Here is a 57,671-nt window from a genome sequence, read left to right on the forward strand (position 1 = left end):
TCTTCCCATGATCAACGTGACCAATCGTACCAATATTAACATGCGGTTTTGTTCGTTCAAACTTGCTCTTCGCCATTGCTATTAATCTCTTGTTTTATTCCCTATTTTTATTAGCACCTAGGGACAATTCTGCAAAACTTAAGTCTGACCAGACTGTAAACAGCCCAATCACCACAACTCTTAGACGGAAAACCCCACCAAATCTATAAATGGAATATCCTCCATCATACCTATTTGCCCAATCACCAACAACCACTTGGAGCGGGTAGCGGGAATCGAACCCGCATATTCAGCTTGGAAGGCTGCTGCTCTACCATTGAGCTATACCCGCATGACCCACGTACTAACTCTCCTTCGATGAATGGTGGAGGGGGTTGGATTCGAACCAACGTAGCATACGCAACGGATTTACAGTCCGCCCCCTTTAACCACTCGGGCACCCCTCCATTACACCGATAAAGTCGCGCAATGAGACATCACGACAACCATCTTGAATACCCATTCAATTCAATCTGATTGCGAAGTGGTTATGACGATTACTATTGTATCTGTCAACAGAATAAATACAATTCTGTACAAATTTCCTGCTCATAATTTTAAATCATAGATTTTTTCTCTCTATTTTTCTTATTAACACGTTATAAAGAAGCTATGAAAGAAAAAACATCACAAAATTCTCATTATGCTCGTTTGCGTCGCCGATATCGCGATACAAAAGGCTCTCCTTCTCGATCTTTTACACACCCAAAGAAGAAAGCTGCTTCTTTACAGCAAGAGATCATCCATCTTTATGGCATTCATTCTGTTCAGGCTGCTTTAGAAAACCCAAAAAGAATTTTAAAATGTCTTTACGTTACACAAAATGCCTTAAAACGATTAAATATATCCGAATCAGATTATCCTTGCTCTGTTATATTATGCACCCCCAAATATCTTGATTCGCTCGTTGGAAGTGAGGCTGTTCATCAAGGTATTGTTTTGGAAACTCTCCCCCTCAAACCATGCAAACTGTCGGAACTAACCAATACTGATCTGGTCATTGTCATGGATCAAATTACCGATCCACATAATGTTGGCGCTATTATGCGCTCTGCAGTTGCATTGAAAGCTAAAGCACTTATTACAACTTGCCGTCACTCTCCCCACGAAAGCGGTGTTCTTGCGAAAGCGGCATCTGGAGCTCTGGAGATGATTCATTATATTACCGTACGAAACCTTGCTGAAGCTCTTCAAGAACTTCATCAAACAGGTTTTACAAGCTTTGGTCTCGATTCAGAAGGTGACCAACCTCTAGAAACAGCATTAACAGGGAATAAAATTGCTCTTGTTTTAGGAGCAGAAGGTAAAGGTTTACGTAAAAAAACACGCGAAACCGTTTGCGCTTTAACACGCCTTGACATGCCTGGAAATATTAAATCATTAAATGTTTCAAATGCAGCAACAATAGCTCTTTATGTGGCACATCAATATCTTAGATTCTAGTTTTTAATTTTTTGTGAAACATCAAAAAAACCAACCAACAAAAAACCCGCAAAAAACCCGCCAATATGAGCTTCCCATGCTATTGAGATGCCATTTTCTTCAAACAAAATAGAAGAAATACCTATGATCAAATCAGTCGTCAGCCATACACTCATATAAACAAGAACCCCCTTAGAACACAGAGCTTTTTTGACAGATAATAAAGGTCCTAAAAGTTTTTCGTTCTGCGCATTGACAGCTAGATTACCACTAGGAAAACCGTAACGTGCAATAGCACCCATCATTCCAGATACGGCACCTGACGCCCCAATAAGTGATATGGTACTTTCTTGATGAAATGTAAAATAAGTCAAAACAGAAATAACTGCCGTTAACACCCAAAAAATTAAAAAACGTAAAACACCAAAATGCCTTGCTAAAGGAGAGCCGAAAACCAAAAGCCAAACCATATTAAGAGCAACATGTTTAAAACTACTATGCATAAATGAATAACTCACCATGGTATAACAAAATGCTACAGGATCCCTCTTAAACAATGCTGGTATAAATGAAAAAAGCTCAAGACTTTCAACATAAACATGATGAGAAAAAAAATACTGAGAAATGCAATAAAGACAAAAACAAAATGCTATCAAAACAACTATAATAAATGGAACATTCAATAAGGGTTCTTTAGGTTGTTTTGGCAATCGGGAAACATCATTATGTTGGTGACTAGAAACTTTCATTGTATAAAATCTCGTATTTTTTAGAAAATGGGTTATTCTTTTATACAAAATAAATATACCATTCCCAGTGATGCAGAATCTTTTCAACGCCTCTTCGAAGCCCCTTTTTAAATTTTCAATAGCTCTATATGAAAACACGTGTATTTTATACAAAAGATTTTAAAAAGCATGGATATCAAGAATATGATTTACAAACTTAGTGGTATCCTACTTACTTAAATGTGAAGTTACCATGCAATATACAAGAACTTACGAATAGACAAACTCACTTATGAGGTGGTGTATAATAAAAATATATAAACATTATTTTCTTACTAGAAATATATTGATTATTGCATTTTTTAACCAAGCTATACTTCGATTGATAAACTTTAAAGAATCTTAAATCTCAATTTTTCCATTAATATGGCCTGCATTGCTTCTATGCTTTGAACGAAAAACGACATCTCTATGAGAAAAATACCAATACAGTGTTCTCTAGATATAATAATTAGTGTTTCATGATGAATTACTTACTTGATAATCTGTTTCCCTCATACATGCAAAAGCGTCAGTTCATCTCTTTAACAAATATAAACAAGCCTTTCATTTCAACCTTTAACAGATATAATTCAAGAACTGTCTCTTATGAAACACTGAAAAAATATGTTGATTCTAATAATGCATCTTTGAATTTAAACAGTTCATGACGGAATTTTTTATTCCTTTTTTAGACAGTCTTATTGACACATCCGACACTTGTAACGCGCAAGAGAATAATTTGGATTATTCAATATAAAAAAAATTAAATGAGGTAATCATAGGAATTTGCTATTAAGTTGTAAAATGATAAAGGACCATTATAAATCAATGTATTATAAATAGATAACACACTAATTATTGAAGAGAACGATCTTGAGAATTCTGCTTGCAATCCTTTAACCACACATCATAAATAGGATGCTCAACAGCGTTCAAACCAGGACTATCTGCAAACATCCATCCTGTAAAAATACGCCGTATTTTTTTATCTAATGTTACTTCATTGACTTCAACAAAACCAGTTGTACGCGTGGGTTCATCTTTAGAGCTCGTATAACACGCACGTGGTGTTACCTGTAATGCGCCGTACTGATAAATTTTACCAAGAGTAACTTCAAAACGTGTGGTCCGTCCCGTGATTTTGTCAAGACCTGCAAAAACAGCAATTCCATTGCTAATACGCTCAGCCCGCACCCCATTATTTAAGGATAAAAACACTAAAATTTCCATAAAAAAAATATAAAAAAAATGCCTCGCCCCTAACAATAAAAAAAATCTCATCATATCAAAATCAATCGCACCTTAAAAAATAATTCTTTTCATAACATAGAGTCAAATAAGACAAAAATACACACGCACATTAAAACATGTTATTTTTTAGGTGACCACGCATCATAATCTTCATGCACACAAGAACGCTCTCCATTGGAGGTTATAGCTCCCTTTGGTCGATAGCCCTCACTTGTTCCTGTCATATTTGCAACATGAGGCTTTTCCCATTCATAAGGATGATAATCCTCTTGTGTTGGTGGACACTCACAGCGATGATGAATCCAGCCATGCCAACCTGGTGGAATAGTAGAGGCCTCAGAATAGTCTTTATAGATAACCCAACGGTGCGGATAACCATCCTTATGAAGTCCTCCTTCATAATATATATTTCCAAATTGATCTTCCCCTATCCGCTTACCTTTGCGCCATGTGAAAAAACGCGTACCAATGGTATTGCCATTCCACCATGTGAAGATTTGCTTAAAAAAACGAACCATCTGCTATTCCATTCATTTAGTGCGCTCATGAAATTAATCGTTGGAATAAAATTATTAACGATTGAAATTATCGAAAAAGTTACTAGTAAATTCAACTACAATTCCAATTGATAGGTTAACGTGCTATCCTTTAATTTCAAGAAGATATCATATGTATGGCTTCTTCTCCACCCCATAAAATTTAATCTATGCCAAGTTTCATCTTAACCAATTCATTAACAGCTTGGGGATTTGCCTTACCACCTGTTACTTTCATTACCTGTCCAACAAACCAACCAGCTAAAGCAGGTTTGTGCTTTGCTTGCGCAACTTTATCAGAATTATTGGCAACGATCTCATCAACAGCTCTTTCAATAGCCTTTGTATCCGTTACCTGCTTCATATTTCGTTCTTCTACAATTTGGCGTGCATCTCCCCCCTCATTCCAAATAATCTCAAAAAGATCTTTGGCAATTTTTCCAGAAATAACTCCTTCTTTTATAAGATCAATAATGCTTCCCAATTGATTTGGCGATACTGGTGACTCTTCAATCTCACGATTATCTTTATTTAAAGCCCCTAAAAGGTCGTTAATCACCCAATTGGCAACTATTTTTCCATCACGCCCACGTGCTACTTCTTCAAAATAATCAGCAATAGCCTTTTCTGTCACAAGAATGGAAGCATCATACACTGTCAATCCCATTTCCTTAACAAAACGTGCTTTTATAGCGTCAGGCAATTCTGGTAAGTCCGCTGCCAAAGCATCCACAAATGCTTGATCAAATTCTAATGGTAAAAGATCAGGATCAGGAAAATAACGATAGTCATGCGCTTCTTCCTTTGAGCGCATAGAGCGCGTTTCACCTTTAGCGGCATCAAAAAGCCGAGTCTCTTGATCTATGACGCCTCCATCTTCTAAAATTGCGATCTGACGACGCGCTTCATATTCAATTGCTTGACCAATAAAGCGAATAGAATTAACGTTTTTAATTTCACAGCGCGTTCCAAAACCTTCACCAGGACGACGAACAGATACATTGACATCTGCACGCATAGAACCTTCATCCATATTGCCATCGCAAGTGCCCAAATAACGAACAATCGTACGCAATTTTGTCATATAGGCTTTAGCTTCATCTGATGAGCGCATATCAGGCTTGGAAACAATTTCCATAAGAGCAACACCAGAACGATTAAGATCTACAAAAGACATCGTTGGATGTTGATCGTGCATCGATTTTCCAGCATCCTGTTCAAGGTGCAACCTCTCAATTCCCACTTCAATATCCTCAAATTGGCCATTTGAATCTGGACCAACAGATATAATAATCTTTCCCTCTCCTACAATGGGATAGCGAAATTGAGAAATCTGATACCCCTGCGGTAAATCTGGATAAAAATAGTTTTTGCGATCAAAAACAGATTTTAAATTAATATGCGCCTTTAATCCTAACCCCGTTCGAACCGCTTGACGAACACATTCTTGATTAAGAACAGGCAACATACCTGGCATGGCTGCATCAATAAGTGATACATGATTGTTCGGCTCTGCACCAAATTTGGTTGATGCTCCTGAAAAAAGTTTCGAATTTGATATGATTTGCGCATGAACTTCCATGCCAATGATGACTTCCCAATCACCTGTAACTCCAGAAATAAAACGCTTAGAATCAGGAGTACGCGTATCAATGATGCTCATTGCCAATCCACTACCAATATTTTAAAATTCACTCATGGCTTATCTAAAACCATTCTCTCAGTGCAATCCTAGGATATAAATCTTACAACACAAGCCCGATTTTATCGGGCTTGTGTTGTTTGCATAAATATTAAGCTTTTTTAGGAGCCTTTTTCTTAGCTGGTTTTTTCTCTGTAGACGTTTCTTTCACTGCAGACTTTTTCTTTGCCGGCTTTTCTTCAGGGACATCTAATTCGTCATATTCTTTCATCAACTCTTCAACCGTCACTTCTTTATCTGTGACTTTTATCTGTGCTAATAAATGATCAATGACCTTTTCTTCAAAAATCGGAGCACGTAGATTTTCAACAGCTTCCGGAGTCTTACGGAAAAAATCCATAATCTCTTTCTCTTGTCCTGGATATTGGCGAACCTGATCAAAAACTGCTGCTTTTAGCTCATCCTCACTAACTTTAACACCAACCTTCATTCCAATTTCAGAAAGCACCAAACCAAGACGAACACGACGCTGCGCAAGGACACGATATTCCTCACGTGCCTTTTCTTCTGTAATACCTTCATCTTCAAAACTGCGCCCAGCCTTTTTCAAATCATCATTAACCTGAGCCCATATATTGTTAAACTCAACCTCTAAAAGTTCTTCAGGAATCTCAAAATTATAATCAGCATCTAAAGCATCAAGAATTTGACGCTTAACTTTTTGACGTGTCACTGAACCATATTGGCTTTCAATCTGCCCACGAACGACCTCACGTAAGCGATCTAGAGACTCTAAACCAACTTTTTGCGCTGCTTCATCATCAATTTTTAATTCATCTGGTTTAAAGACAGCTTTGACAGTAATGTCAAACTCTGCTTCCCGTCCCGCCAAATGTGCCGCACTGTAATTATCAGGAAATTTAACAAAAATCGTTTTTACATCCCCAGCTTTCACACCAACCAATTGCTCTTCAAAACCAGGAATAAATTGTTTTGACCCAAGAATCAGTTGTGCATCACTATCTGCCCCACCTTCAAATGGAACGCCTTCAAGCTTACCTTGATAATCTATGGTAATGCGATCACCTTCTTCAGAATTCCCCTCTTTTAGAGAATAATTACGCGTAGAAGAAAGGACGCGATTGACTTGATCATCAATATCCTGTTCAGGAATAATTGCAATTTCACGGATAACCGTAATATGTTCAAAATCTTTAATGTCAATTTTTGGTAAAACTTCATACTTTAAACTAAAAGTAAAATCAGCTTTGCCATCTAGAATTTTTTCATCTTCATCTATATCAATTTTTGGCTGCATCGCTGCACGTTCATTGCGGTCCGCTAAAATAGAACGGGGTGCATCACTGAGTATCTCATTGAGAATCTCCGCCATAAAGGATTTACCATACATTTTTCGCAAATGCCCACTAGGCACTTTACCGGGACGAAAACCATTAAGCTTGATTTTTCCCTTGGTATCATCCAATCGTTCATTCAACTTTTCTTCTAAATCTTTCGCTGGAACCACGATCTTAATTTCGCGCTTCAGTCCTTCATTAAGCGTCTCGGTAACCTGCATTAAACACCTTCATTTTTCTAAGGAGAGGGATCAACCCACTCTAATAATCATTACATTCTAACACTTCGAGTGTTACATTTACCATGAAGCGGAATTTCAGACACGTAGAAATCCGTAGCACTTAAGGGATTGCTTTGGTGCGGATGGAGGGACTCGAACCCCCACGGTCTCCCGCCAGAACCTAAATCTGGTGCGTCTACCAATTTCGCCACATCCGCTCAAACTTACAAGCTAATAACCTTATACAAGCGGCGTTTCTATACCATTAATTACAGAAAAAAAGCAAACAAATATATTAAAAAAAACAAAATCTATGCTTTTCATACATAACTGCTTACGCTAAAAGTCAATTATGTTAAAGACATTTGATATCCCAATTCATATCATCGGTGGCGGTCTTGCGGGGTGTGAAGCAAGCTGGCAAATCGCTCAGTCAGGAATTTCTGTTGTTTTGCATGAAATGCGACCCGAAAAAAAATCAGATGCCCATAAAACCGATAAATTGGCAGAACTGGTTTGTTCAAATTCGTTTCGTTGCGATGATTCATTAACAAATGCCGTAGGGCTTTTACATGCTGAAATGCGATTAGCAAAATCGTTAATTATGAAAGCTGCTGATACCAACAAAGTTCCCGCAGGTAGTGCTCTTGCTGTTGACCGTGATGGATTTTCAAAAACCGTTACGACAGCACTTGAAAACCACCCTCTTATAACAATCAAACGTGAAGAAGTTCAAGAAATTCCTAAAGCTTGGAAACATGTTGTCATTGCAACAGGCCCCCTTACATCGCCTGCACTTGCTCAAAAATTACAAGCAATAACCGGTATAAAAGCTCTTTCTTTTTTTGATGCAATTGCACCTATTATCCATACCGACAGTATTGATATCAACATTTGTTGGTATCAGTCTCGCTATGATAAAATTGGTCCTGAGGGAACAGGAAAAGACTATCTTAATTGTCCCCTCAACAAAGAACAATATGAAACATTCGTTGAAGCGTTAAAAAATGCTGAAAAAACAGAGTTTCGTGACTTTGAAAAAACGCCCTATTTTGATGGATGCCTCCCCATTGAAATTATGGCTGAGCGCGGACTTGAAACGTTAAGACATGGTCCTATGAAACCTATGGGCTTAACTAATGCCCATAACCCTACAGTTAAACCCTATGCTGTCGTTCAATTACGCCAAGATAATAAACTTGGAACGCTTTATAATATGGTCGGCTTTCAGACAAAATTGAAATATGGTGAACAAATTCGCATTTTTAGAATGATTCCCGGTCTTGAAAAAGCAGAGTTTGCGCGTCTTGGTGGTCTTCACCGCAATACCTACCTCAACTCGCCAATTATTCTTGATCAAACCCTTCGTTTAAAACAAAAAAAACAACTACGCTTTGCAGGGCAAATTACCGGATGTGAAGGTTATGTAGAATCAGCGGCAATAGGGCTTCTTGCTGGACGTTTTGCTGCTGCCGAATATCATCATATTTCCCCTTGCCTACCCCCACAAACTACAGCATTCGGAGCCCTTTTGAATCATATTACGGGGGGACACATCATAGATGAAAAAGCAGAAACACAATCTTTTCAGCCAATGAATATCAATTTCGGACTCTTTCCGCCTATTGCTTCTATTAAACATTCAGGAAAACGCTTACCAAGTAAAGAAAAAAAATTAGTAAAAAAACAAGCCATAACAGCGAGAGCTCTCAATGATTGTACTCAGTGGTTAGCAAATAAAGAATCAAAGAGCTCCTGTTTATAAAAAACACACGATTCGCCTCTCTCCTACTGAATAGATCTTTATAACTCTCGTGAAAAAATCATTCTAAAGCCTTTTAAAGACTGTCTCCCCCAATCAATAAATACTACCCTACGTTTCATCATTTATTCAATTATGTAGATGCTGTAAAATAACTTTTGGCTATAAAAAAACTTTACCACTATCAATAATTTAATATGATTTAATGACTAAAAACAAAATAATTATATAAATATATTATGAATAATCAAAATAAATAAATGGAAATAAACAAGTAATACTATACTATCTTTATTAATAGTTTTTATATTACGTAATGTATATTATTTTATAAGAGTAATTTTTCTGTTTTTTAACTTCCTCCCTCAAAATTTGTGATGTTCTCTCATTTTAACGCTTGTATGATGAAGGAAAAATACTCGCTTGCATATCACAAGTGAAATAAAGATATGGAAAAAATATTTGTAGGATAGAGCTGGAGCTATCTCTCCCCTCTCAAATGCCAAGAAAAATCCCAATATTAAAAACCAAATCTGAATATCAAAAGATTTTTTTATTTCAGGATCTTATAATAAATCAATAAAATTATCCTCTTGGTGCGTCACAAGAAAGGTTGGCGTATAAGAGTAAAAGAATAAAACTATCCCTTATGCACTCGTCTCAGATATCTGGGGCTAGTCGCAACATTATAGGAACTGAGAAAATAGATAGCAAGGCGGCACCAACATGCACTTTTATTAAGCGTAAATGGTGATATATAATAACTTTTATGGACTTTACAGAGTTTTCCGCCTCATGTTATTTACGGATCTTGTTTTGAAATAAATACCGTAACACTTCAGCGTAATAAAAGTTAATAATTACATTTTATAAGCCATACCCGCGCTCAATTAATACAGTGCAATATTTCATTGAAAATGACTAAAAACAATATATTTCCAGCAATACATGAAAATAAAAAATATCGCAAGGATCTCAAAGTTTTATGTGAAAAACAAGCATAACACATGTGTTAAAAAAACCCGCTTATAAATAAATCGGGTTTTTTTAATGTAGCTTAAATTATTTTTTATTAACTGCTTCTTTAAGGCTTTTTCCTGCAGAAAATTTGGGTACAGAACGTGCTGGAATATCGATTTCAGCACCAGTTGAAGGATTACGCCCCTTTGTTGCAGCACGATGAGAAACTTCAAAAGTGCCAAAACCTGGAAGACGAACATCCCCCCCTGAAGCCAAAGCTTCTGTTACAGAAGCCATAAAAGCATCAACAACAGCACCAGCTTGCGCTTTCGAAACACCTGCCTTTTCAGCAACGGAGCTAACGAATTCACTTTTATTCATAAAATATTTCCTTTCCCTATATTACCTGAACATGACTTAATCATGTTATTGGTCAGTTTATTGAAAAGTACAGCAAACAGAAGTCTTATTTTTATCCAAAACATTGTTTTTTTAGCAATAATCACAGTTATTCACGGAATTTTTCACTTTTTCCAACAAAAAACAGAATAATAACCTCAACAACACCTTCTACCACCTAAAAAATGCCGTTATAAATGAGATAAGTGAATCAGTGCGCAATCTGTATTCCTTCACTATCACTGCTCTCTGACCGGATTGGCACAGCACCTGTAGAGGGTTCTTTCCATTCAATAGTGTCTGGAAAACGAACCAAAGCGTGTTTCAAAACTTCACTCACATGATTTACCGGAATAATTTCCATATTATTTTTGACATCATCAGGAATATCAACCAAATCTTTTGCATTTTCTTCAGGAATAAGTACTTTTTTTATCCCTCCTCGAAGAGCTGCTAAGAGTTTTTCTTTTAATCCACCAATGGGTAAAACGCGTCCACGTAAAGTAATTTCACCAGTCATTGCAATATCTTTATGCACAGCTACTCCTGTAAGGACCGAAACAATTGCTGTCACCATTGCAATCCCAGCCGATGGGCCATCTTTTGGTGTCGCACCCTCTGGAACATGAACATGGATATCGCGTTTTTCAAAAAGTGGAGGTTCAATACCAAAATCAACAGCACGAGAACGTACATAAGATGCTGCCGCTGAAATGGACTCTTTCATAATATCACGTAAATTTCCAGTTACAGTCATCTTCCCTTTGCCGGGCATCATAACTCCTTCAATGGTCAATAACTCTCCACCGACTTCTGTCCACGCAAGACCTGTTACAACACCAACTTGATTTTCTCCTTCAATCTGATTGTAATGATAACGTTTAACACCCAAGAAATCATGAATATTACTTTCTGTAACTTTTACAGATTTTTGATGTGTTTTGAGAATTTTTGTAACGGATTTGCGGGAAATTTTCATGAGTTCACGTTCAAGGTTACGAACGCCTGCCTCACGTGTATAAAACTGAATAATTGACCTTAGTGCTCCATCAGAAATACTGAGTTCTTTTTTAGACAAACAGTGATCTTTTAGTGCCTTTGGTAAAAGATGCTGTTTAACAATTTCCATTTTCTCACATTCAGTATAACCAGCGATACGAATAATTTCCATACGATCCATTAACGGACCTGGAATATTAAGCGTATTGGCAGTTGTGATAAACATGACATCAGAAAGATCATATTCAACTTCCAAATAGTGATCAATGAATGTACCATTTTGTTCAGGATCAAGAACTTCTAATAAAGCGGATGAAGGATCGCCACGAAAATCTTGGCCCATTTTATCAATTTCATCAAGCAAGAAAAGCGGATTAGATTTTTTTGCTTTTTTCATAGACTGGATAATTTTTCCAGGCATCGAGCCAATATATGTTCGGCGATGTCCACGAATTTCTGCTTCATCTCGGACACCTCCCAATGAGATACGAACATACTCACGTCCCGTTGCCTTTGCAATAGAGCGCGCTAATGATGTTTTCCCTACACCTGGAGGACCTAACAAACAAATAATGGGACCTTTTATCTTTGACGCGCGACTTTGTACGGCCAAATATTCAATAATTCGCTCCTTAACTTTTTCAAGACCAAAATGTTCATTATTCATGACCTTTTCAGCAAAATCTAAATTGTTTTTAATCTTAGATTTTTTACCCCAAGGCATTGCTAATAACCAATCAAGATAGTTACGTACAACTGTCGCTTCTGCAGACATCGGAGACATATTCCGTAATTTCCTCAATTCTGCTCCAGCTTTTTCCTGCGCTTCCTTGGATAGTTTTGTATTCTTGATACGCTCTTCTAATTCAGAGAGTTCATCTCGGCTATCATCACCTGCTCCTAACTCTTTTTGGATAGCCTTCATCTGCTCATTGAGATAATATTCTCGTTGGTTTTTTTCCATTTGCCTTTTAACATGCGAACGAATACGTTTTTCAACCTGCAAAACAGAAATTTCTCCTTCCATGAAGGACAAAACACGTTCAAGACGGGCCCGCACAGGTAAGAGCTCTAATATTTCCTGTTTTTCTGCAAGTTTAATCATCAAATGAGAAGCAATCGTATCGGCAAGCTTAGAAGGATTATCAAGCTGGCCAATCGCATTCACAACTTCAGGAGAGATTTTTTTATTAAGCTTTACATAGTTTTCAAAATAAGTAATCACTGACCTTGAAAGAGCTTCAATCTCAACATCACTCTCTCTAGGTTCTTCTGTAACAGTTGCAAAAGCCTGATGATAACCTTCACTTAAAGCAAATTGACTAATTTTTGCACGTGCAGTTCCTTCAACCAAAACCTTTACAGTACCATCAGGAAGCTTTAAAAGTTGAAGAATATTAGCAAATGTACCAATATGATAAATATCCTCTGATTTTGGATCGTCATCAGAAGCATTTTTTTGTGTCACCAATAGTATTTGCTTATCAACCGCCATCGTTTCTTCAAGAGCACGAATTGATTTTTCGCGGCCCACAAAAAGTGGAACAATCATATGGGGGAAGACAACAATATCACGAAGAGGTAAAACAGCATAAACCCCATCTCTTACTTCATCTATCTTTTCATCAATATATTGCATAACTCTCCTTTCTGGAGCCTATGAGCTATCTACAACAATCAGCCCACCTTTAGAAAACCTCAGCTCTTCACTGTACATGAAGTGGTAATTACTCATAGATAAATCAAGCATTATAATGATATTATTAGAAACACCCATCAAATACCATTCATTACCACCTTTTATATTGTGCATAGCACAATGTCATGCTGATACATTTTCTTTATCTTCTGCACGTTCTGAGTAAATATAAAGAGGACGCGCTTTCCCATCAACGACATCACTCGAAATAACCACTTTTTGAACGCCTTCAAGAGCCGGTAGCTCAAACATCGTCTCAAGAAGGATCTTCTCCATAATTGAACGTAAACCACGAGCACCAGTTTTACGTTCAATTGCTTTCTTTGCAATAACACGTAAAGCATCTTCATGAAATGCTAACTCGACATTCTCCATTTCAAAAAGACGCTGATATTGCTTTACTAACGCATTTTTAGGTTGTGATAAAATTTGCATGAGGGCGTTAACATCTAAATCCTCTAAGGTAGCGACTATAGGAAGCCGCCCAATAAATTCTGGTATTAAACCAAATTTAATAAGATCTTCAGGCTCTAAATCACGAAAAATTTCACCGACACAACGCTCATCCGGAGCCTTAACAGTCGCAGAAAAACCAATAGAAGTTTTTTCACCACGCCCTGAAATGATCCGTTCTAAACCTGCAAAAGCTCCCCCACAAATGAATAAGATGTTTGTGGTGTCAACCTGAAGAAACTCTTGTTGCGGATGCTTACGTCCACCTTGAGGAGGAACAGAAGCAATCGTTCCTTCCATAATTTTTAATAATGCTTGCTGAACTCCTTCCCCCGAAACATCTCTTGTAATAGAAGGATTGTCTGCTTTACGAGAAATCTTATCAACCTCATCGATATAAACAATACCACGCTGTGCACGTTCAACATTATAATCTGCTGCTTGAAGGAGCTTAAGAATAATATTTTCAACATCTTCCCCCACATAACCTGCTTCAGTCAAAGTGGTCGCATCCGCCATCGTAAAAGGCACATCAATAATACGTGCTAATGTTTGTGCAAGATAAGTTTTACCACAACCCGTTGGACCAACAAGAAGAATATTTGATTTAGCCAACTCAATATCATTGCTTTTAGACTGATGCGCCAACCGTTTATAATGATTATGAACAGCAACAGAAAGAACACGCTTTGCATGCTGCTGACCAATAACATAGTCATCAAGAACTGTTATAATTTCCTGTGGCGTAGGAACACCATCACGCACCTTAACCCCAGAAGACTTATTTTCTTCCCGAATAATATCCATGCAAAGCTCTACACATTCATCACAGATAAATACAGTAGGCCCCGCAATGAGCTTACGCACCTCATGCTGACTCTTGCCGCAGAACGAGCAATAGAGAGTATTTTTTGATTCGTTCCCGCTATTGCTAATTTTGCTCATTTTTCTTTCCTTTCACCACGATATATGAATACTTCGCCTTTTCAAGGAAGCTTTTCATCATGAAAACTAAAAGACATATAGAAAACCATGCATGTCTCAATACTTTTAGGTGTTTCTCTTATTTTGCGATATTTTTTATAAAACTCTTTGATTTAAAGTAGCTGTTTTTTCTATAAAAACTCTTAATCTTTTTCTTCTTTTTCAGTTTCTGCACGGTATTGTATAACATCATCAACTAAGCCAAACGCTTTGGCTTCTTCTGCTGTCATAAAATGATCGCGATCGAGAGTTCTCTCTATAACCTCATAATCTTGACTCGTATGTTGAACATAAATTTCATTTAAACGCCGTTTCATCTTTATAATATCTTGCGCATGTCGCTCAATATCTGAAGCTTGACCTTGAAAACCACCAGATGGTTGATGCACCATAATACGTGCGTTTGGCAATGTAAAACGATGACCTTTTGCTCCAGCCGTTAATAATAAAGACCCCATAGATGCCGCTTGCCCCATGCAAAGCGTAGAAACAGGAGGGCGAATAAACTGCATAGTATCATAAATAGCCATACCAGATGTCACAACACCGCCTGGAGAATTAATATAAAGACTAATTTCTTTTTTAGGATTTTCCGCTTCCAAGAAAAGCAATTGTGCACAAACAAGCATTGCCATACCATCTTCAACAGGACCATTAATAAAAATAATCCGCTCCTTTAAAAGACGGGAAAAAATATCATAGGCCCGTTCACCACGATTAGTTTGTTCAATAACCATAGGAACAAGACTTAATGCTGTTTTCATTGGATCACTCATATTTTTTACTTTCCGTTCATATAACAACCGCTCTTTACACATTCAATGTTTTTATCCATAGGCTAACATTACTCTCTTGTGCAAGCTACAATCAAGAGCTGTTTAAGATAGATTAAAATCCTAATCATTAAAATAGCAATAATAACTCTACCTAAACAAATGATGAACATCCGGAATGCGAGATACCGCCCAATGGTAAAAACTTCCTTCCTGAGGTCTTTTCGTAGTCTTTGTCTTTCTGTGAATATGAAAACCTATCAAGCGTGAATCTGTAAGCGGCTTTACGCCAAAAGCTGGTTCAAAAATACGTTCAGTTTTTCGCCCAGTCCAATAATAAAAAGTTTCCTTTTCCTTTGCTTCATGAAAAAAACCATATCGTTTTGCTAATCGTGAAATACCATCATTGCCAAATATTGTAACGCCAAGATTTCCCGGTAAAATCGGCATGTTTTTCCTCTTTAACCAGAACGGTCTCCAAACACGACGCTTAAACCCAAGCCAATGAGGAATAATTTCTGCACCTGCCCAATAATCCTCAAATATTTTTATAATAGGGTTATTGGGCGGAAAATAAAGTGCAGAAACGCCTACTCTTGTATTATTTTCTCTTGCCAACCAAACCTTATCCGCATCTGGATGAAATTGTTTAACAAGGTAAACATCTGTATCTAACCAAACACCTTGTTGATATTTCATCAGCATAACACGAAAAAAATCCGAGAACTGAACAATTGTACACCCTAGTTTATCATCAGAAAAATCGGGATCAAGGCGATAAATTGCTGAGCGTGGTAAAATTGATTCGGCTTCATACAGCTCAACACCAGCAGGGAGATTATCTATTTTTTTATCATAACTAAAAAGCTTAACGCGCTGTCCAGTTTTAACCATTGAAGACAAACAAAGCCTATCTACCAATCTTAATTGTCCACTATACCAAAAAGTACAAATATCCATAGATAATACATCAAAAATATTCTAAACTTACGCGAAAGAGTTGTTCAACATCACGAACCCTATCAGCAAGAGCAAAAATCACTATTCTATCACCAGACAAAATACGCGTATCTGCCGAAAGCTGTATTATTGTCTTATTGCGATAAATTGCACCAATTCTCAAACCATCTGATAAATTGAGCTCTGATAATGACTTACCAACCAATGAAGATGTTTGCATCACTTCAGCTTCAATAATTTCTGCTCGGCCATTAAAAACTGAATGAACAGAACGAATACGCCCACGGCGCATTTGTTGCAAAATTCTCGATATTGTAACACTATGGGGATTAAGATATGCATCCACACCAACAGCACGACTAAATTCTTGATAGGCAACATTATTAATCAATACCATATTGGCTTTGCAGCCCAATCTTTTAGCAATAATAGCGCTTAAGAGATTAACCTGATCTTGATTGGTCAATGTAATCATTAAATCGGACTGATCAATTCCCGCATCTTGAAGAATCACTGGATCTAACACGTTACCGTATAAAACTGTTGTTTTTTCAAGCTGATCAGCAATTGTGAGGGCTCTTTCTCTATGCGCTTCTATAATCTTCAATTTTAATTTATGAAAACGCTTTTCAATAGCCTGTGCAACATAAAGGCCAATGTGACCACCCCCTGCAATAATCATGCGGTGGGCATCTTGTTCTTTATGACCAAAAAGCCCAACAGCACGACGCATCTGTTCACGAGAAACAACAAGATAGGTTATATCACCAACGCGTAGTTGCGTTTCTGAATGTGCAACCAATAATTCCGCGCCACGTTTAATAGCAGTAACCGTCGTATGAAGATCTGGAAAAAGCTCTGTTAATTGACGCAAAGGTGTATTAATAACGGGACAATCTTCCATGCATTCCAAAGCTAGTGCCACAATATCATCATTACAAAAATAAAGAACATCTATTGCACCAGGTAAAGCAATACGGCGCAAAACCATTTCCCCAACTTCAACTTCTGGCGAAATAACCACATCAATGGGAATATTCTCTCTGGAAAAAAGCGTCTTATAACGTGGTTCTAAATAAGATTGTGAGCGAATACGAGCAATTTTTGTGGGCACATTAAATAATGAATGTGCTACTTGGCAAGCTACCATATTAACTTCATCAAACAAAGTGACAGCAATCAACATATCAGCTTTGTCTGCATCTGCAGCCAAAAGAACTTCAGGCCGTGAACCGTGACCAACAAAACCTCTCACATCCAATGTATCGCGAATCTTTTCAATTAATCTCGTTTCAATATCAATAACAGTAACATCGTGATTTTCAGCAGCAAGACGCTCTGCTATCCCATAACCAACCTGTCCTGCTCCACAAATAATAATACGCATCGCTTTAAGAAACTCCAAGCGCTTTAAGTTTACGGTGCAAAGCTGAACGCTCCATGCCTATAAATTCAGCAGTACGTGATATATTTCCACCCAAACGCCCAATCTGCGCCACTAAATATCTCTTTTCAAATAATTCTCGAGCTTCACGTAACGGCAAATCCATTATACTTTCATCTGAATCCATTTGAAGACGTGGCAAAGAATCACTTACTTCACTGGGAAGAAAGTCCGCTGTTATAGGACCATCACCATCCCGCACAAGAATAAGAAGACGCTCAATATTATTACGTAATTGCCGCACATTACCCGGCCAAGCGTGCGTTTGCAAAATAGCAATCACATCATCACTGATTGCACGCGGTTTAATCCCAACCTGCTGTGATATTGTTTTTACAAAATGATGTACAAGTTCTGGAATATCTTCACGACGCGCTGAAAGGGGCGGAACAACAATAGGAACAACGGAAAGACGGTGAAAAAGATCCTCCCTAAAGCGCCCATCAGAAATGAGGTTTTCAAGATTTTGCGCTGTCGAAGAAATGATACGGACATCCACCTTAACACGTTTTGTGCCGCCAATTCTCTCAAATGTTTGCCCCGTTAAAACCCGAAGAATCTTCCCTTGAGTCTCACGCGGCATGTCAGCAATTTCATCAAGATATAAGATACCGCCATGAGCTTCCTCTAAGGCACCAATTTTACGCTCTCTTCCCTCCATTTCGCTGCCAAACAGCTCTATTTCCATTCTTTCCGGAGTAATCGTTGCAGCATTTATTGTAACAAATGGCCCATTCGAACGCGTTGAGAGCGCATGAATAGCTCGTGCAACAGTCTCTTTTCCTGCCCCTGAAGGACCTGTTATCATGATGCGACTATTGGTTGGTGCTACTTTTTCTATGATTTGACGCAAATTTTTTATAACTGTCGATTTTCCGAGCAACTCTAATGTCTCGTTCGAACGCTTTCGCAATTCTAAAAGCTCACGTTTTAAATTTGAATTTTCAAGTGTTCTCTCTGCAACCAATACAAGTCTATCAGCTTTAAAAGGTTTTTCAATGAAATCATATGCCCCTCGCTTTATAGCGGAAACAGCCGTCTCAATATTACCATGACCAGAGATCATAACAACCGGAAGAGCCGGATATTGTGTTTTAATTTCATCAAGCAGTGCTAAACCATCGAGACGACTACCCTGTAGCCAAATATCCAAAAAAATGAGCTTTGGAATACGCTCACTAATTTGAGCCAATGCTTCATCAGAGTTACAAGCAACACGCGTTTCATAACCTTCATCATCTAAAATACCAGCAACAAGCTCACGAATATCTGCTTCATCATCAACAATCAAGATATCTGATACCATACTATTCCCCTATCTTATGATTTATGGCTTGTATAATATTACCCTGCTTACCCCCATCCGCTGGAAATATCAAACGGATCATCGCACCACGACCTTCATAAAAACTCTCCGGTGCATCATGAAGCTCCATGAAACCACCGTGATCTTCAATAACTTTGCGCACAATAGCTAACCCCAGCCCTGTTCCTTTTTCCCGCGTTGTTATATAGGGTTCTAATAACTTTTGTCTTTGCTCTTTAGGAAGTCCTTTCCCGTTATCAACAACATCCACAACCACCCATTCTCCCTGACGATAAGAACGGATAAGAATATGACCGTGAATATTTTCCTCTCGCATAACTGAATCTATGGATTCGCTCGCGTTTTTGATAACATTGCAAAAAGCCTGTACAATGAGACGGTTATCAAATGCACCCATAAGTGGTAGAGTTCCTAAATCTTGCTCAAAATGAATATCATGTCGCGTCACCTCTATCAAGAAACATGCTTCGCGCAACAATTCTCGTATATCTAAAATATGCATTTTGGGTTTGGGCATACGTGCAAAAGAGGAAAACTCATCAACCATACGCCCAATATCTCCAACCTGCCGAATAATTGTGTCAATACACCGCTCAAAGACCTCTCTATCTTGTGTAATAGCTTTGTTATAACGTTTACGAATGCGTTCAGCGGATAACTGAATAGGTGTAAGAGGATTTTTAATTTCGTGTGCAATACGCCGCGCAATATCCGCCCACGCCGCTGTACGTTGCGCTGCAACAAGATCTGTAATATCATCAATTGTTAGAACCCAAGATTGCCCTTGTCCATCATCCTCCTCCATCGTAACTTGGACATTACAGACACGCTCTTTTCCTGCAACGTTTAAAGTGACCTGCTCACGATGGTTTTTACGATCCAATGAACGCACAAACTGAAAAACCTGCCAAATTTCAGCGCTTAAAGATAAAAGACTTTTTCCAACAACGCGCTCTGAGCGAATATCAAACATCGCTTCAATAGACCGATTGATAATGGTGATATCACCATTATCATCTATACCTGCTACTCCCGCTGTTACACCCGATAACACAGCTTCAGAAAAACGCCGTCTTTCATCAATTTGATCACGCACTGCAATCAATTCATTACGCCGACTTTTCAATTCACTGACCATGTAATTAAAAGTTTTGGATAATTGCCCAATATCTCCATCTTTTGCTCGTACTGGCACGAAAATTTCCATATTTCCAGAAGCAACATCATCGGCAGCACTAATGAGAAGACGAATAGGACGTACTAAGCGATCAGCAACAGCAATAGCAGCCCAAATGGCTGATAAGAATAAACTAAAAAAAAGACACAAATAAAGCATACCAAATGCAATCTGTGTCAGCAGGCGATTCTCATTTAAATCACGATAACGATCTGTATTAACTTCCGTCAAACGCAAAGCAGATAAAACACCTTTATCAACGTCACGCACCAAATATAAAAATGTGTTTGGAATATTGGTAAATTTTAAAATAATACCAAAATAATCATGGACGCCTGGTTGAAAAGAAAAAGGTCTCGCACTGGTTGCACGTTCAATAAGATGAGAAGGAGGAATTGGCAGTTTATCTTCATCACCAAGAGCACTCGATACAAAAATAGCTCCACTAGAACTTAACAAAAATGCACCACGCAAATTGCGTCCTAGAGCATGACGCGTCAATTGCATCCTATATTCAGCTGGATTACGTTCTAAGAGTTTTTTGTTATCAAGTGCAAATGCCATCGCGTAGGATAAATTTTTTAAATTTTGGAGCATTTCATCTGCATAAGCATTTGCTAAATCAATAGAAGAGCCCACAATTTGCCGCGTTGTTGTATCAAACCATCGATCAAGTCCCAAATTTAGTGCTGGACCCGATACAAGAGCTACAGCAACAGCTGGCATTGTCGCAACAAGTGCAAACAATGAAATAAGGCGCACATGAAGACGCGATCCTGCACGCCTTGAACGCCAAGCACGAATGATCGGTATCATCTCATAAAAAACGATGACAATAAGCCCTAAAACCCAAAAACTATTAATTCCTATAAGAATAAGGGTTACTGTTCTACTGGGAACAACAGGAGTTAATCCAATAAGAATAATAAATGAAACAGAGGCCGTAAGTAAAGCCAATACAATAATTGTAATCCCTAAAAAAATATATACCTTACTTAAACGATACAACTCATCGTTATAAGTATTTTTATCTATGTCTTGAAGATTCGTCACAGATGTTATATTCGTCATGAGCTTACATACCCTTATCCCATTATTCTCATATAACCTTTTGTAGCAAAAATTGACAATACTAATACTACATTTAAAATAGGCAAATATAGTCAACGAGAAAAAACTTCTACATTTTGCAAAATATCTTTAAAATAGACTGTGTTCGACGATACTTTACGAAGGAAATGAGATGCGATTAACAAAACAAACAAATTATGCTCTTCGAATGCTCATGTATTGTGCAGATAATCAGGGAACTCTCAGTCGTGTTCCAGAAATTGCTAAAGCATATGCCGTTTCAGAGCTTTTTTTATTTAAAATCCTTCAGCTGCTTGTTCAAGCAGGTTTTATACAAACAGTGCGTGGACGCAATGGTGGAGTTAGATTGGCTAAACCCGCAGCAGAGATTTCAGTCGCTGATGTTGTGAAAGTAACAGAAGACAACTTTTCCCTCGCAGAATGTTTCGATACTGCAGAACCAACTTGCCCCTTGTTTGATTTTTGTGGTTTAAATACCGCACTTCAAAAAGCATTAAATGCTTTTTTTGAGGTGTTATCCGTGATATCCCTTGCTGATCTACAACAACCATCCTTTCAAAATCATTTTAAAATTAATGACAAAAAAGCAAACTAAGATTATAATACAAGGAGATTAAGTATTTCTATTGCAGCAATAATATTAGCCGCTGGACGGGGTGAAAGAGCAGGATCTCCCCATAAAATTCCAAAACAATATCGGCTTCTAGGACAAAAGCCAATTATTTATCATACCGTGCATTGTTTTTTGCAGCATCCAGCTATCACAACAATTATTCTTGTTATTCATCCAGAAGATCGTCAAATCTGTGAACAAGCTATTGACGATTTTAAAGAGCGCCTTATTATCGTTGAAGGAGGCAATACACGTCAAATCTCTACCTTATATGGACTTCAGGCACTCAAAAAATTTGCCCCCCAATATGTGCATATTCATGATGGTGCACGCCCTTTTATCGAAAACAAGCTTCTTAATAACATTCACAACACTATCACGCCTCAAGAAGGTGTTCTTCCTGTTCTGCCCATCTCTGATACCCTTAAACGTATAAATAATCAGCATGTTTTAGAAACAATTCCCCGTACCCATCTTTATAGAGCACAAACTCCACAGTGTTTTCCCTTTGAACATATCTTAGCGGCCCATAAACAAGCAAAACAAGCTTGCAAACAAGAATTCACTGACGATTCTGCAATTGCCGAATGGTTTGGAATTCCTATGCGTACCATTCCTGGGGATCCTAACAACATAAAAATTACATGGCATGAAGATTTTAATACTGCACATTTATATCTCCAAAAGAAAATGCAAATATTTCCTGATATTCGTACCGGCAATGGTTATGATGTTCACTCTTTTGAGGATGGTGATTTTCTTATATTATGTGGTATAAAAATCCCTTTTCATAAAAAATTAAATGGACACTCCGATGCGGATGTTGCTCTTCATGCATTAACAGATGCCCTTCTTGCAACTCAAGGTGCTGGAGATATCGGTACACATTTTCCTCCCTCTGATCCTCAATGGAAAAATGTATCATCAGAAATTTTTCTCCGTCATGCTCTTGATATTATAAAACAAGCAGGTGGTCGTATCGCCAATGTTGATATCACAATTATCGCTGAAAATCCTAAAATTAGTCCATATCGTCATGCCATGACAGAAAATCTTATAACAATACTTGCAATAACACCTGATCGAATCTCTATCAAAGCAACAACAAATGAAAGGCTTGGATTTATTGGTCGTGGTGAGGGAATTGCTGCTCTTGCAACAGTGAGCGTCCTTTATTCAGGAGAAATTCCCCAATGACATATCTTTGTGAAAAACACGCACATGAAGTCCTTAATACCTTTCGCCAAAAAGGTTTGCTGTTAACAACTGTAGAGTCTTGTACAGGGGGACTCATTGCTGCATGCCTCACAAATATAGCAGGATCGTCAGATGTTCTCGATTGTGGATTTGTTGTTTATTCAAATGAATCCAAAACACGCCTTGTTGGCGTTTGTGCTGAACTTATAAGAACCTATGGTGCCGTTTCAAAAGAAGTTGCTCTTGCAATGGCTGAGGGTGGATTAAAACATTCACAAGCTGACATTGCAGTTTCTGTAACAGGAATTGCTGGCCCAGGAGGTGCAAGTCTTGATAAACCTGTAGGACTTGTGCATTGCGCAGTTGCTTACAAAAACCACTCTCCCCTGCACAAAGAAATGCACTTTGCTCATCTTAATCGCAATGCTATCCGCCACGCAACTGTTGAAAATGCTTTTAAAATGATTCTGGAATTGCTTCACTGAATTCCCCATACTAATTTCAAAATTCTTTATTCCCCATCGAGTCTATAATCGTCAACATCTTGAAAAAATTTTATTGTATCACAACTTGAAAATGAAAGATCTGAATAGCGTAAAGTTATCTCACTTCAGTCCTGTGTAGATTGAATTAATCAAATTTATTCACTTGCACGCCACAAGAGAAAAAACTGTATAAATAAAATGATTAAAGAAAGAGACACTTGTACTTCTCTCAAGTGCTAAGAGCTGGCACAACATCTTGAGAGATGGCAAATAAATGATACAGGAGGAATTCTTCATAAGTGTACAGATGTAGATTTTATATACTTTTACGAAAATCTATACTATTTATTATGAGCACTATTATGAAATGGGTATGACGCAAGCAGGTTCTATTTGGGCGTTTTGTTTAACGAGTGTGCATCCATTAAAAAAGAGAGAAACAAAAGCATGAAGCTGTGCATCATCTTCATCATTTAAAATGATATTCCTTCAATATGCTTTTGAAAGCTGAATTAAAAACAAATAGTAAAGATGGAAACCGGTTTTCACCTTCACGCTGTTTAAGCAATAGGTATTGTTAAAAAATAACAGAATAGACTATGTTACCGTAGAGCCATAAATCTGATGCGCACGCTTCTCAAAAGCCTCGGTAAATTTACGAAACGCAATATCAAACATTGAGCCCATGACTAATCCAAGCGTTTTACTTTTAAATTCATAATCAATAAAAAACTCTATATTACATGCATTGGTATTTTCAATATCATGAAAGGCCCAACGATTTTCAAGATATTTGAATGGACCATCAATATATTTAACTTCTATAAGACTTTTTTCCGGCTGAAGAAATACTTGAGTCGTAAAAGTTTCACGAATAATCTTATAGCCAACGGTCATATCCGCAAGAAGCAATATTTTTTTTCCATATTCTTTTCGAGAACGTATTATTAAAGACTCACACATTGGTAAAAATTCAGGATAACGCTCAATATCTGAAACCAGATCAAACATTTCACTGGCACTATGGGTGATCTGCCGATGTATTGTAAAAATCGGCATAATTATCTCTGTAAGGAAAATTTTTCATCACGCGCTTTTTGCAAAATGGCAAAATCATCTCCAGCATGATGAGATGAACGCGTTAGAGGATTGGAGGCCATATGTAAAAATCCTTTTACTTTACCAATCTTGGCAAAAGACTCAAATTCTTCAGGAGGCACAAAACGAACAACTGGATGATGTTTTCGTGTAGGCTGCAAATATTGTCCAATTGTCATAAAGTCAACATCAGCAGCGCGCAAATCATCCATCAATTGCAAAACTTCATTTCGCTCCTCCCCGAGGCCAACCATAATTCCCGATTTTGTAAAAATTGTTGGATCAAGTTCTTTAACACGTTGTAACAAACGAATTGAATGAAAATAACGTGCCCCTGGACGGACCTTCAAATATTTAGAAGGAACTGTTTCTAAGTTATGATTAAAAACATCAGGCTTAGCAGCAACAACAACTTCTAAAGCGCCATCCTTATGACGAAAATCAGGTGTAAGAACTTCAATTGTTGTTTTAGGAGTTTTTTGACGAATCGCATAAATAACTTTTGCAAAATGCTCAGCACCACCATCAGCAAGATCATCACGATCAACAGATGTAATGACAACATGTTTTAATTCCATCCTTGCAACAGCATCAGCGACACGTTCTGGCTCATTATCATCAACGGCAAGTGGAATACCTGTTGCAACGTTACAAAAAGCACAAGCACGCGTACATATTTCACCTAAAATCATAAAGCTAGCATGCCTCTGGCTCCAACATTCGCCAATATTAGGACAACCAGCTTCTTCACATACAGTCACTAGCTTATGCGTACGTACAATACCATGTGTTTCCTTATAAATTGGTGATGTTGGCGCTTTTACACGAATCCAATCTGGCTTTTTTTGAACGCTTGTATCAGGACGATGTGCCTTTTCAGGATGACGCAATCGTCTATTTGCAACTCTATCAACAACCGTAACCATTTAAGCCTTTGCCTTATAAATACGAAGTAACAATCAAAAATATAAAATTTTTCATACAATCCAGTCATCAAGCGTTTAAAACTTGACCATAAGCATCTAATACACTTTCTTTCATCATTTCCGATAAGGTCGGATGTGGAAAGACAGTATGCATTAATTCTTCTTCTGTTGTTTCAAGATTCATAGCAATAACAAAACCCTGTATCAATTCTGTTACCTCAGCCCCTACCATATGGGCCCCGAGAAGCTGTCCTGTTTTTTTATCAAAAATCGTTTTTACTAACCCCTGATCTTCACCCAAAGCAATCGCCTTACCATTCGCAGCAAAAGAATAACGACCAATACGTATATCATAACCTGCTTCTTTTGCTGCCGCTTCTGAAAGCCCTACAGAGGCAACCTGTGGTGTACAATATGTACACCCTGGAATTTTTCTTTTATCAAGTGGATGAGCGCTTTTCAAACCTGCAAGATGCTCAATACATATCACACCTTCTTCTTCTGCTTTATGGGCCAACATAGGAGGGCCTGCTACATCACCAATAGCATAAATACCTCCCACCCCCGTCCAACTCCATTCATCAGTTACAATGCAGCCGCGATCGGTTTTTATTCCCAAAGCTTCTAAACCAAGATTCTCAATATTACCTTGCACCCCAACAGCAGAAATCAACCGGTCAACAGTCATTGACTCTATTTTACCTTGAACATCAATATGTACACTTACAGAATCGGAAGATTTTTCAACCTTTGTTACTTTTGCTTGACGAAGAATACGTAAACCTTTTTTCTCTAACTGTTTACGAGCAAACGTTGAAATTTCAATATCTTCAGCAGGCATGATATGGGGCATCATTTCAACAACAGTTACTGTCGCCCCCATATCATGATAAAAAGAAGCAAATTCAATGCCAATAGCCCCAGACCCTATAACCAAAAGCGATTTTGGCATTGCTGGCGGTATCATAGCTTCAAAATAAGTCCAAATGAGTTTTCCATCTGGCTCAATACCAGGAAGGACACGAGGACGTGCGCCCGTTGCAATAATGATATGCTTTGCTTGATAAGTTCCCTCCCCTAACGTCCCTTTAGGGACTGGATTTTGCGGTTGCATAATCGGTTTGGAGGATGAAGAAACCATAATTTCCGCAGGAAGGCTTCCCTTTGCTTCTTTAGTAAGCTTTGCTTCACCCCAGATAATATCAATTTTGTTTTTTTTCATTAAAAAACCAACACCAGCATTTAAACGTGCTGAAACACCCCGTGAACGTGCCACAACATCTTTGATGTTTGCCTCAATTGAACCATTAATTTTTAATCCATAATTTGTCGCATGTTCAGCAAAATGTTTCATTTCCGCTGAACGTAGAAGGGCCTTTGTTGGAATACATCCCCAATTTAAACAGATCCCTCCCAAATGTTCACGTTCAACAATCGCAGTCTTAAAGCCACATTGTGCTGCACGAATTGCGGTTACATATCCGCCTGGACCTGATCCAATCACAATTACATCATAAAGATTTGCCACAGTAATTCCTCCATGGATATATAAAAAACGGATATGCATTTTTTGAACTTAAGACTGTAAAACAACATGAGAGAATTATCTTATGTCTTTGCTTTAAGCTTCACGTAAATGCTTTACCCAAACCAGAAATAGCAATAACATTGCTCTTTAAACTCTTTAAATTTGTTTCTATTCTCTTAACACGCTTTCTCACAATTTACGTGAAGAACTGTTAAACAGTTCAAACCAACATTGCTAATGGATTTTCAATCATCTTCTTAAAAGTCCGCGCGAGCTCTGCTGCTAAAGCACCATCGACAGCACGATGATCCGCAGAAAGCGTAACTGACATAACTGTCGCAACAACTAATGCACCATTTTTAACAACGGCGCGTTGCTCCCCTGCACCAATCGCAAAAATCGTCGCATGCGGTGGATTAAGAATAGCCGAAAAACTTTTTATACCATACATCCCCATATTTGATACAGCTGTTGTTCCACCCTGATATTCTTCCATTTTTAACTTGCCCTCGCGCGCACGCTTTGCAAAATCCTTCATCTCTTTGGAAATAAGTGATAACGGCTTTTTCTCTGCATGGCGAATAATCGGTGTAATTAATCCATTGGGAATAGAAACAGCAACCCCAACATCACAATGTTTATGATGAAGCATCCCGCCTTCAAGCCAAGAAACATTCGCATCAGGAACCGCTTTCAAAGAAAGTGCGACAGCTTTGATCACCATATCATTAACAGAAAGCTTATAAGTAGGCTGAGTTTCTTCCTGCCCCTTAACCATTGGAGCAGCAGCATTTAGTTGTGTACGCAGTGCTAATAGCGCATCAAGTTCACAATCTACCGTTACATAGAAATGTGGGACTCTCTGTTTTGATTCCACCAAACGTGTCGCGATTGTTTTACGCATATTATTATGGGGAGCGAAGCTATATTCATCCTCTTTGAAGAGTTTCAATATCTGTTTGTCCGAAGCACCTGTAGCTATTAGCTCCCCTATCGATGATGAATAAGACACTTTAGACATATCGCTGCTCACAGCTTTTTCTACATCGCGCTTAATAATACGCCCATGCGGACCACTTCCAGAAATAAGGGATAAATCAAGACCTGCCTGAGATGCTAATCGCCGCGCTAAGGGAGAGGCAAAAAGACGAGCTTCCTTTTTATCTTGCTGTATTAATTGCCCAGTTGATGATTCATGAGACATTTTTATTCCCTTTGAGTCCGTCTGTTTCAGAGAATCTGTCTGTTTGATGCCCTCTGGTTTTTGTCTTGTAGAAGAAGAGATTTCTTCTGCAACTTTTGCAGCTTCAGCTAAATCTTCACCTTCTTCTGCTAAAACAACAATTAAAGCATTTACTTTAACGCCTTGTGTTCCAGCAGGAACAACAATTTTAGCAACCCTACCTTCATCAACGGCTTCGACTTCCATTGTCGCTTTATCCGTCTCAATTTCAGCAATAACATCACCAGAGGAAACCTTATCTCCCTCCTTAATATTCCATTTTGTTAAATTTCCCTCTTCCATCGTAGGGGAAAGCGCTGGCATTGTAATTTTAATGGGCATTATGCTTTCCTCCGTTATGCTCTGTATGTCACAGCCTTAACGGCCTCAATAATTTCAGCAGTATTAGGCAAAGCCAACTTCTCAAGATTAGCGGCATAAGGCATCGGAACATCTTTACCAGAAATCGTAGCAATTGGCGCATCAAGATAGTCAAAAGCCTGCTGCATAACACGCGTTGCTATTTCAGTTCCCACAGATGACTGAGGAAATCCCTCTTCAATTGTTACCAAACGACCTGTTTTTTTAACTGACGAAAGAATTGTTGGAAGATCCATCGGGCGAATGGTTCGTAAATCAATCAATTCAACATCAATACCAAGTTTTTCGATTTCTGGTAACGCTTGAACAGCATAATGCATCCCAATTCCACATGCAACAATCGTCACATCTTGTCCAGACTTATGAATACGTGCCTTACCAATAGGCAAAAGAAAATCATCCAGTTGAGGAACATCAAATTGATGCCCATACAAAATCTCATTTTCAAGGAAAATAACAGGATTATCATCACGAATAGCAGATTTCAGCAAACCTTTTGCATCTGCAGCACTATAAGGCATGACAACTTTCAGACCTGGTACATGACTATACCATGCAGCATAACATTGAGAATGTTGAGCACCAACACGGGCAGCCGCGCCATTGGGACCTCGGAAAACCATAGGAGCGGTCATTTGTCCACCAGACATATAACGTGTTTTGGCTGCTGAGTTAATAATTTGGTCCATCGCCTGCATCGCAAAATTAAAGGTCATAAACTCGACAATAGGACGTAACCCACCAAAAGCAGCCCCGACAGCCAGCCCAGCAAAGCCGTGTTCTGTAATTGGGGTATCAATAACTCGGCGTTCTCCGAATTCTTCCAACAAACCTTGACTAACCTTATAGGCACCTTGATATTGCGCGACTTCTTCCCCCATAAGAAAAACTGTTTCATCACGCCGCATTTCTTCAGCCAAAGCCTGATTAAGCGCTTCACGAACTGTCATTGTAACCATTTGTGTTCCCGCTGGAATATCAAAATTAAGAGATGTATCAAAAGTAGGAGCAGCCTGCGGAACTGACAAAGGCAGAGAAAGAGCAGATTCCTTAGTTTTTTGTGCTGTATCAGTAGGTTGCGAAATATCCTCAGCACGCTCACCTTCTTCTAACAAAATTGCAATAACAGTGTTAACCCTTACGCCTTCTGAACCTTCAGGCACAAAAATTTTACCAAGAGTACCTTCATCAACGGCCTCTACTTCCATTGTAGCCTTATCCGTTTCAATTTCAGCAATAACATCGCCAGAGCTAACCTTATCACCTTCTTTCTTGAGCCATTTAGACAGTTTACCTTCTTCCATAGTTGGTGAAAGCGTCGGCATCAAAATATCAATAGACATACTTGCTTCCCTCGCATCAAACTAAAATATCAGTATAGAGCTCAGAAGCATCTGGCTCTTGATCACTTTGTGCAAAATCTACCGCATCAGCAACAATTGCACGGACCTCTTTCTCAATAGATTTTAAATCGTCTTCGCTCGCCCAATTTTTTTTAAGAATCCGACTTTTTACTTGATCAATCGGATCGTGCTCCTCTTTTATTTTTTGGACTTCTTCCTTTGAACGATATTTTGCTGGATCAGACATGGAATGACCACGATAGCGATAGGTCTGCATATCAAGAATGATCGGTCCTTTACCTGAGCGTGCCCAAGAAATTGCTTTATCAGCAGCTCCTTTTACTGATCGAACATCCATACCGTCAACAACAATACCTGGAATTTCAAAAGAAAGACCACGTCGTGAAAAATCAGTTTCTGCAGATGCACGTGAAACTGACGTTCCCATAGCATACTGATTGTTTTCAATAATATAAACAACGGGAAGCTTCCAAAGTGAAGCCATATTAAAACTCTCGTAAACCTGCCCCTGATTTGCAGCACCATCACCAAAATAAACCAATGTCACATTATCTTTACCAAGGTACTGATTCGAAAATGCCAAACCTGAACCAATGGGAACCTGCGCACCAACAATACCATGTCCCCCATAAAAGTTCTTTTCTTTAGAGAACATATGCATCGAGCCACCTTTCCCTTTGGAAAAGCCACCTTGACGTCCCGTTAATTCTGCCATAACACCACGCGGACTCATCCCAACCGCTAACATATGACCATGATCACGGTAAGACGTAATAACCTGATCACCTTCTTTTGCCGCTTTCAATGTTCCTATAACAACGGCTTCCTGACCAATATAAAGGTGACAAAATCCCCCAATAAGCCCCATACCATAAAGTTGTCCTGCTTTTTCTTCAAAACGGCGAATTAAAAGCATTTCACGATAAGCATCAAGTTCTTCTTCTTTTGTAAAATCTGCTATTGGTGTTTTCTTTGTGGTGCTTGATAATGCAGTGCGCGCCGCCGACGCAGAATTTTTTTTAAGTCGTTCTGCCATATTAAACTCCCTTTTATGATTATTTAGGAATAACCTTTACGAACAAAAGTTACAAGCCTTATCAATCGGCTTAAACAATATCATTGCTGATTGTTGTTTAAATTAAGCGATTTTTCATTTACCTTTGGTATCATTTCAAGGTATTAAGATTGTCAATTCATTTGGCTTAGAAAAGTTCAAATTCTTTCGGACATACTCATCCAACATATCTTTTTCTATATGCCCATTGCGTAAAAGAGAAATACGCTTTTCCATGAATATCCGCTCAGCTTCTATTTCATGAAGCTCCTTTTCTAATTCGCTAATATGCTGATTAACTTCACTGCGTGAATACAATCCATACTCACCATGATAAATGTGATAACTGAAATAGCTTAAGACTCCCACCGTCATAAGAGGTAGTACAAAGCGTACTTTGATTGATCGACGTTTCTGCTTTGTCCACATAAAATAGCACAGTCTTTACAGCACAAATTCCTCAATACTCAGCCCAACTATGCACGATTTTGATTAACACCTCATTACCAAATCTACACCAAAATAATTTATTATTTCAATTTATCCCCCCGCAAGACAATCAAAGTAAGCTGTATGCCCCACTTTTTGTATTACAAATATTGGATATCCACTAATTTGTAGATTTTTTCCCAAAATTTCCTGTTAAAATAAAGATAAAATCAATCAATGCCCAAGGTACAGTTATAAGCCCCCCTAATCCCAGAGACATTATAGTTATAAGAAACATAGCAAGAGCCGTTCCCAGTTTATTTGCCATAAAGCGGTGAATCCCAAAAGCCCCGAAAAAAAAGCTTAAGATTGCCAAAGCCAATCTTGATTGTTCTAATATTTTTCGATGAAAAATAGGGATAACAGACTTAATGCTATCTCCTTCACATACAAAATCAATCGCATCATCTATATTAGGCGCTTTTTTCCCTAACCAATCCTCACGCAAAAATTGGTAACGCTTGCCATCATCTCCCGAAACGAGATAAGCCTCTCGATCACGACCAATAATCTTACCTTTCATCCTTGCCCACCTATAAAGCTGCTCCTTATGTGTTATTCATAAAGAGATTATTTCTAAATTCAATAATATGCGAATTAACCTCACGGTATAAATAAAACGCATAAAAACTATGATGAACGTGTAATTGAAATAAGTTTGAAGCCCCCCAATAATCCAATGTTTCCCGCTGCTATAAGCTGCAACCTAAAGTACGCCGTAATTGATTTGCGCCTTTGTATTACCCGTATAAAATAGCACTGTCCTTTTCAATATTTTTATTCAACTGTGCACAGTTTTTTAATCTCTCCTTAAAAAGGTATAGAGACATAGTTCGGCATTAATCAACTTAATATATTTATAAAAATAAAAAGCGGGCTAAATTACCTTTTTTATTATAAGATTTTCACAAATCTGTAATCTGATTCCCATCTTTATCAGTAAATTTTCCAGCAACAATGAGTATAAAATCAACAATTGCCCAAATACCGGTAATTATCAATCCAAACAATGATAAAGATAAAACGAGCATTAAAGTACCCGTCCGAACTCTCCCAACCATAAAGCGATGAACACCAAAGATACCTGCAACCCAACAAAGCAGTGCGAACATTATCTTTGTGTTATCTGTACCTGATCTCAACAATGGAAAAACAGAACTGACAACACCCCCTTCATAGACAAAATCAACCGCATCACCAATCCTTGGTGGTTTCTTTCCCAACCAATCCCAAGTCGCAAACTGATAACGCTTACCGTCATCACCCGAAACGAGATACATTCCTTGATCTTGAGTAATAATCACACCTCTCATCTTAATCCCTATAAATTTAAATACCTATAAAATTACTATGCATATGCCTTTGATAAGAAATCTCAATTTCATAATCTAAATGATCTTATATTTTCATATTTTTTGCTCACAACTATACACGATATAAATCACCAGCATAATGCGCTTGGGCTCCTAGCATTTCTTCAATACGAATAAGTTGATTGTATTTTGCTAATCTATCCGAACGTGCAAGAGAACCTGTTTTAATTTGTCCACAATTCGTTGCAACAGCAAGATCTGCAATGAAAGAATCCTCTGTCTCGCCTGAACGATGAGATATAATGGCACGATAACCTGCTTTATGTGCTACTTCTACAGCATCGAGTGTTTCACTCAATGTACCAATTTGATTAACTTTTATGAGAATAGAATTGCCTACCCCCATTTTGATACCATCACGCAAACGTGCTGAATTCGTTACAAACAAATCATCGCCAACAAGCTGACATTTTTCTCCAATTGTGTCAGTAAGTAGCTTCCAACCTTCCCAATCATCCTCTGCCATTCCATCTTCAATTGTAATAATAGGATAATTTTTCACAAGATGCGCTAAATAATCTACCTGCTCTTGGATGTCTCGGCATTTCCCCTCACCTTTATAAAAATACGAACCATTTTTATAAAATTCGGTTGAAGCACAGTCTAAACCAATGGCAATTTGTTCACCTGGTTTATAACCACATATCATGATAGATTCCATAATAAAATCAATTGCTTGATCAGCACTTTTAAATTGAGGAGCAAAACCACCTTCATCACCAACATTGGTATTATAACCCGCATCTTTTAAACGCTTTTTCAATGCATGGAAAATCTCAGCGCCATAACGGATAGCTTCTCTTACAGTAGGAGCTCCTATAGGGATAATCATAAACTCTTGAAAATCAATCAAATTATCAGCATGAACGCCACCATTAATAATATTCATCATGGGGGTTGGAAGAATATGCGCTTGTGTACCACCAATATAACGATACAAAGGTAAATTTAATGAATCCGCAGCTGCTTTTGCAACAGCTAATGAAACACCAAGAAGTGCATTGGCACCAAGACGGGCTTTGTTTGGCGTTCCATCCAAAGCAATCATTGCTTGATCAATAGCAATTTGATTTGTTGCATCCCGCCCACCAAGTTCTTCAAGAATTTCGCCATTAACTGCAGCAACCGCTTTTTCAACACCTTTCCCTTGATAGCGCAAACCACCATCACGAAGCTCTATAGCCTCGTGTGCTCCTGTTGAAGCTCCCGAAGGAACCAGAGCGCGACCAAAAGCTCCATTCTCCAAATGAACATCAACTTCTACCGTTGGATTACCACGGCTATCAAGAACTTCACGCCCAATGATATCGACAATTATAGTCATATGTGTTTCCTTATCCAATAAAAGTCTCGATTCATTTATAATGCCCTATTAATGAAATATTTTTTCTCTTCTCAGCTCAACTTTTTTGACAGATAATCAAATTCCATTAAAGTCTCAAGCAATCTTTGTAAATCATCAACTTTAACCATATTAGGTCCATCAGAAGGTGCATTATCTGGATCTTGATGTGTTTCTAAAAAAATACCAGCTACCCCAACAGAGACAGCTGCACGCGCTAAAATTTCAACAAATTGACGCTGCCCACCAGATGAAGCCCCTTGCCCCCCAGGTTCTTGAACAGAATGCGTTGCATCAAAAATAACAGGAGCACCAAATGAACGTAAAATAGGCAACGAACGCATATCAGAAATAAGTCGGTTGTAACCAAATGACGTGCCTCGCTCACAAAGCATAACATTCGGATTACCACTGTAAACAACCTTTTTTAAAACATTCTCCATGTCCCACGGCGCTAAAAACTGACCTTTTTTAATGTTAATAACACATTCTGTTTTGGCGGCTGCTACCAAAAGATCTGTTTGACGACATAAAAAAGCCGGTATTTGTAAAATATCAACTGTAGAAGAAACAATTGTACATTGCTCTTCTGTATGCACATCAGTTAATATAGGACAATTAAACTCTTTTTTTAAATCAGAAAAAATGGACATTGCTTTTTCAAGACCAATACCACGTGCCGCCCCCAAAGAGGTTCTGTTGGCTTTATCGTAACTTGATTTATAAACAAACCCGATACCAAGCTGATCGGTAATTGTTTTAATACGACCAGCCATTTCAAAAGCATGATCACGACTTTCCATCTGACACGGCCCTGCAATTAATGAAAGAGGCATTTCATTTGAAAAAATCATATTTCCAACTTTCACACGGGCATTTGGTTTAGTCATTTTATCCCTCAAAAGCAAAGTAACCCAATTTATGCATTAAACTAATCGACTTTGTTCTACAGCAGCTTCAATAAAAGAAGAAAAAAGCGGATGTGGATCAAAAGGACGGGATTTTAATTCTGGATGATATTGAACACCAATAAACCATGGATGATCTACATATTCTATCGTTTCTGGTAAAATACCATCAGGAGACATCCCAGAAAAAATCAAACCACACTGTTCTAACTTATCCTTATAATCAATATTGACCTCATAACGATGACGATGTCGCTCGACAATCTTGGTCACCCCATAAATTTGAGCAATATGACTCTCTTCTTTTAATTCAGCAGCAAAAGCACCAAGGCGCATCGAACCGCCGAGATCACCATTTCTTGTACGTTTTTCAAGGACGTCTCCTTTAAGCCATTCTGTCATTAAACCTACAATTGGATTGTCTGTTTCGCAAAACTCACTCGATGAAGCATTCTCAATCTGTGCAATATTGCGCGCAGCTTCTATACAAGCTAATTGCATCCCAAAACAAATCCCTAAAAATGGAACTTTACGCTCTCGCGCAAATTGAATTGCTCGAATCTTCCCTTCTGCCCCTCGTGCCCCAAAAGCACCTGGAACCAAAATTCCATGGGCTTTTTGTAAAGCTGAAACAGAATCTTCTTTTTCAAAAAGCTCCGAATCAATCCACTCAATATTAACCTTCACTCTATTCGCTAAACCACCATGCGCAATCGCTTCAATAAGAGATTTATAAGCATCCTTTAAGCCCGTATATTTTCCCACAACAGCAATCGTAACTTCTCCTTCAGGATGGTGAATACGATGCGTAATATCTTCCCAACGATCCATCTTGGGGGAAGGTGCCGAATCGATTCCAAAAGCGCAAAGAACTTCAGAGTCCAAACCCTCCTTATGGTATGCCATAGGAACATCATAAATTGTTGGCATATCTAATGCCTGAATGACTGCATTGGAGCGAACATTGCAAAAAAGTGATAATTTGCACCGTTCTGTTTCTGGAATAGATCGATCTGCACGTACAAGCAAAATATCAGGAGAAATACCAACTGCTTGCAATTCTTTGACAGAATGTTGTGTTGGTTTCGTTTTTAATTCACCTGCTGAAGGAATATAAGGCATTAATGTGAGATGGACATAAACGACATTTTGTCTCGGTAGCTCATTGCGAAGCTGACGAATCGCTTCTAGAAAAGGCATTGCTTCAATATCACCAACCGTTCCACCTATCTCACACAAAACAAAATCAAATTCTTCATTTCCCATCGTAATGAATCTCTTAATTTCATCCGTAACATGAGGAATAACTTGGACTGTTGCCCCCAAATAATCACCACGCCGCTCTCGTTCAATGATATTGCGATAAATACGCCCTGTTGTAATATTATCTTGGCTATTTGCAGAACGCCCAGTAAAACGCTCATAATGACCAAGATCAAGATCCGTTTCTGCACCATCATCGGTCACAAATACTTCACCATGTTGATAAGGTGACATCGTACCTGGATCAACATTTAAATAAGGATCAAGTTTGCGAAGACGTACGCGATAGCCACGAGCCTGTAATAACGCTGCTAACGCCGCCGCTGCGATGCCTTTTCCAAGGGAAGAAACCACACCACCAGTAATAAAAACATAACGTGCCATGGGCTTATGGTGATAAGCAATTTATAATGATTTTTCCAGCAAAAAATGCAAAAAGAAACAATTTTCCTTCTAAAATAAAAAAGGCGAAAAAAAATCACCTTTTTTAAAAAGTCTATGTTTTCTTAAAAAACTATTTTGTACTGTTATCGGGAACTGTATTTTCAAGAACCTGAGGAACTGGACTTTCTACTTCAGGATTTGTGGACTGTTTCTGTTCCTGCGAAGAATTCGAAGTGCCTCCTAGCTGTTCAAGAATAGAAGGGGAAGACTCACCATCTGATGATGGGACTGATCCTGAGTCTTTATTGGTAGAATTCTGCTCTGAATTAACCGGTATACGCTTTAAAATATCAGAACTAGAATTTGATATATTACTCACCACGGTAAGTCCAATAGATACAACAAAAAAACAACAGGCTAAAATAGCAGTCAAACGTGTTAAAGGGTTTCGAGATCCACGAGTTTTCATCAACCCTGAGCTATTACTCACACCTAACCCACCACCTTCTGAAGGTTGAATTAATATAATACCAACCAAAGTAATCACAATCAAAAAATGAATAACTATAAGTACTGTTTGCATAAACTCTGCTCTTTAAATAACTCTTTAATAGCTATTTACACATAAATAACGCACAATCCAAGGGGAAACTCAAATTTCTCTGCTATAGTTTACGACAAACATCGCAAATAGTTAAAAAATCAATCGCTTTTAAGCTTGCTCCACCTATCAAAGCACCATTAACATGAGCAATGCTTAAAAGCTCAAATGCATTGGATGGTTTTACGGATCCACCATAAAGCAAACGTATCTTATTGCCTTCATCACCAAAACGAGAGCGCACCCTATCACGAATGAAATGATGTACTTTTGCAATATCTTCTGGAGTCGCTGTATTGCCGGTGCCTATCGCCCAAACTGGTTCATAAGCGATAATGGTATTCTCTGCTGTTGCATCATCTGGGAGAGATTCTTCAAGCTGCTGCGTGAGAATATCCAGTACTTTATTATTATTACGCTCCTCCAATGTTTCACCAATACATACAAGAGCCACAAGACCTGCTCGCCACGCAGCTTGCACTTTGGCACAGACAATCGCATCATTTTCCTGGTACACTGTACGACGTTCTGAATGCCCAATAATAACATGACTTGCTCCCGCTTCTTTAAGCATAAAAGCTGAAATATCTCCAGTATAAGGACCATGATCATCAAAGTGACAATTTTGTCCTCCCAAAAGGAGATTTTCACCATTCAGCGTATTAGAAGCACGCGATAAAAGCGTTGCTGGAACACAAATAAGCGCCTCAAAAAGATGACCTAGATCAGAGCTAACGCCTGTAGCAATAGCACGCAACTCTCCAAGCGATTCACTCGTTCCATTCATTTTCCAATTTCCAGCAAGAAAAGGCCGAATATTTGGAGACATATTTTCACCTCAAGAGCTTTTACAATACATTGTTTATCTGTAGTTACCAAATTATAAAATGAAAGCAAGTCTTTAAAGCTTGCATCTTTCATCTCTTTATTGCAAATTCCATTACAGCTTTGATAATAACTCATATTAAAAATGGACTTGAACAATGCTTGACATCATAAGAAATGCTACAAATTCTTGGATTTTTAGAATTTTCCTTGCTATTTTACTCTTATGCTTCATTCTTTTATGGGGGGTACCGCAGTTACACAAAAAAAGTGAAAGAGATCTTATTACTTCTGGAAAGTCCACAGTAACTGTCGATGATTATCGTCTTGCACTCGCCGATCAAAGCGCACGTTTAGCATATGCTGCTCATCTTGGACGAATGTTTACAACAAATGAAATGCAGCAATACCAAATTCCTGCTTTTGTATTTAATCAATTACAACAAAATGTACTGCTTGATGAACAAGCACGTAAAATGAAAATAAGTCTTTCAAAAGATACAATAGCTCATACGATTGGTTCTGATAAGATGTTCCAGGTAAATGGCACTTTTGATAAAAACTTGTTTTATAACTATCTTCAGCATTTACGTATTAGTGAAAGTGCTTTTCTTAATTATTACACCAAACAAGAAAAGCGTAATCAGCTTATTGCTGCTTTACTTTCTGATATGAAGGCACCAAATCTCTTTTATAAAGCACTTGCTCTTTATCAAGGAGAAATGCGTATTGCTGATTATCTCGTTATTGATCTAAAAGAAAAGAAAACAATTGCTGATCCTGATTACGAAACATTACAAAAATGGTTTGAAACACATCAAAGTCAATTTCGTGCTCCAGAATACCGTACTGTCTCTTTGCTATCTATGGAACTTAATGATTTTGTAAAACCTAAAGATATCTCAACAGATGAGGCGAAAGCCTATTATACACAAAATGCTTCACGTTTTGTAACGCCTGAAAAGCGTACATTCGAAGAACTGCGATTCCCCTCACGCGAAGAAGCCGATAATGCAGCAAAAAAAATAGCTGACGGATTGAGTTTTGATGAACTGGTAAAAGCTGAAAAAAAGACTCTTAATGACATAAAAAAAGGTCCTCTCGCAGAAAACGAACTTCCTAATCATCTGACATCTGAAATTTTTGAACTTCAACAAGGCCAAATCAGTCCTGTGATAAATGACTTACAGGGACCTGTTCTCATTCGCGTTACGCATATTGAACCTTCAAGCTCTCTTCCTTTTGAAAGTGTAGAAGAAAATATTCGCCAAATACTTGCCAAAAATCGTGCTACTGATGATATCCGTAACAATTATGCTGCCATTGAAAATGCTCGTTTTGAGGGTGCTTCTCTCAAAGAGTTAGCTGACCAATACAAGTTATCTTTGCGCACAATTACTATTGATAAAACGGGAAAAACGCTTGAAGGTGCAATACTCACGGATTTACCTCAAAAAGATATTTTACTGAATGCCATCTATCAATCAAACGAAGGAGTCGATCTTGATCCTCTCTCTTTTCAAAATGGTGGATATCTCTGGTACAAGGTCGATAAAATTATTCCTGCCCGTGATAAGACACTTGAAGAGGCTAAGCTAGATGTTCTTTCTCAATGGAAAAATGAGGAAATCCAACGTCTTCTTGATGAAAAAGCCCAAAATGCTCTCAAACAGCTCACGGAAGGAAAAAGTCTTGTTGCTCTTGCTCATACCCTTGGTGTTACAAAACAAACAACACCAACCCTCCGGCGTCAAGACGCATCTGAAACCCTTGGCGTTGAAGGGATTAAAGCATTATTTGCTGCTCCCAAAGGTCATTATGGCATCATAAAAGGTCCGGTTGCAACAAACCGTATCATTTATCAAATAAAGACTGTAACCATGCCTAAAGATATCACGTCTCATAATCTTTCAACTGAGGTCCGCGCCAATATAGATATGATGATAAGAGAAGATCTCAAGCTAGAAATGCTACAAGTTGCCAATAAAGAACATCCTTTGGAAATTAATAGCACAAATTATAATCAGATCTTTAACGCTCTCCAATAAAAAGATTGTGCATAATTTTAAGAACTTATTGATAAAGTTTTCATCAGCTCTTCGTCTATAGTTGAAGAGGTAAGACGGGTTTCTTGTCTGCATATCTTAGGATCAGCGTTTGTATAATGATTCATTTTCTCGCAAAACAGTGCATGTATGGATTTGCGAGAAAATAGTCAATGGAATGTAGAATCGTTTTTGCAATGCATTAAAAAACATTATCCATCCAAAGGTTGTAAAGGTTGCCGCCCATTAAGCTATAAATATCATCCCTATCGTCATTCATTTATAGCTCATCATATTGCTACTCTTAATATTCATTCATAGGGAGCGTATTGCTTCTTCTTTAAATGATTTCATTTACACATCCAACTTATAATAGATAAAAAAACTATTTTTAAAATTCATTATAAAAATGGAGAAATCTTTTTCTATTCAAGACTCTCATTCAATATGAGAAAAAACGAATTATCATTATAAATCAATATATTCATCAATCATAACAGTCATCAATTATGATGTTATAATTTCTCAAAAATAAGAGTTTTTTATAGACTTATAAACTGCTAAGATAACTTCTCTCATAAAATAGAAATTTTATTTCATTTGCAAATGAGATACAATCAATACATTCAGAGTACTTAAAAGTTCTTCTTCAAACAAACCAATGTATTAAGATTTATCTCATGTTTTTCTTTCTCTGCATCTCACCCATCCAATACTCTGAATAAAACATATTACTGATGAAGAAATACAGCGTATTTTCAAGATCATAAAATTTCTTATTCTTTTGCGTTCATAACAACCAAAACATCAACATTTTTTATAACAAAAAAATGGTTTGGAATCACAATAGCTCCTTTTATCTTCATATGAAAAAATCAGTCTACATGTTACGCATTCCAACGTAGTAATATTTTTTTACAATATCTTTGGAAAATTGCCGCTTATTGCTGCCCTTGTTATCAACCAATAGCGATACATCAATGGCAAAGTTGCGCTCTCTTGAAAAATTGCTGCCCCCAGCTGTATAGCTTTTTGAAGAGAAGCCGGTACAATGACCAATGGAAGAAAAGCTGGCTTAAGAACTCTCGGTAAAATACAAGAATACTCGTAAAATTGGGTATAATGATCGCGCGATAATGCTACCATAGCTTCAACAATACAACCCTTTTGTTGATCACTGAGACGATGAGATTCCAAATCTTCCCTATTCACTCCTACAGCCTTTAATATATCAGTGGGTAAATAATATTGATATCGTGATTGCATGAATGATAAAAGACGCAATACACCGCTTAATCCTTGAGAAATCCCTCCGTGTTCATAGATATCTGTAAACTCTTGTGCAGTTTCAGGATCTAATATCTGACAAGAAAGCTGTAAAATTATGCCTGCTGTCTCACCACAATAATGCTCTAGATCATGAAGTGTTTCTATTGGATTGTGATAAAGATCTAAAATTTGCGCATCACAATAACGTAAAAAAGCTGCCTTAGGTAAATTAAAAAGAGTGATTGCTTTTAATAAATCATTCAAAATCGGATTGTTTCCACTCGTTTGCATTTCACCATGAGCAATAGCATCATACCACCAACGTAACCGTATTTCTCCTATGAGTGGATCATGTACACTTTCGCGGATACGAGAAACTTCAGCATTAAATACATAAAGAGCAGCCAATGCTTGGCGCTTTTTTTTAGGTGCAAATAAAACCGATATATAGCGATCACGATCTATGGTACGTAAAATATCAAGACAATAAGGAAGAGAGCCTATCATTCTATGAACCTATTAACGTCCCTTTTTTAGCAATTAAATTAATACCCTCTTTTTATTCATATTAAAAAATGAAGGATAAGCAAATACAGTTCAGAAAATAAGATTTTTAAATGTGTCTCTTAACTGTATTATGAATTAAAATTTCTTTTCTAGTCCCTTTTCGTTTTAGAAAGAAAAAAATTAAATAAATAATTTTTCTGATAAAACTTATCTTATCGGACTTCAAGTTTTCATTTGCAATAAAAAAGCTAAAAACCAATCGTAACATGCATAGTAAAACTTGAACAACAAACAATGCAAGACACTTTTTCAGTGGATAGATGACAATGTTATTTTATAAAAAATGCACTGATCACAAAAACTTCATCAAATCATTGACCTCCTCCCCATCCTAAAAGACAAAGGTTCTTACCAACACCAATTTCTAAAAAATCCAATTGCTCTCGGTACGTTTCTGTTACTATAAACGCATTGATTTATAATGATAATTTTGTGTTTTGTATGTTAAATTAGAATCCCAAATATCGTAGATATGCTTTCATTTCAAACCAATTCCATGTTACATCAATAAAAACTATTCCCTTGCACGTCACAAGCGGAACTGGCTTGTAGGTAAAAACTGTATAAGAAAGAATTAAAATGCCTCTTATGAACCGTCTTAAGTGCCAAGAGCTGATCACTCATGTGATTCATTAGGAACTATGAGCAAACTTTGTCCTGAATACTTGCTGCTGTATTTAAAAAACACTTAATGTGTTAAGTTATGTATATTCTATACCCTTATATCACCGCCTTAAACGACAGTATTTTACAGCGCAGAAAATAATCACACAAGTCTTTCATGCTAGACCAGAGCCTTTGTTTTATTAAACAATACTCTATTCTACCGCAAATAATAACGCCGCAACAGCGCGATCTTCAGCCAATAAAACATTAAATGTACGCACCGCCGCTCCCGTACTCATTGTATCTGATGAAATACGTTTTTCCCATAAAAGCACCCGTAACTCTTCAGGTAATCGTAATAATTCAATTCCAGTACCTATTAATAAAACTTCGATTTCAGAAGCTTCTTCTAAAATACGAGATATATCCCTTTGAGTGGGAACAGGCCCTGCCATCTCAATGCCATAAATACCTGATGGTACACAAATAATAGAACCTCTATGAGACATATCAGCAAAACGAAACCCACCATTTCCATAAGCATCAATAGGTGCGCGACTTGGAAAATGTGCTTCACGAATTTGAATTGCATCGAACATGAATATGCACCTTTTATTTTTGAATAATCCAATTGTCTTTGCTTCTTCTCATCATAAAAATTAAAATAAGGCTGATATAAACATTGATATGTTAAACATAGCCTAGTATTGAAGTAAAAATTTTTATATAATGCCCTAATCTTCTCATACAACAAATATATGAAAATTTGGGAATAAACCGCGGTAAAATGCTATACCTGCTTAAATAAATCTATCTTTTAAAAAGTTTCCTCAGCTTATTTACTCACAAATTGCTTTTTATAAAAACAATGATCTTGTTTAAAAAACAGAAAAAAATTGCGTAATATTCTATAAATAAAACAACTATTTTAATAATCTAAAGAAAACAAAAACTCCATTTTCTGTAGCCACTATAAAAGCCTCTTTTTCAATGAAATTGTCTTGATCTTGCCAAGCTTTTTATAAAAATGCTTAAAAAATGTAATAAACTGCCATTACACCTTAAGATGCATTTTCCTTTGATATAGCTTTTTTCTCTTCAGAGATACTCATATCTTCTTTCGTTGTCGTTTTAGATTTAGACTTTTGTGGTCTTTTTGCTTTAGCATTAAGTTTTGATTTTTTTTCTGCAACCGGCTCACCTTTAACGCGCACATCAGCTAATGTTGAGCGAATAACACGAATATTCATACTCTCACCAATTTCAACCTCTAATTCACCACTCTCGTCGTGAACCTTCGTAACCTTGCCGATAATACCACCACCCGTTATAACTGTATCACCACGACGTACTGCATTAAGCATTTCTTGGCGTTTTTTCATTTGGGCACGCTGTGGACGAATGATAAAAAAATACATAATTGCAAAAATTAAAATGAATGGGACAGCGCTAGCAAATGAAATTCCACCGGAAACATCGCCTGCAACTTGAGCATAAGCGTTCGTAATAAACATTTTTATCTCCTATAGTTAAACCTCAGGTATTTCCCACTCTATTAAAATGAAATTCCGATACAGAAAAAATTCCTAAAGAATTTATCATAAAAAGCAATAACTACATAATCTAATCACAGCTTTACAAAAATACAATAAATCCTTAAGAGGCAGAATACCAAAATACAATGAGAAAAATCTTAAAAAATAGATTCACTTTCCCCTATTGTATATCCTACAATACAAATCTTTTCACTAACTCAATAAATTATACAAGATAATTTTTCTAATGAACAAACTTAATTTATATAGATAATTTATCGTTTTTGATATCAAATGACAGATCTAAATACAATAAAACGCTCTCATTTCAAACCTTCTGAATTAATCAAAACGATTTTCTTGCACGTCACACATATTAAATGAGCCTGTAGATAAAAACTTTTTAAGAAAGGCGTGAAAATATCTTTTTCATGCTTCTCTCAAATGCAAGAGCAATTGGAACACTCAAAGCTGACAAATAGTATGATACTATTGTCTTACACTTTCATAAATACAAAGATGGTAATATCTAACGACCCCAACGAACTACTTTTCTAAAACCAATGATTTTTTGCTGCTATGTTATTGATTTAAGAAAATCAATTGTTTTTCATGAATTTTCTATAAACTGTAAGACTATTCAAATGTAAAAGTCATCAATAAATTAGTTTTCTAAATATTTAAGGGGATCAACAGGTAATGAATTCTTACGCATCTCAAAATAGACACGTGGCGTTTTAACATTTCCTGAAACACCAGATTTAGCAATCTCATCACCGCGTCTTATCCTTTGTCCTTTGTTAACAACAAGCTTACTATTACATCCATAAATAGTGATAATATCATTTTCATGTCGAATCATCACAACATTACCAAGCTCTTTTAGTCCATCTCCCGCATAAATAACCACACCATTTTCTGCCGCCTTTACCGAAGACCCTTCAGGCACTGCAATATCTATTCCTCGATTCATTACTGTTCCCTTTTTTTGACCGAACTGGCTTAATAAACGCCCTCGTACTGGCCAACGCATCTTAGAAATTCCTGTGGCTTGCGGAGTCGTCATATTATCTGTATTCGTAACAGTACTTGACAAACCAGTCTCATGTTTCAATTGCGTCATCTGTTTAGAAAAATTTTTCTCAGAACTTGATTTGTTCATCTTTGCAGAGGGTGGCGTTGTTACAGGAGCTTTATATATAGGAGAGGACTTCTTGTTTTTTATAGAGGACATCACAGATTGGGATGTAGATTCTGTTGTTGACACTGCCCAATCGTTATTATTGTGTGCATTTGAAGCTGCTAATGTACGCCTGCTTGGAACAACAAGGACCTGACCGATATAAATGGAATTGCTGTTTATACCATTTGCTAATTTTAATGCCTCAACACTAACCCCTACTTGTCGTGCAATACTGAGCAGTGTATCTCCACTCTGGACAATATAAGAATTCCGCCGAAAAATAGGAGATTTATCCATTTGTGAACGAGAAAGTGTTCCAAGATTACGTGGAGGGGAGCCCATAACGCGACCATCAGAAGAAGTTATCCTATCTTGATGTGGAAAATTATAGGGGGAATTATCATCTCCCCACGAATCATCACTTGATTCCACAGGTGGCAATTCAGTGCTTTGTATCATACCACTACCGTATGATAGCATGCGCGGGTCTGTATACATAGTGCTTGATATATTTGATTGAGATGATACCGTACGATGAGAGAACGTATTGGAAAAACGCTGTGTACCAGAACTACAACCAGCAACAATAGTTACCACCGCTAACAAAGTTATTCTCTGAAAATTATGCTGGAAAATATTATCCAAAGCTTTTAGACACATCGTTTTGCTCACTCATCAATAATCAACTCACTCCATTAAAGCTTTTTTAAATTACCGAAGAGTTAAAATGAGATGTTTTATTCATAAATATCTTTATATAAGATCAAAATGAATTTAACGTAGATAATTTGAAGAAACTTCTTAGCTTTTAAAAATTAAAGTATCTCCGCAATGCCTTTAATAAAAGGTTGGTAACGCACTTGGAACAGTTCTAAACACTCAAATCGACTACCAATTTTTGTATAGCGCGTCACCGTTTGTACCCCTTCGTCAGGTCCTATCGCCTGAATGAGAATTCCATTTTCAGCTAAAAGTTCTAAAAATTCCTTTGGTTCATCAAAACGTGATGGCCAAATAAGAATGCGATCAAATGATCCTAAGCCTGTCACGCTATGACTTCCATCAATCTGCCGTATAACAATATTTTCAATTCCTAAAGTTTGAAATTTTTGGCGTGCTAAATCAACAAGCGTTTTATAACGATCAATCGTTGTCACACGGTCACTCAGACATGCCATAAGAGCAGTACAAAAACCAGATCCTGTACCAATTTCTAAGACACGATGCCTTTTTTTCAACGATAATGCCGAAAGAATTAAGAGTTGTTCTTCCAAACGTTCCATATATTCACCACACTCAAGGGGAATAACTTTATTATCATAAGCACTATTGAACCAAGGAGTAGCAACAAACTGTTGACGCGGAATTTTCTCTAATGCCGAAAAAAATCGCACGTCATCAATGCCTTTGCTACGCATTTTCAGTACAAGAGCGGCTAACTCCTCACGAAATTGTAAAATACCCTTTTGCCCCATAGTATCATTCAATCTCCAATGGAGGTGCACTTTTATCATACTGACAAACTGCTTCTTTTAAAAAGGCAAAAACTTGCATCTGTGTATCATCACCTCTTGGCAATAAACGCATATTGTCTCTCCTTTCGTAAAATTAAGCAGTAATACAGCGCATGCCTCCCATATAAGGTTGTAAAACATCTGGAATAATAATTGATCCATCAGCCTGTTGATAATTTTCAAGTACGGCAATAAGACAACGTCCAACAGCCGTACCAGAACCATTAAGGCTATGAACAAAATGTAATTTTTTATCGCCGTCTTTACGATAGCGCGCATTCATACGACGACCTTGAAAATCTCCACAAACTGAACAGCTAGAAATTTCACGATAACATTCTTGACCAGGAAGCCAAACCTCGATGTCATAGGTTTTACGCGCTGCAAACCCCATATCACCCGTAGAAAGAACCACTGTGCGAAAAGGCAAACCAAGCCGTTTTAATATATCTTCTGCACATTCCGTCATACGTTCCAATTCAATTAAAGACTGCTCTTCACTGGTAATCGAGACCATTTCAACTTTCCAAAATTGATGCTGACGCAACATACCGCGCGTATCACGACCGGCTGCTCCCGCCTCTGAACGAAAACAGGGAGATAAAGAAGAAAATCGCAGTGGTAAATCTGATATTTCAAAAATTTCATCGTTGACCAAATTGGTTAATGGCACTTCTGCTGTGGAAATAAGCCATCGACCATCTGTTGTACGAAAAAGGTCTTCAGCAAATTTCGGTAATTGTGCTGCTCCGTAAACAATCTCATCACGAACAAGAAGAGGTACTGAGACTTCTGTGTAACCATTCTCATTGACATGCACATCAAGCATAAACTGGCCTAATGCTCGTTCTAGCCGTGCTAATGCCCCTGAAAGTACTGTAAAACGTGTTCCAGACAAACGACTAGCTCGTTCAAAATTCATCTGTTTGAGATCTTGACCAAGATCAAAATGTTCCTTTGGTGTAAAATTAAATGTTGGAGGTGTACCAAAATGTCGAATGACGACATTATCACTTTCATCTTTACCTTCTGGAACATCATCTAATGGAATATTTGGAAGTGCTGAAAGAATTTTCTCAAGACTCTCCGTCAGCTGTTTTTCTTCCACTGTTGCAGAGGAAAGAAAAGCTTTAATCTCTTCAACTTCAGCTCTAAGACGTTCAGCCATTTGCTGATCCGATACCGCTAAAGCCTGTCCTATTTCCTTTGAAACAGCATTGCGACGTTCCTGCGCCAATTGCACCTTAGCAATATGCGACCGACGTGCAAGATCAAGTTGTATTAACTTTTCAGCTTGTGGCTCAAGACCTCTACTTACGAGTGCTTTATCTAATTTCTCAGGATTGTCACGAATCCACTTAATATCAAGCATAAAAATTCCTCATTTATATTGTTTTTATTCATTCCTTATCGCATAAGATTATACACTTTTCTTAAGCGGATTTTCTTCTCTTTTCTATACTGTAAGCAATTAAAATTGAAATCTCGTAAAGTGCTATCGTTGGTAAAGCCACTGCAAACATCGTAAAAAAATCCGACGGCGTTATGATTGCCGCAATAATAAAAGAGAGCAAAATAGCCCATTTTCGTTTAGACGCCAAATCATGAGACGTTACAAATCCAATTTTTGTTAAAAGACTGATGACAAGAGGTAATTGAAAAATCAAACCAAAAATTAGGATAAACGATGTCATAAAGCCCAAATAATCAGAAATACGCACTATAAACTCTATTTTTAAATGAACATCTGGAAGAAATTGTTGAGAAAGGCTAAACCATAGTATTATTGGCGCTAATAGACCATAAACAAACGCTCCCCCAATACAAAATAAAATAGGCCCCCCAATGAGAAATGGTAAAAAAGCCATACGCTCTTTTTTATAAAGCCCTGGTGCAATAAAACTATAAAACTGAAAAGCCGTATAGGGAAAAGATAAAATAATTCCCCCAAAAACAGAAAGCTTCATCTTCGTTAAAAAAGTTTCCCATACTTGCGTTGATTGCAAACGAATCCCCTCAGGATTACCCTCTGCTATTTTCATTGCCCACTGATATGGCCATAGTAAAAAATTTAAAATATAATCTTTAACAAGAAAACACATCATAAAAGCGATCATAAATGCAACCAAGACAGAAATAATTCGCTGACGAAGTTCAATTAAATGTTCTAAAAGTGGCGCCATATTAGCATCAACTTCATCTTTTTTTACATTCATGACACATCTTCTTTTTCTTTATCTTTAGGAGAAACAAAAATGTTTTCAGAATGATGAGCAGCTATAGAAACTGTCATATCTTTCTTGATTACCTTTTGATCACATTCCAAAATTTCTTTATCTTTTTTTGATTTATGGTGTGTTTCCTTAACATCCCAATTATCGTGGATATCCTCTAATATATTTTGAGTGGGATCAAAAGTTTCTGCCAACTTCTTGCTTGAATCGTTAATATCCGAACATATTTTTTGCAAATCATCGCGCTCGATTTGTTTTATTACATCATCAAACTGGTGACGAAATTCATTTGCTGTTGAATACACATACGCTCTTATCTTTGCTATTGTCTTTAATATTTTAGGTAAATCTTTTGGTCCAACGACAATGATGAGAACAAGTAAGATTACGATAAACTCTGGTCCGTCAATCCCAAACATCTCTTAATTCGACTTTCTCATCAAAAAATATTGCACAATGATGATTGCGTTTTTGTTACTGTTTTTTAGCAACAGATGTTTTGCTTTTTTTAGAAGCAGAAGAAACCTTTCTGCGCGCTGTTGCATGTTTTACCGATAACGGCTGAGATTGTTGAGATTCTACATCAATCATTTGGGAAGTAGGAGCCATTTCAACTTTATCCTCAATGCTATCATCTTCTTCTTTCATATTTTTTTTGAAGGCTTTAATTCCTTTAGCAACATCGCCCATTAATTCAGAAATTTTACCGCGACCGAAAAGCACAAAGATAATCAATAAAATTATGATTAAATGCGTTGGTGAAAAAATATTACCCATTACTCTCTCTAACTTTATGCTTTTAAATTTGATTTCATTTATTCATGCTTCCTCTGAAGAATGTATCAAATATAATATCTTACTTATATATTTTCTTCTTAACTTAAAAGCAATTACACGCTTTTATTGCAAAAAGAACTTTTTATCCTCTCATCCTTTTTTAGCGTATTATAACACAAACCATTCAAAAATGATAAACCACTTCATACAAAGTTCAAAGCACTTAAAAACTTTTCTAAAATAACTTCATCTGATCTCTTAGGTTACTCATCTTCCTGTAAATACTATAGCCAATGTCTTTCCTTTTACACAATGTTTTACGTATCATTACAAACATTTCCGTCAAATTATCCTTTACTGATAAAGATCATAACATGTTGTAAAACACTTTACGTATTCAATTAAAAAATTCAGAAAGAAAAATCTCTAAAAAACTTTCTTAACACATCATCAGTCTCTTCAAAAACTATCATCTTACGCACAACATTTATTCTTTGCGTTGGGGTAGGAATTTTATCATTCATTATTCTATGTACAATACGAAATATGAGCCATCATCGCATTCAATTAAATATCTGGCGTGTAAATAAAAACTATTAGCAGAAAGAGTAAAAATGCACTTTATGAACCAGCTCAAGTGCCAAGAGATATGGCAATACTGCTAAAAAATAAAAATGGTACCAGCTTGCGCCTTATTCAGTAAAATACCTCCATATAACCGTCTCTCTGAGCCGCTGAATGCCATAACTATTACAAGTCTCCGGATTCTGGGCATGCGTTCTCATAATATCATGTGCTTAACCTATCCCAGTATTGAAAACAAAATGAGCATGAATAGAAAATTACATTCAATCAAAAGCATGGCATCGAAGCATAATCCATGTAAAAAGAATTTCTTATCCTAGCCTTTTTTATAAGATTACCTTATAAAGCCGCTCAATAATACAGTGTTAGAGATAAATAAACCTATTTACTTTAGTTTAAAAAACTCATTTTATTGAGATAGCTTACAGAGCACATATCAATTTTCAAAAGTTTTATTTTAGCATCATACACAATAACTAAGCCTTTTAGCGTGTATAATGTAAAGCTTTGGCTCCGCTTAAAGCAATGAGATTCATTCATACTTTTACAAAAATATACCACTATAATACCAGCACTTTATTGCTCTATTCATAATTTTACGCTCGTAAAAAAACTGATCAATGTAACAATGTTTTTATCAAGAATTTGAAATTCTTTAATCTTTAAACAAAATGAATTTGAAAGATACCCTTCAATTTTTCAACAAACTTCACTAATATTCTCGTTAATTGAGTGTTTTTTATAGTTTTCCTGAAAGAGTCCGCGGTCATAAAAAAATTCTCTTACAACATAAATATCTCTATTGAAATGTTTGATCTCTTCTTGTCTATCTTTCATACAAAAAAATTAAAATTTTAACGATTAATCTCATTATATAAAAATAGCTCTGTGAATAAATGCTCTGATGACATTAATATTTTTTTCTGTAGTGTATAATGTGGGAGTGAGGGTATTGTTTGATTTCTACAAGAGTGTTTTTATGGATATCAATTCTATTATTCTATGCTAATAATCCGGTACAGTTATACATATGATAGAGTTTACTCCATGAATTATCGGCATATTTATCATGCTGGCAATTTTGCTGATGTTTTTAAACACATTATTGTCACTCGCATTGTAGAATATCTCAAACGCAAAGAAAAAGCTTTTCGCGTTATAGATACGCATGCTGGAATCGGTATTTATGACCTTTCTTCTTTAGAAGCACATAAAACAGGAGAGTGGCGCGAAGGTGTCCAACGACTTTTTTCTACTCCTATCCCAGAAGATTTAAGAACACTCCTTTGTCCATGGTGTGACATCATTGATGCCCTCAATAAAGGAGAAAAAGAAATTATGTTTTATCCTGGATCTCCTGTTCTTATTCGTCAATTATTACGGAAACAAGATCGCCTCACCGCAATAGAATTGCACAATGAAGATTATCATATTTTAGCAAAAAACTTTGCAGGAGATTATCAGACAAAAGTTCTGCATTTAGATGGTTGGCTTTCCTTAAATGCTCATGTACCACCAAAAGAAAAACGTGGCTTTATCCTTGTTGACCCTCCCTTTGAAAAAGCTGGAGAGTTTTCCCGCCTTATTGAGGGATTAACGAAAGCCTATCGTCGCTTTTCTGGAGGAATCTACGCTTTATGGTATCCTGTTAAATATGACAAAGAAATTGAAAGTTTTCTTCACGCGCTTTATCAAACCGGAATTCCTAAGATTCTACAACTTGAAATGCGTATCCGAAAAAGTTCAAGTCCACCGACAATGAATGGAAGTGGTATGATTATTATTAACCCTCCCTACCTTTTGGAAGAAGAAATGAAAAAACTCAGCCCCTTTCTTATCAACCGTCTGGGACAAGATGAAAATGCCCAAATAACGCATAAGTGGCTTCAAAAAGAACATCTATTATTTTAGATCTTTCTCTGATATTTTTCCTAAATCAAATATCATGTTGTAAAATACAAAGGCATTAAATGATAAAGTTCTTTGATTCTTTGGATAATATCAACATATTATAATGGTAAGCTAATAACGATCAGCGTGAATTGTTTTTTTAGAAAGCCTATCCTCTTAATCATCATGGATTTCTTATTTCAATCATTTTAATGGATAAATTGGGCAAATTCATAAAGCTGTCTTAGAATAACAACTCTCATATTTTTTATGAAAGATCGGCTCTCTAAAATCATACTCTTATGTTATAAGATATTATTTATAGAAAAAAATTATAAAGACATAAATAATCATTATTTAATAAAAAAGAATATTTCATATATTAAATAAACAACATATTTGTAATAAACGGAATGGTCCTGAAAAATAATACAAATTGTCCGCAAAATGAACGGGAAAAACTTTCTTTTCTCTCTAATATTACATGGCATAATGCTAATCAAAGCAATGAGAAAAATCAATTCCAAGGTATCAAGTTCATACAAGAGTTTGTTAGACACCTTCCGCATAAGCCAGGGGTTTACCGGATGATTGGTGAAAATGGTGATATTCTCTATGTTGGCAAAGCCCGTAATCTCAAAAAACGTGTTTCAAACTATACACGTGAACAAGGACACAATAATCGTATTACCCGCATGATTCGTGCAACATATCATATGGAATTTATCGTCACCCATACAGAAACAGAAGCACTCCTTTTAGAAGCCAATCTCATCAAAAGATTGCATCCGCATTTTAATGTACTCCTGCGTGATGATAAAAGTTTCCCTTATATTATGATTACAGATGATCATCGAGTGCCTGCACTTTACAAACATCGTGGTGCTCGAATACGAAAAGCTCACTATTTTGGTCCTTTTGCTTCTGCTGGTGCAGTGACACAAACAGTTCATGTTTTACAACGCGCCTTTTTATTACGAACCTGTACTGATTCAGTTTTTGAAAACCGTACACGCCCCTGTTTGCTTTATCAAATTAAGCGATGTTCTGCACCTTGTACTCATGAAATTAGTGACAGTGATTATAAAGAACTGGTGAAAGGAGCAAAAGCGTTCCTTTCGGGAAAAGATCAATCTATTAAAAGCGATATGGTTCAAGCTATGCATAAAGCCGCAGAAAATCTTGATTTTGAACAAGCAGCTTCCTATCGTGACCGCTTATCAGCCCTTTCTCACATACAAAGCCATCAAGGTATTAATCCTCAAACGATAAAAGAAGCGGATGTATTTGCAATTGCGCAAAAAGAAGGAATGACCTGTATTCAAGTGTTCTTTTTTCGCATGGGGCAAAATTGGGGAAACCGTGCCTATTTTCCTAAAGCAGATCCCTCTTTTTCCCGCACTGAAATTTTAGCGAGTTTTCTTGCCCAATTTTACGATGATAAACCACTTCCTAAAAGCATCCTTTTATCTGAAGAAATTGAAGAAAAAACACTTCTTACAGAGGCATTTAGTCTCAAAGCAAATCACAAAGTGTCCCTCTCTTTACCTAAACAAGGTGAACGAAAAACTCTTGTTAATCGTGCCTATCTCAATGCTCATGAAGCACTTGAACATAAGCTTTCTGAAACAGCCACCCATACAAAATTGCTTCAAGGTCTTGCTAAAACATTCCAACTACCTGTTCCTCCACGCCGGATAGAAGTCTATGACAATTCTCATATCATGGGAACAAATGCTGTAGGGGCTATGATTGTTGCTGGTCAAATGGGATTTATTAAAAATCAATATCGAAAATTCAACATTCGCTCAACAGATATCACGCCTGGCGATGATTTTGGCATGATGAAAGAAGTGATTAAACGAAGATTTTCACGCCTTATCAAAGAGTATGATCTGCCAAATAGAAGTCATGACATAAAAGATGATGATCTTTTTCCCATTTGGCCTGACCTTATCTTAATCGATGGTGGTGAAGGACAAATCAACAGCGTACATGCAATACTTGCTGAATTACAATTAAATGATCTCTTCACAGTTGTTGGAATCGCCAAAGGTGTTGACCGTCATGCGGGACGTGAACGATTTTTTATAAAAGGTATCCCCCCCTTTACACTTCCTCCACGTGATCCTATCCTCTATTTTTTGCAACGTCTGCGTGATGAAGCACACCGTTTTGCGATTGGAACTCATAGGATAAAACGAAAAAAAGCAACATTCAAAAACCCACTTGATGAAATCGAAAATATTGGTCCGACAAGAAAGCGTGCATTGCTTCATCATTTTGGAAGTGCCAAAGCTGTTGCTAGTGCCTCATTTGAAGATTTAAAAAAAGTTACGGGAATTTCTATGACAATTGCACAAAAAATTCATAACCATTTTCATGAAAAATAGGCTTGTTTCATAACCTTCGCCTTGTTACGTTAAGGAAATATATTCTCTTTCACAAGAATTAAAAATGGCTCCATGAAAAATCATACTTTTTCTTTTCCAAATATTTTAACTTATGCACGAATTGTTGCAGTCCCAATGGTTGTTGCATGCTTTTTTTTAGAAGGGCGGCTACAATCAAGTGATATCACTCGCTGGATTGCTGTTTCCATTTTTATCGTTGCATCCATTACTGACTTTCTTGATGGTTACCTTGCTCGTATTTGGGAACAAACATCCAATATTGGTCGCATGTTAGATCCAATTGCCGATAAACTTCTCGTCTCTGCTTGTTTGCTCTTGCTTGCCGCAGACAGTACCATCGCTGGGTGGACACTATGGGCAGCTATTATCATTCTTTGCAGAGAAATTCTTGTATCAGGATTACGTGAATATTTGGCTGAGTTAAAAGTTAGTGTTCCTGTCTCTCGTCTTGCAAAATGGAAAACTTTTGTACAAATGATCGCTATTGTATTTCTTTTAGCTGGACCAGCCGGTAATAAAATTTTCCCTTACACAGTAGAGTTTGGCATTACTATGCTGTGGATTTCTGCCCTCCTTACATTGTGGACAGGGTGGGATTATTTTCGTGCAGGTTTAAAACACGTTATCCTATGAAGAGTATGGAGATTTATAATGATAATTTATCTTTTTGTACTTAAATAAGAGATAAGAATAGCATAAGATTGATTTATTTTTATTAATGATAAATCAATCAAGCACTTTTTTGCACATTACAAGTAAGGGTAGCGTGTAGATAAAAACCCTTCAGAAAAGAGTAAATAGGCTTTATATTTTCGTAAAAGCAGCTGCAATATTAAAAGCTAAAAAAATGATTAATGGCTCCATATGCTTTCAAAAAAATCTATAACCTCATAAGCAAAAAACCGAAACATAGTGTTTCGGATTTTTGCTTCTTATATACGCTTTATTATTATAAACGCTTTATTAACCAACAATTTCTACCTCAGGAAACCAAAAGGCGATTTCTGTTTTTGCCGTTTCAGCACTATCGGATCCATGGACAGAATTTTCGCCAATCGATAAAGCATGAACCTTACGAATTGTCCCTTCTTCTGCATCACTAGGATTCGTAGCCCCCATTACTTCACGGTTTTTAGCTATTGCATTTTCACCTTCCAAAACTTGTACAACGGTTGGACCAGAAGACATCAATTCAACCAATTCACTAAAAAAAGGACGTTCTTTATGAACAGCATAAAATTTTTCAGCCTCACGTCTGCTCATCCAGACACGTTTAGACGCAATAACACGTAGCTCCGCATCCTCAAGCATTTTAGTAATTGCGCCAGTCAAATTACGACGGGTTGCGTCTGGTTTAATCATCGAAAAAGTACGCTCTAAAGCCATTTAACCACCTTTATTTCATTGATAATACTCTCTAGCCATTCCTATAGCGAGCAAGGAACCCTTTGCCAAGTGGCTCTGCAAAAATCTACACAAATTCTCAAAAATATAGAATAAATTATAAAGAAAACTTTAATAAAAATCCTGCAATTGCTCATCCCATCATAAAAATGCGCTACCGACTCTTAATAAATATTGAATCTTCTTCCATAATTTTAAATGCTTCCTATCAAAATTATCATTGAAATCAATCAAAAAATAACCATATCGTTAGAAACTATAGCGTACACCTAAAATACCCTGAAAGGACTGTTTTGTTTTATGTCCTTTAACATAATGGGCCTCACCATATAACTTTAACTTCTCACTCACAAAACTGCTTAAACCTAATCCTAACTTACCTGCATTGCCCGATAAGTCCGTGGTAAATGGATGACGTTGATTAATTAATGTTTGATTGTCATCTTTATTCTCACGCAACCATGCTGCTGTAATATACGCAAGCGATGAGGAATCCATGTGAGAACCAAATTCATATCCTAAAGATAAGCCAACCTCACTGCGTAATGAAGTAAATGGACGCATGTCACCTGTCATGCCATTCGATAACTTGATTTCTTTACCCTCAACACGCAACCATGTAAATTGTCCATAAGGCTGCAACCAACTGTTCTTTGACGTCTTAAGTCGATAACCAGCTTCAAAGGAAGTTCCCAATGCCCTTTGAGTATATGTTCCTTCAATCTCTAAACCATTCGTTGAAACGGCTTTTAGAGTATTTTGATAATGATTGTATTTTAAAATACCATCGAGATACCATCCACTATGATCAAAATAAGTGACATAAGCACCAATACCATAAGTATTGATTCCACTGTTACCCCCCCGTGCATGCGCAACACGGGCACGATCATAACTGCCAAAACCACCTATATAAAACTCTCCATTTTCCCACTCGCTTAAACCATTGATCCCCAAAACGATACCGGTCTGATCCAGTTTAAAATCTATATGCTCTGTAGCAACACTCTCTTTAGATTTAATCGCATAGGTCCATAAAGCCGTATTCTTTTTACTTTTATCTAGAATTCCTCTTCCCACACGTACGGTTTGCATTTCATTGTGAAAAACCATCGCTGGCGCCACAGACATAGACAATACCGCATCTGTAGAGGGAGTGGTCAAAAAGTGAGAAACTGAAAGTTTCTCACTCAATTGTGGAAAAGGTTGTTCTTTATGAACTGGACGTAAAATCATTTGATCGGCTAAAGATTGAGAAGAGGTTGAAACAGCAGTTTGTTGTTTTTCATCAGAAAAAGGATGAGGACCTGATGGAGGTAACGCTACA

General features: G+C 37.1%; 47 protein-coding genes, 3 tRNA genes and 1 pseudogene (1 of these 51 running past the window's edge). 9 read left to right on the forward strand and 42 right to left on the reverse strand.

Annotated elements, in window-relative coordinates; all coding sequences use genetic code 11:
- The 3 genes and pseudogenes from ACFINI_RS01395 to ACFINI_RS01405 form a co-directional block, all read right to left on the reverse strand.
- Window positions 1–76, reverse strand: a pseudogene (locus ACFINI_RS01395) (elongation factor Tu); the annotation flags it as partial.
- A gap of 181 nt (window positions 77–257) precedes the next feature.
- Window positions 258–331, reverse strand: a tRNA-Gly gene (locus ACFINI_RS01400).
- Between the two features lie 31 nt (window positions 332–362).
- Window positions 363–446 (reverse strand) — tRNA-Tyr (locus ACFINI_RS01405).
- A gap of 205 nt (window positions 447–651) precedes the next feature.
- Between ACFINI_RS01405 and ACFINI_RS01410 the strand changes: the two genes are divergently transcribed.
- Window positions 652–1,482: a TrmH family RNA methyltransferase gene (locus ACFINI_RS01410; RefSeq protein WP_375620776.1), complete on the forward strand. Its 831-nt coding sequence runs from the start codon at window positions 652–654 to the stop codon at window positions 1,480–1,482.
- On the opposite strand, the gene ACFINI_RS01415 is transcribed toward ACFINI_RS01410, so the two are convergent.
- The 6 genes from ACFINI_RS01415 to ACFINI_RS01440 form a co-directional block, all read right to left on the reverse strand.
- Complete coding sequence (locus ACFINI_RS01415; protein WP_375620775.1) at window positions 1,479–2,210, reverse strand: rhomboid family intramembrane serine protease; 732 nt, start codon at window positions 2,208–2,210, stop codon at window positions 1,479–1,481. The genes ACFINI_RS01410 and ACFINI_RS01415 overlap by 4 nt on opposite strands.
- Window positions 2,211–3,086: 876 nt before the next feature.
- Complete coding sequence (locus ACFINI_RS01420; protein WP_375620815.1) at window positions 3,087–3,512, reverse strand: DUF2155 domain-containing protein; 426 nt, start codon at window positions 3,510–3,512, stop codon at window positions 3,087–3,089.
- An 89-nt stretch (window positions 3,513–3,601) separates the two neighbouring features.
- A complete protein-coding gene (locus ACFINI_RS01425) occupies window positions 3,602–4,000 on the reverse strand; it encodes an NADH:ubiquinone oxidoreductase subunit NDUFA12 (RefSeq protein ID WP_375620774.1) in 399 nt (132 codons plus the stop codon).
- Window positions 4,001–4,181: 181 nt separating this feature from the next.
- Window positions 4,182–5,681, reverse strand: coding sequence for an Asp-tRNA(Asn)/Glu-tRNA(Gln) amidotransferase subunit GatB (gene gatB, locus ACFINI_RS01430; protein ID WP_375620773.1), 1,500 nt, complete (start codon window positions 5,679–5,681; stop codon window positions 4,182–4,184).
- A gap of 130 nt (window positions 5,682–5,811) precedes the next feature.
- Entirely contained in the window at window positions 5,812–7,239 is a 1,428-nt protein-coding gene (tig, locus tag ACFINI_RS01435; protein WP_375620772.1) for a trigger factor, read from the reverse strand.
- A gap of 135 nt (window positions 7,240–7,374) precedes the next feature.
- Window positions 7,375–7,457 (reverse strand) — tRNA-Leu (locus ACFINI_RS01440).
- Between the two features lie 134 nt (window positions 7,458–7,591).
- On the opposite strand from ACFINI_RS01440, the gene trmFO reads away from it, so the two are divergent.
- On the forward strand, window positions 7,592–9,004 hold the full coding sequence (gene trmFO, locus ACFINI_RS01445; RefSeq protein ID WP_375645457.1) for a methylenetetrahydrofolate--tRNA-(uracil(54)-C(5))-methyltransferase (FADH(2)-oxidizing) TrmFO: 1,413 nt from the start codon (window positions 7,592–7,594) through the stop codon (window positions 9,002–9,004).
- Window positions 9,005–10,063: 1,059 nt separating this feature from the next.
- Here trmFO and ACFINI_RS01450 read toward each other — a convergent pair.
- From ACFINI_RS01450 to ACFINI_RS01485, 8 genes are all read right to left on the reverse strand, one after another.
- On the reverse strand, window positions 10,064–10,342 hold the full coding sequence (locus ACFINI_RS01450; protein ID WP_375611283.1) for an HU family DNA-binding protein: 279 nt from the start codon (window positions 10,340–10,342) through the stop codon (window positions 10,064–10,066).
- 229 nt (window positions 10,343–10,571) lie between these two features.
- Window positions 10,572–12,998, reverse strand: coding sequence for an endopeptidase La (lon, locus tag ACFINI_RS01455; protein ID WP_375645458.1), 2,427 nt, complete (start codon window positions 12,996–12,998; stop codon window positions 10,572–10,574).
- Between the two features lie 183 nt (window positions 12,999–13,181).
- On the reverse strand, window positions 13,182–14,456 hold the full coding sequence (gene clpX / locus ACFINI_RS01460; RefSeq protein ID WP_273723371.1) for an ATP-dependent Clp protease ATP-binding subunit ClpX: 1,275 nt from the start codon (window positions 14,454–14,456) through the stop codon (window positions 13,182–13,184).
- 182 nt (window positions 14,457–14,638) lie between these two features.
- Window positions 14,639–15,271, reverse strand: coding sequence for an ATP-dependent Clp endopeptidase proteolytic subunit ClpP (clpP, locus tag ACFINI_RS01465; protein WP_375611281.1), 633 nt, complete (start codon window positions 15,269–15,271; stop codon window positions 14,639–14,641).
- 147 nt (window positions 15,272–15,418) lie between these two features.
- Entirely contained in the window at window positions 15,419–16,228 is an 810-nt protein-coding gene (locus ACFINI_RS01470) for a hypothetical protein (protein WP_375611280.1), read from the reverse strand.
- A 10-nt stretch (window positions 16,229–16,238) separates the two neighbouring features.
- The gene (gene trkA / locus ACFINI_RS01475) at window positions 16,239–17,615 is read right to left on the reverse strand and encodes a Trk system potassium transporter TrkA (RefSeq protein WP_375611279.1); all 1,377 of its coding nucleotides are present in this window, start codon (window positions 17,613–17,615) and stop codon (window positions 16,239–16,241) included.
- A 4-nt stretch (window positions 17,616–17,619) separates the two neighbouring features.
- Window positions 17,620–18,978: a sigma-54-dependent transcriptional regulator gene (locus tag ACFINI_RS01480; protein WP_375611278.1), complete on the reverse strand. Its 1,359-nt coding sequence runs from the start codon at window positions 18,976–18,978 to the stop codon at window positions 17,620–17,622.
- A gap of 1 nt (window position 18,979) precedes the next feature.
- Window positions 18,980–21,247 (reverse strand): ATP-binding protein, encoded by a 2,268-nt coding sequence (locus tag ACFINI_RS01485; protein WP_375630198.1) that lies wholly within the window; start codon window positions 21,245–21,247, stop codon window positions 18,980–18,982.
- 172 nt (window positions 21,248–21,419) lie between these two features.
- On the opposite strand from ACFINI_RS01485, the gene rirA reads away from it, so the two are divergent.
- Genes rirA through ACFINI_RS01500 form a run of 3 tightly spaced genes read left to right on the forward strand, consistent with a single transcriptional unit; the run spans window position 21,420 to window position 23,563 of the window.
- Window positions 21,420–21,863, forward strand: coding sequence for an iron-responsive transcriptional regulator RirA (gene rirA / locus ACFINI_RS01490; RefSeq protein ID WP_375611276.1), 444 nt, complete (start codon window positions 21,420–21,422; stop codon window positions 21,861–21,863).
- Window positions 21,864–21,887: 24 nt separating this feature from the next.
- Entirely contained in the window at window positions 21,888–23,078 is a 1,191-nt protein-coding gene (locus tag ACFINI_RS01495) for a bifunctional 2-C-methyl-D-erythritol 4-phosphate cytidylyltransferase/2-C-methyl-D-erythritol 2,4-cyclodiphosphate synthase (protein WP_375630206.1), read from the forward strand.
- On the forward strand, window positions 23,075–23,563 hold the full coding sequence (locus ACFINI_RS01500) for a CinA family protein (RefSeq protein WP_375611275.1): 489 nt from the start codon (window positions 23,075–23,077) through the stop codon (window positions 23,561–23,563). The genes ACFINI_RS01495 and ACFINI_RS01500 overlap by 4 nt, the downstream gene beginning before the upstream one ends.
- Before the next feature lie 597 nt (window positions 23,564–24,160).
- Here the strand turns inward: ACFINI_RS01500 and ACFINI_RS01505 are convergent.
- From ACFINI_RS01505 to tpiA, 14 genes are all read right to left on the reverse strand, one after another.
- Window positions 24,161–24,622 carry a type II toxin-antitoxin system RatA family toxin gene (locus tag ACFINI_RS01505; RefSeq protein ID WP_375611274.1) on the reverse strand — a complete coding sequence of 154 codons (462 nt, stop codon included), beginning with the start codon at window positions 24,620–24,622 and terminating at the stop codon, window positions 24,161–24,163.
- Between the two features lie 2 nt (window positions 24,623–24,624).
- On the reverse strand, window positions 24,625–25,587 hold the full coding sequence (gene lipA / locus ACFINI_RS01510) for a lipoyl synthase (RefSeq protein ID WP_375611273.1): 963 nt from the start codon (window positions 25,585–25,587) through the stop codon (window positions 24,625–24,627).
- Window positions 25,588–25,654: 67 nt separating this feature from the next.
- Window positions 25,655–27,115 (reverse strand): dihydrolipoyl dehydrogenase, encoded by a 1,461-nt coding sequence (gene lpdA, locus ACFINI_RS01515; RefSeq protein WP_375630197.1) that lies wholly within the window; start codon window positions 27,113–27,115, stop codon window positions 25,655–25,657.
- A gap of 220 nt (window positions 27,116–27,335) precedes the next feature.
- Complete coding sequence (locus ACFINI_RS01520; RefSeq protein ID WP_375612899.1) at window positions 27,336–28,679, reverse strand: pyruvate dehydrogenase complex dihydrolipoamide acetyltransferase; 1,344 nt, start codon at window positions 28,677–28,679, stop codon at window positions 27,336–27,338.
- Between the two features lie 14 nt (window positions 28,680–28,693).
- Window positions 28,694–30,061 carry a pyruvate dehydrogenase complex E1 component subunit beta gene (locus ACFINI_RS01525; RefSeq protein ID WP_375620767.1) on the reverse strand — a complete coding sequence of 456 codons (1,368 nt, stop codon included), beginning with the start codon at window positions 30,059–30,061 and terminating at the stop codon, window positions 28,694–28,696.
- A 16-nt stretch (window positions 30,062–30,077) separates the two neighbouring features.
- On the reverse strand, window positions 30,078–31,118 hold the full coding sequence (gene pdhA, locus ACFINI_RS01530; RefSeq protein WP_375645459.1) for a pyruvate dehydrogenase (acetyl-transferring) E1 component subunit alpha: 1,041 nt from the start codon (window positions 31,116–31,118) through the stop codon (window positions 30,078–30,080).
- Between the two features lie 135 nt (window positions 31,119–31,253).
- Window positions 31,254–31,565 (reverse strand): septum formation initiator family protein, encoded by a 312-nt coding sequence (locus ACFINI_RS01535; RefSeq protein ID WP_375612902.1) that lies wholly within the window; start codon window positions 31,563–31,565, stop codon window positions 31,254–31,256.
- Between the two features lie 181 nt (window positions 31,566–31,746).
- Window positions 31,747–32,148 carry a TM2 domain-containing protein gene (locus ACFINI_RS01540; RefSeq protein WP_375645460.1) on the reverse strand — a complete coding sequence of 134 codons (402 nt, stop codon included), beginning with the start codon at window positions 32,146–32,148 and terminating at the stop codon, window positions 31,747–31,749.
- A gap of 382 nt (window positions 32,149–32,530) precedes the next feature.
- On the reverse strand, window positions 32,531–32,938 hold the full coding sequence (locus ACFINI_RS01545) for an NINE protein (protein WP_375645461.1): 408 nt from the start codon (window positions 32,936–32,938) through the stop codon (window positions 32,531–32,533).
- 112 nt (window positions 32,939–33,050) lie between these two features.
- The gene (gene eno / locus ACFINI_RS01550; RefSeq protein ID WP_375620762.1) at window positions 33,051–34,322 is read right to left on the reverse strand and encodes a phosphopyruvate hydratase; all 1,272 of its coding nucleotides are present in this window, start codon (window positions 34,320–34,322) and stop codon (window positions 33,051–33,053) included.
- 71 nt (window positions 34,323–34,393) lie between these two features.
- Window positions 34,394–35,230: a 3-deoxy-8-phosphooctulonate synthase gene (gene kdsA, locus ACFINI_RS01555; protein ID WP_273791141.1), complete on the reverse strand. Its 837-nt coding sequence runs from the start codon at window positions 35,228–35,230 to the stop codon at window positions 34,394–34,396.
- A gap of 36 nt (window positions 35,231–35,266) precedes the next feature.
- On the reverse strand, window positions 35,267–36,895 hold the full coding sequence (locus ACFINI_RS01560) for a CTP synthase (RefSeq protein ID WP_375611264.1): 1,629 nt from the start codon (window positions 36,893–36,895) through the stop codon (window positions 35,267–35,269).
- Window positions 36,896–37,025: 130 nt separating this feature from the next.
- Window positions 37,026–37,478, reverse strand: a complete 453-nt coding sequence (gene secG / locus ACFINI_RS01565) for a preprotein translocase subunit SecG (protein WP_375638112.1) — start codon at window positions 37,476–37,478, stop codon at window positions 37,026–37,028.
- Window positions 37,479–37,560: 82 nt separating this feature from the next.
- Window positions 37,561–38,325: a triose-phosphate isomerase gene (tpiA, locus tag ACFINI_RS01570; RefSeq protein WP_375620758.1), complete on the reverse strand. Its 765-nt coding sequence runs from the start codon at window positions 38,323–38,325 to the stop codon at window positions 37,561–37,563.
- A gap of 154 nt (window positions 38,326–38,479) precedes the next feature.
- Here tpiA and ACFINI_RS01575 point away from each other — a divergent pair, with 154 nt between their 5' ends.
- Entirely contained in the window at window positions 38,480–40,369 is a 1,890-nt protein-coding gene (locus ACFINI_RS01575) for a peptidyl-prolyl cis-trans isomerase (protein WP_375645462.1), read from the forward strand.
- A gap of 912 nt (window positions 40,370–41,281) precedes the next feature.
- Here ACFINI_RS01575 and ACFINI_RS01580 read toward each other — a convergent pair.
- From ACFINI_RS01580 to tatA, 9 genes are all read right to left on the reverse strand, one after another.
- On the reverse strand, window positions 41,282–42,142 hold the full coding sequence (locus ACFINI_RS01580; RefSeq protein WP_375645463.1) for a phytoene/squalene synthase family protein: 861 nt from the start codon (window positions 42,140–42,142) through the stop codon (window positions 41,282–41,284).
- Window positions 42,143–43,020: 878 nt separating this feature from the next.
- Entirely contained in the window at window positions 43,021–43,407 is a 387-nt protein-coding gene (locus ACFINI_RS01585) for an Mth938-like domain-containing protein (RefSeq protein WP_375611259.1), read from the reverse strand.
- A gap of 462 nt (window positions 43,408–43,869) precedes the next feature.
- Window positions 43,870–44,322 carry a preprotein translocase subunit YajC gene (yajC, locus tag ACFINI_RS01590; protein ID WP_375628961.1) on the reverse strand — a complete coding sequence of 151 codons (453 nt, stop codon included), beginning with the start codon at window positions 44,320–44,322 and terminating at the stop codon, window positions 43,870–43,872.
- A 685-nt stretch (window positions 44,323–45,007) separates the two neighbouring features.
- The gene (locus ACFINI_RS01595) at window positions 45,008–46,186 is read right to left on the reverse strand and encodes a peptidoglycan DD-metalloendopeptidase family protein (protein ID WP_375645464.1); all 1,179 of its coding nucleotides are present in this window, start codon (window positions 46,184–46,186) and stop codon (window positions 45,008–45,010) included.
- Between the two features lie 155 nt (window positions 46,187–46,341).
- The gene (locus ACFINI_RS01600; RefSeq protein WP_375645536.1) at window positions 46,342–47,001 is read right to left on the reverse strand and encodes a protein-L-isoaspartate(D-aspartate) O-methyltransferase; all 660 of its coding nucleotides are present in this window, start codon (window positions 46,999–47,001) and stop codon (window positions 46,342–46,344) included.
- A gap of 133 nt (window positions 47,002–47,134) precedes the next feature.
- Complete coding sequence (gene serS, locus ACFINI_RS01605; RefSeq protein ID WP_375645465.1) at window positions 47,135–48,412, reverse strand: serine--tRNA ligase; 1,278 nt, start codon at window positions 48,410–48,412, stop codon at window positions 47,135–47,137.
- Window positions 48,413–48,473: 61 nt separating this feature from the next.
- Window positions 48,474–49,256 (reverse strand): twin-arginine translocase subunit TatC, encoded by a 783-nt coding sequence (gene tatC, locus ACFINI_RS01610; protein ID WP_375622173.1) that lies wholly within the window; start codon window positions 49,254–49,256, stop codon window positions 48,474–48,476.
- Window positions 49,253–49,693, reverse strand: coding sequence for a twin-arginine translocase subunit TatB (locus tag ACFINI_RS01615; RefSeq protein ID WP_375622174.1), 441 nt, complete (start codon window positions 49,691–49,693; stop codon window positions 49,253–49,255). Before ACFINI_RS01615 ends, tatC begins: the two co-directional genes overlap by 4 nt.
- Window positions 49,694–49,748: 55 nt before the next feature.
- The gene (tatA, locus tag ACFINI_RS01620) at window positions 49,749–50,051 is read right to left on the reverse strand and encodes a twin-arginine translocase TatA/TatE family subunit (protein ID WP_375612915.1); all 303 of its coding nucleotides are present in this window, start codon (window positions 50,049–50,051) and stop codon (window positions 49,749–49,751) included.
- 1,632 nt (window positions 50,052–51,683) lie between these two features.
- Here tatA and ACFINI_RS01625 point away from each other — a divergent pair.
- The 3 genes from ACFINI_RS01625 to pgsA all read left to right on the forward strand — a co-directional run bounded on the left by ACFINI_RS01625 (window position 51,684) and on the right by pgsA (window position 55,573).
- Window positions 51,684–52,547, forward strand: coding sequence for a 23S rRNA (adenine(2030)-N(6))-methyltransferase RlmJ (locus ACFINI_RS01625; RefSeq protein WP_375645466.1), 864 nt, complete (start codon window positions 51,684–51,686; stop codon window positions 52,545–52,547).
- Between the two features lie 392 nt (window positions 52,548–52,939).
- Complete coding sequence (gene uvrC / locus ACFINI_RS01630) at window positions 52,940–54,919, forward strand: excinuclease ABC subunit UvrC (RefSeq protein ID WP_375645467.1); 1,980 nt, start codon at window positions 52,940–52,942, stop codon at window positions 54,917–54,919.
- 72 nt (window positions 54,920–54,991) lie between these two features.
- On the forward strand, window positions 54,992–55,573 hold the full coding sequence (gene pgsA, locus ACFINI_RS01635; protein ID WP_273723320.1) for a CDP-diacylglycerol--glycerol-3-phosphate 3-phosphatidyltransferase: 582 nt from the start codon (window positions 54,992–54,994) through the stop codon (window positions 55,571–55,573).
- 330 nt (window positions 55,574–55,903) lie between these two features.
- On the opposite strand, the gene ndk is transcribed toward pgsA, so the two are convergent.
- Together ndk and bafA are read right to left on the reverse strand one after the other, a co-directional pair.
- Window positions 55,904–56,326 (reverse strand): nucleoside-diphosphate kinase, encoded by a 423-nt coding sequence (gene ndk, locus ACFINI_RS01640; RefSeq protein ID WP_375645468.1) that lies wholly within the window; start codon window positions 56,324–56,326, stop codon window positions 55,904–55,906.
- A 267-nt stretch (window positions 56,327–56,593) separates the two neighbouring features.
- On the reverse strand, window positions 56,594–57,671 hold the end of the coding sequence (gene bafA / locus ACFINI_RS01645) for a BafA family autotransporter (RefSeq protein WP_375645469.1). The gene runs 1,526 nt beyond the window's last position; 1,078 of the gene's 2,604 nt are visible here — the last part of the coding sequence; its start codon lies off the right edge, out of view; its stop codon occupies window positions 56,594–56,596.

The sequence above is a fragment of the Bartonella sp. AA56HLJMS genome (genome assembly GCF_042197145.1).
Classification (GTDB): Bacteria; Pseudomonadota; Alphaproteobacteria; order Rhizobiales; family Rhizobiaceae; genus Bartonella.

Coding starts and splice junctions, on each gene's coding strand:
- ACFINI_RS01410 (WP_375620776.1), top strand. CDS start 652: ATGAAAGAAAAAACATCACAAAATTCTCATTATGCTCGTTTGCGTCGC.
- ACFINI_RS01415 (WP_375620775.1), bottom strand. CDS start 2,210: ATGAAAGTTTCTAGTCACCAACATAATGATGTTTCCCGATTGCCAAAA.
- ACFINI_RS01420 (WP_375620815.1), bottom strand. CDS start 3,512: ATGAGATTTTTTTTATTGTTAGGGGCGAGGCATTTTTTTTATATTTTT.
- ACFINI_RS01425 (WP_375620774.1), bottom strand. CDS start 4,000: ATGGTTCGTTTTTTTAAGCAAATCTTCACATGGTGGAATGGCAATACC.
- gatB (WP_375620773.1), bottom strand. CDS start 5,681: ATGAGCATCATTGATACGCGTACTCCTGATTCTAAGCGTTTTATTTCT.
- tig (WP_375620772.1), bottom strand. CDS start 7,239: ATGCAGGTTACCGAGACGCTTAATGAAGGACTGAAGCGCGAAATTAAG.
- trmFO (WP_375645457.1), top strand. CDS start 7,592: ATGTTAAAGACATTTGATATCCCAATTCATATCATCGGTGGCGGTCTT.
- ACFINI_RS01450 (WP_375611283.1), bottom strand. CDS start 10,342: ATGAATAAAAGTGAATTCGTTAGCTCCGTTGCTGAAAAGGCAGGTGTT.
- lon (WP_375645458.1), bottom strand. CDS start 12,998: ATGCAATATATTGATGAAAAGATAGATGAAGTAAGAGATGGGGTTTAT.
- clpX (WP_273723371.1), bottom strand. CDS start 14,456: ATGAGCAAAATTAGCAATAGCGGGAACGAATCAAAAAATACTCTCTAT.
- clpP (WP_375611281.1), bottom strand. CDS start 15,271: ATGAGTGATCCAATGAAAACAGCATTAAGTCTTGTTCCTATGGTTATT.
- ACFINI_RS01470 (WP_375611280.1), bottom strand. CDS start 16,228: ATGGATATTTGTACTTTTTGGTATAGTGGACAATTAAGATTGGTAGAT.
- trkA (WP_375611279.1), bottom strand. CDS start 17,615: ATGCGTATTATTATTTGTGGAGCAGGACAGGTTGGTTATGGGATAGCA.
- ACFINI_RS01480 (WP_375611278.1), bottom strand. CDS start 18,978: ATGGTATCAGATATCTTGATTGTTGATGATGAAGCAGATATTCGTGAG.
- ACFINI_RS01485 (WP_375630198.1), bottom strand. CDS start 21,247: ATGACGAATATAACATCTGTGACGAATCTTCAAGACATAGATAAAAAT.
- rirA (WP_375611276.1), top strand. CDS start 21,420: ATGCGATTAACAAAACAAACAAATTATGCTCTTCGAATGCTCATGTAT.
- ACFINI_RS01500 (WP_375611275.1), top strand. CDS start 23,075: ATGACATATCTTTGTGAAAAACACGCACATGAAGTCCTTAATACCTTT.
- ACFINI_RS01505 (WP_375611274.1), bottom strand. CDS start 24,622: ATGCCGATTTTTACAATACATCGGCAGATCACCCATAGTGCCAGTGAA.
- lipA (WP_375611273.1), bottom strand. CDS start 25,587: ATGGTTACGGTTGTTGATAGAGTTGCAAATAGACGATTGCGTCATCCT.
- ACFINI_RS01520 (WP_375612899.1), bottom strand. CDS start 28,679: ATGCCCATTAAAATTACAATGCCAGCGCTTTCCCCTACGATGGAAGAG.
- ACFINI_RS01525 (WP_375620767.1), bottom strand. CDS start 30,061: ATGTCTATTGATATTTTGATGCCGACGCTTTCACCAACTATGGAAGAA.
- pdhA (WP_375645459.1), bottom strand. CDS start 31,118: ATGGCAGAACGACTTAAAAAAAATTCTGCGTCGGCGGCGCGCACTGCA.
- ACFINI_RS01535 (WP_375612902.1), bottom strand. CDS start 31,565: ATGTGGACAAAGCAGAAACGTCGATCAATCAAAGTACGCTTTGTACTA.
- ACFINI_RS01540 (WP_375645460.1), bottom strand. CDS start 32,148: ATGAAAGGTAAGATTATTGGTCGTGATCGAGAGGCTTATCTCGTTTCG.
- ACFINI_RS01545 (WP_375645461.1), bottom strand. CDS start 32,938: ATGAGAGGTGTGATTATTACTCAAGATCAAGGAATGTATCTCGTTTCG.
- eno (WP_375620762.1), bottom strand. CDS start 34,322: ATGACTATAATTGTCGATATCATTGGGCGTGAAGTTCTTGATAGCCGT.
- kdsA (WP_273791141.1), bottom strand. CDS start 35,230: ATGACTAAACCAAATGCCCGTGTGAAAGTTGGAAATATGATTTTTTCA.
- ACFINI_RS01560 (WP_375611264.1), bottom strand. CDS start 36,895: ATGGCACGTTATGTTTTTATTACTGGTGGTGTGGTTTCTTCCCTTGGA.
- secG (WP_375638112.1), bottom strand. CDS start 37,478: ATGCAAACAGTACTTATAGTTATTCATTTTTTGATTGTGATTACTTTG.
- tpiA (WP_375620758.1), bottom strand. CDS start 38,325: ATGTCTCCAAATATTCGGCCTTTTCTTGCTGGAAATTGGAAAATGAAT.
- ACFINI_RS01575 (WP_375645462.1), top strand. CDS start 38,480: ATGCTTGACATCATAAGAAATGCTACAAATTCTTGGATTTTTAGAATT.
- ACFINI_RS01580 (WP_375645463.1), bottom strand. CDS start 42,142: ATGATAGGCTCTCTTCCTTATTGTCTTGATATTTTACGTACCATAGAT.
- ACFINI_RS01585 (WP_375611259.1), bottom strand. CDS start 43,407: ATGTTCGATGCAATTCAAATTCGTGAAGCACATTTTCCAAGTCGCGCA.
- yajC (WP_375628961.1), bottom strand. CDS start 44,322: ATGTTTATTACGAACGCTTATGCTCAAGTTGCAGGCGATGTTTCCGGT.
- ACFINI_RS01595 (WP_375645464.1), bottom strand. CDS start 46,186: ATGTGTCTAAAAGCTTTGGATAATATTTTCCAGCATAATTTTCAGAGA.
- ACFINI_RS01600 (WP_375645536.1), bottom strand. CDS start 47,001: ATGGGGCAAAAGGGTATTTTACAATTTCGTGAGGAGTTAGCCGCTCTT.
- serS (WP_375645465.1), bottom strand. CDS start 48,412: ATGCTTGATATTAAGTGGATTCGTGACAATCCTGAGAAATTAGATAAA.
- tatC (WP_375622173.1), bottom strand. CDS start 49,256: ATGAATGTAAAAAAAGATGAAGTTGATGCTAATATGGCGCCACTTTTA.
- ACFINI_RS01615 (WP_375622174.1), bottom strand. CDS start 49,693: ATGTTTGGGATTGACGGACCAGAGTTTATCGTAATCTTACTTGTTCTC.
- tatA (WP_375612915.1), bottom strand. CDS start 50,051: ATGGGTAATATTTTTTCACCAACGCATTTAATCATAATTTTATTGATT.
- ACFINI_RS01625 (WP_375645466.1), top strand. CDS start 51,684: ATGAATTATCGGCATATTTATCATGCTGGCAATTTTGCTGATGTTTTT.
- uvrC (WP_375645467.1), top strand. CDS start 52,940: ATGGTCCTGAAAAATAATACAAATTGTCCGCAAAATGAACGGGAAAAA.
- pgsA (WP_273723320.1), top strand. CDS start 54,992: ATGAAAAATCATACTTTTTCTTTTCCAAATATTTTAACTTATGCACGA.
- ndk (WP_375645468.1), bottom strand. CDS start 56,326: ATGGCTTTAGAGCGTACTTTTTCGATGATTAAACCAGACGCAACCCGT.